Annotated in this window: 48 protein-coding genes (2 of these 48 running past the window's edge); 33 read left to right on the top strand and 15 right to left on the bottom strand. The window is 37.5% G+C overall.

Annotated features, from left to right (window positions below; all coding sequences use genetic code 11):
- From ACTJIV_RS08675 to ACTJIV_RS08660, 4 genes are all read right to left on the bottom strand, one after another.
- A protein-coding gene (locus ACTJIV_RS08675; RefSeq protein ID WP_440626872.1) for a DUF2339 domain-containing protein crosses the window boundary here: on the bottom strand, positions 1-1,911 show its 5' portion. Its footprint begins 303 nt before the window's first position; only the first 1,911 of its 2,214 coding nucleotides appear in the window; its start codon is at positions 1,909-1,911; its stop codon lies off the left edge, out of view.
- Positions 1,912-2,016: 105 nt separating this feature from the next.
- A complete protein-coding gene (locus tag ACTJIV_RS08670) occupies positions 2,017-2,736 on the bottom strand; it encodes a hypothetical protein (RefSeq protein ID WP_440626870.1) in 720 nt (239 codons plus the stop codon).
- A 369-nt stretch (positions 2,737-3,105) separates the two neighbouring features.
- Positions 3,106-3,954: a prephenate dehydratase gene (pheA, locus tag ACTJIV_RS08665; protein WP_223558779.1), complete on the bottom strand. Its 849-nt coding sequence runs from the start codon at positions 3,952-3,954 to the stop codon at positions 3,106-3,108.
- A 128-nt stretch (positions 3,955-4,082) separates the two neighbouring features.
- Positions 4,083-4,493 (bottom strand): acyl-CoA thioesterase, encoded by a 411-nt coding sequence (locus ACTJIV_RS08660; protein WP_223558780.1) that lies wholly within the window; start codon positions 4,491-4,493, stop codon positions 4,083-4,085.
- Positions 4,494-4,629: 136 nt separating this feature from the next.
- Between ACTJIV_RS08660 and dnaA the strand changes: the two genes are divergently transcribed.
- From dnaA to ACTJIV_RS08635, 5 genes are all read left to right on the top strand, one after another.
- Positions 4,630-6,084 (top strand): chromosomal replication initiator protein DnaA, encoded by a 1,455-nt coding sequence (gene dnaA / locus ACTJIV_RS08655; protein WP_111957721.1) that lies wholly within the window; start codon positions 4,630-4,632, stop codon positions 6,082-6,084.
- Between the two features lie 144 nt (positions 6,085-6,228).
- Entirely contained in the window at positions 6,229-6,678 is a 450-nt protein-coding gene (locus ACTJIV_RS08650; RefSeq protein ID WP_336379914.1) for a low molecular weight protein-tyrosine-phosphatase, read from the top strand.
- A gap of 1 nt (position 6,679) precedes the next feature.
- The gene (locus ACTJIV_RS08645; protein ID WP_440626867.1) at positions 6,680-7,183 is read left to right on the top strand and encodes a nuclear transport factor 2 family protein; all 504 of its coding nucleotides are present in this window, start codon (positions 6,680-6,682) and stop codon (positions 7,181-7,183) included.
- Position 7,184: 1 nt separating this feature from the next.
- Complete coding sequence (locus ACTJIV_RS08640) at positions 7,185-7,883, top strand: SAM-dependent methyltransferase (RefSeq protein WP_111957715.1); 699 nt, start codon at positions 7,185-7,187, stop codon at positions 7,881-7,883.
- Between the two features lie 270 nt (positions 7,884-8,153).
- On the top strand, positions 8,154-8,531 hold the full coding sequence (locus ACTJIV_RS08635) for a hypothetical protein (protein WP_111957713.1): 378 nt from the start codon (positions 8,154-8,156) through the stop codon (positions 8,529-8,531).
- A 69-nt stretch (positions 8,532-8,600) separates the two neighbouring features.
- Here the strand turns inward: ACTJIV_RS08635 and ACTJIV_RS08630 are convergent, their stop codons facing one another.
- On the bottom strand, positions 8,601-9,515 hold the full coding sequence (locus ACTJIV_RS08630) for a DUF4349 domain-containing protein (protein ID WP_336379916.1): 915 nt from the start codon (positions 9,513-9,515) through the stop codon (positions 8,601-8,603).
- A 149-nt stretch (positions 9,516-9,664) separates the two neighbouring features.
- Here ACTJIV_RS08630 and ACTJIV_RS08625 point away from each other — a divergent pair, with 149 nt between their 5' ends.
- From ACTJIV_RS08625 to ACTJIV_RS08595, 7 genes are all read left to right on the top strand, one after another.
- The gene (locus ACTJIV_RS08625; protein ID WP_223558784.1) at positions 9,665-10,732 is read left to right on the top strand and encodes a DUF2891 domain-containing protein; all 1,068 of its coding nucleotides are present in this window, start codon (positions 9,665-9,667) and stop codon (positions 10,730-10,732) included.
- A 38-nt stretch (positions 10,733-10,770) separates the two neighbouring features.
- Positions 10,771-11,616: a helix-turn-helix domain-containing protein gene (locus ACTJIV_RS08620; RefSeq protein WP_111957707.1), complete on the top strand. Its 846-nt coding sequence runs from the start codon at positions 10,771-10,773 to the stop codon at positions 11,614-11,616.
- Positions 11,617-11,705: 89 nt separating this feature from the next.
- On the top strand, positions 11,706-13,016 hold the full coding sequence (locus ACTJIV_RS08615) for a TolC family protein (RefSeq protein ID WP_440626863.1): 1,311 nt from the start codon (positions 11,706-11,708) through the stop codon (positions 13,014-13,016).
- 23 nt (positions 13,017-13,039) lie between these two features.
- Positions 13,040-14,152 carry an HlyD family secretion protein gene (locus ACTJIV_RS08610; RefSeq protein ID WP_223558786.1) on the top strand — a complete coding sequence of 371 codons (1,113 nt, stop codon included), beginning with the start codon at positions 13,040-13,042 and terminating at the stop codon, positions 14,150-14,152.
- A 233-nt stretch (positions 14,153-14,385) separates the two neighbouring features.
- Entirely contained in the window at positions 14,386-15,978 is a 1,593-nt protein-coding gene (locus tag ACTJIV_RS08605) for an MFS transporter (protein WP_440626861.1), read from the top strand.
- A 124-nt stretch (positions 15,979-16,102) separates the two neighbouring features.
- Entirely contained in the window at positions 16,103-16,915 is an 813-nt protein-coding gene (locus ACTJIV_RS08600) for a siderophore-interacting protein (protein WP_440626858.1), read from the top strand.
- Positions 16,916-17,192: 277 nt separating this feature from the next.
- The gene (locus ACTJIV_RS08595) at positions 17,193-17,897 is read left to right on the top strand and encodes a class I SAM-dependent methyltransferase (protein ID WP_440626856.1); all 705 of its coding nucleotides are present in this window, start codon (positions 17,193-17,195) and stop codon (positions 17,895-17,897) included.
- Positions 17,898-18,090: 193 nt separating this feature from the next.
- Here the strand turns inward: ACTJIV_RS08595 and metG are convergent, their stop codons facing one another.
- Positions 18,091-20,127 (bottom strand): methionine--tRNA ligase, encoded by a 2,037-nt coding sequence (gene metG / locus ACTJIV_RS08590; RefSeq protein WP_440626854.1) that lies wholly within the window; start codon positions 20,125-20,127, stop codon positions 18,091-18,093.
- A 330-nt stretch (positions 20,128-20,457) separates the two neighbouring features.
- Between metG and ACTJIV_RS08585 the strand changes: the two genes are divergently transcribed.
- The 7 genes from ACTJIV_RS08585 (at position 20,458) to ACTJIV_RS08555 (ending at position 32,087) form a co-directional block, all read left to right on the top strand.
- Positions 20,458-23,214, top strand: a complete 2,757-nt coding sequence (locus ACTJIV_RS08585; protein ID WP_440626852.1) for a SusC/RagA family TonB-linked outer membrane protein — start codon at positions 20,458-20,460, stop codon at positions 23,212-23,214.
- 12 nt (positions 23,215-23,226) lie between these two features.
- Positions 23,227-24,828 carry a RagB/SusD family nutrient uptake outer membrane protein gene (locus ACTJIV_RS08580; RefSeq protein WP_440626850.1) on the top strand — a complete coding sequence of 534 codons (1,602 nt, stop codon included), beginning with the start codon at positions 23,227-23,229 and terminating at the stop codon, positions 24,826-24,828.
- Positions 24,829-24,844: 16 nt separating this feature from the next.
- The gene (locus tag ACTJIV_RS08575; protein WP_440626848.1) at positions 24,845-25,960 is read left to right on the top strand and encodes a SusE domain-containing protein; all 1,116 of its coding nucleotides are present in this window, start codon (positions 24,845-24,847) and stop codon (positions 25,958-25,960) included.
- A gap of 75 nt (positions 25,961-26,035) precedes the next feature.
- Positions 26,036-28,192, top strand: a complete 2,157-nt coding sequence (locus ACTJIV_RS08570; protein ID WP_440626846.1) for a glycoside hydrolase family 97 protein — start codon at positions 26,036-26,038, stop codon at positions 28,190-28,192.
- 101 nt (positions 28,193-28,293) lie between these two features.
- A complete protein-coding gene (locus tag ACTJIV_RS08565; RefSeq protein WP_440626844.1) occupies positions 28,294-30,141 on the top strand; it encodes a glycoside hydrolase family 13 protein in 1,848 nt (615 codons plus the stop codon).
- A gap of 18 nt (positions 30,142-30,159) precedes the next feature.
- On the top strand, positions 30,160-30,684 hold the full coding sequence (locus ACTJIV_RS08560) for a nuclear transport factor 2 family protein (protein WP_111957681.1): 525 nt from the start codon (positions 30,160-30,162) through the stop codon (positions 30,682-30,684).
- On the top strand, positions 30,684-32,087 hold the full coding sequence (locus ACTJIV_RS08555; RefSeq protein ID WP_111957679.1) for an MFS transporter: 1,404 nt from the start codon (positions 30,684-30,686) through the stop codon (positions 32,085-32,087). The genes ACTJIV_RS08560 and ACTJIV_RS08555 overlap by 1 nt, the downstream gene beginning before the upstream one ends.
- A gap of 249 nt (positions 32,088-32,336) precedes the next feature.
- Here the strand turns inward: ACTJIV_RS08555 and ACTJIV_RS08550 are convergent, their stop codons facing one another.
- A complete protein-coding gene (locus ACTJIV_RS08550) occupies positions 32,337-32,936 on the bottom strand; it encodes an FMN-dependent NADH-azoreductase (RefSeq protein WP_440626841.1) in 600 nt (199 codons plus the stop codon).
- A gap of 91 nt (positions 32,937-33,027) precedes the next feature.
- On the opposite strand from ACTJIV_RS08550, the gene ACTJIV_RS08545 reads away from it, so the two are divergent.
- From ACTJIV_RS08545 to guaA, 8 genes are all read left to right on the top strand, one after another.
- Positions 33,028-33,399 (top strand): winged helix-turn-helix transcriptional regulator, encoded by a 372-nt coding sequence (locus ACTJIV_RS08545; RefSeq protein ID WP_111957675.1) that lies wholly within the window; start codon positions 33,028-33,030, stop codon positions 33,397-33,399.
- 231 nt (positions 33,400-33,630) lie between these two features.
- On the top strand, positions 33,631-34,359 hold the full coding sequence (locus ACTJIV_RS08540; protein WP_111957673.1) for a pirin family protein: 729 nt from the start codon (positions 33,631-33,633) through the stop codon (positions 34,357-34,359).
- Positions 34,360-34,391: 32 nt separating this feature from the next.
- Positions 34,392-34,943, top strand: a complete 552-nt coding sequence (locus tag ACTJIV_RS08535; RefSeq protein WP_111957671.1) for an NADPH-dependent FMN reductase — start codon at positions 34,392-34,394, stop codon at positions 34,941-34,943.
- A 310-nt stretch (positions 34,944-35,253) separates the two neighbouring features.
- The gene (gene purM, locus ACTJIV_RS08530) at positions 35,254-36,246 is read left to right on the top strand and encodes a phosphoribosylformylglycinamidine cyclo-ligase (protein ID WP_440626838.1); all 993 of its coding nucleotides are present in this window, start codon (positions 35,254-35,256) and stop codon (positions 36,244-36,246) included.
- A gap of 76 nt (positions 36,247-36,322) precedes the next feature.
- A complete protein-coding gene (gene purN / locus ACTJIV_RS08525) occupies positions 36,323-36,886 on the top strand; it encodes a phosphoribosylglycinamide formyltransferase (RefSeq protein WP_111957667.1) in 564 nt (187 codons plus the stop codon).
- A 171-nt stretch (positions 36,887-37,057) separates the two neighbouring features.
- Positions 37,058-38,575: a bifunctional phosphoribosylaminoimidazolecarboxamide formyltransferase/IMP cyclohydrolase gene (gene purH, locus ACTJIV_RS08520; RefSeq protein WP_111957665.1), complete on the top strand. Its 1,518-nt coding sequence runs from the start codon at positions 37,058-37,060 to the stop codon at positions 38,573-38,575.
- A gap of 88 nt (positions 38,576-38,663) precedes the next feature.
- Entirely contained in the window at positions 38,664-39,902 is a 1,239-nt protein-coding gene (gene purD, locus ACTJIV_RS08515) for a phosphoribosylamine--glycine ligase (RefSeq protein WP_223558800.1), read from the top strand.
- Between the two features lie 167 nt (positions 39,903-40,069).
- Entirely contained in the window at positions 40,070-41,599 is a 1,530-nt protein-coding gene (gene guaA, locus ACTJIV_RS08510; RefSeq protein WP_440626836.1) for a glutamine-hydrolyzing GMP synthase, read from the top strand.
- A gap of 143 nt (positions 41,600-41,742) precedes the next feature.
- Here guaA and ACTJIV_RS08505 read toward each other — a convergent pair whose 3' ends face one another.
- On the bottom strand, positions 41,743-42,237 hold the full coding sequence (locus ACTJIV_RS08505) for a hypothetical protein (RefSeq protein ID WP_440626834.1): 495 nt from the start codon (positions 42,235-42,237) through the stop codon (positions 41,743-41,745).
- Positions 42,238-42,290: 53 nt separating this feature from the next.
- On the opposite strand from ACTJIV_RS08505, the gene ACTJIV_RS08500 reads away from it, so the two are divergent.
- A complete protein-coding gene (locus ACTJIV_RS08500) occupies positions 42,291-43,799 on the top strand; it encodes a carbon-nitrogen hydrolase family protein (RefSeq protein ID WP_111957657.1) in 1,509 nt (502 codons plus the stop codon).
- Between the two features lie 118 nt (positions 43,800-43,917).
- Here ACTJIV_RS08500 and ACTJIV_RS08495 read toward each other — a convergent pair whose 3' ends face one another.
- Entirely contained in the window at positions 43,918-44,082 is a 165-nt protein-coding gene (locus ACTJIV_RS08495; protein ID WP_167409427.1) for a hypothetical protein, read from the bottom strand.
- A 189-nt stretch (positions 44,083-44,271) separates the two neighbouring features.
- Between ACTJIV_RS08495 and ACTJIV_RS08490 the strand changes: the two genes are divergently transcribed.
- The 3 genes from ACTJIV_RS08490 to ACTJIV_RS08480 all read left to right on the top strand — a co-directional run bounded on the left by ACTJIV_RS08490 (position 44,272) and on the right by ACTJIV_RS08480 (position 47,923).
- Entirely contained in the window at positions 44,272-44,475 is a 204-nt protein-coding gene (locus ACTJIV_RS08490) for a cold-shock protein (RefSeq protein ID WP_167409426.1), read from the top strand.
- Between the two features lie 234 nt (positions 44,476-44,709).
- Complete coding sequence (locus ACTJIV_RS08485) at positions 44,710-46,359, top strand: ABC1 kinase family protein (protein WP_440626831.1); 1,650 nt, start codon at positions 44,710-44,712, stop codon at positions 46,357-46,359.
- Between the two features lie 202 nt (positions 46,360-46,561).
- Entirely contained in the window at positions 46,562-47,923 is a 1,362-nt protein-coding gene (locus ACTJIV_RS08480; RefSeq protein WP_111957651.1) for a DEAD/DEAH box helicase, read from the top strand.
- Between the two features lie 40 nt (positions 47,924-47,963).
- Here the strand turns inward: ACTJIV_RS08480 and ACTJIV_RS08475 are convergent, their stop codons facing one another.
- The 5 genes from ACTJIV_RS08475 to ACTJIV_RS08455 form a co-directional block, all read right to left on the bottom strand.
- Positions 47,964-48,620: a GDSL-type esterase/lipase family protein gene (locus ACTJIV_RS08475; protein WP_440626828.1), complete on the bottom strand. Its 657-nt coding sequence runs from the start codon at positions 48,618-48,620 to the stop codon at positions 47,964-47,966.
- Positions 48,621-48,687: 67 nt separating this feature from the next.
- The gene (locus ACTJIV_RS08470) at positions 48,688-49,149 is read right to left on the bottom strand and encodes a lipocalin family protein (RefSeq protein ID WP_111957647.1); all 462 of its coding nucleotides are present in this window, start codon (positions 49,147-49,149) and stop codon (positions 48,688-48,690) included.
- 253 nt (positions 49,150-49,402) lie between these two features.
- A complete protein-coding gene (locus ACTJIV_RS08465; RefSeq protein WP_440626826.1) occupies positions 49,403-50,566 on the bottom strand; it encodes an iron-containing alcohol dehydrogenase in 1,164 nt (387 codons plus the stop codon).
- 280 nt (positions 50,567-50,846) lie between these two features.
- A complete protein-coding gene (locus ACTJIV_RS08460; RefSeq protein ID WP_440626824.1) occupies positions 50,847-51,461 on the bottom strand; it encodes a hypothetical protein in 615 nt (204 codons plus the stop codon).
- Positions 51,462-51,498: 37 nt separating this feature from the next.
- Entirely contained in the window at positions 51,499-51,903 is a 405-nt protein-coding gene (locus ACTJIV_RS08455) for a hypothetical protein (protein WP_440626822.1), read from the bottom strand.
- A gap of 135 nt (positions 51,904-52,038) precedes the next feature.
- Between ACTJIV_RS08455 and ACTJIV_RS08450 the strand changes: the two genes are divergently transcribed.
- Positions 52,039-54,573 (top strand): phosphoenolpyruvate carboxylase, encoded by a 2,535-nt coding sequence (locus ACTJIV_RS08450; RefSeq protein ID WP_440626820.1) that lies wholly within the window; start codon positions 52,039-52,041, stop codon positions 54,571-54,573.
- Between the two features lie 291 nt (positions 54,574-54,864).
- Here the strand turns inward: ACTJIV_RS08450 and ACTJIV_RS08445 are convergent, their stop codons facing one another.
- The gene (locus ACTJIV_RS08445) at positions 54,865-56,469 is read right to left on the bottom strand and encodes a S8/S53 family peptidase (protein WP_440626818.1); all 1,605 of its coding nucleotides are present in this window, start codon (positions 56,467-56,469) and stop codon (positions 54,865-54,867) included.
- Positions 56,470-56,555: 86 nt separating this feature from the next.
- Here ACTJIV_RS08445 and ACTJIV_RS08440 point away from each other — a divergent pair, with 86 nt between their 5' ends.
- Positions 56,556-57,671 carry the 5' portion of a DegT/DnrJ/EryC1/StrS family aminotransferase gene (locus ACTJIV_RS08440; protein WP_440626816.1) on the top strand. Its footprint extends 9 nt past the window's final position, so 1,116 of the gene's 1,125 nt are visible here — the first part of the coding sequence; the start codon lies at positions 56,556-56,558; the stop codon falls past the right edge of the window.

Raw genomic sequence — 57,671 nt, 5'->3', positions numbered from 1 at the left:
TTTATAGACCAGCGAAATGTCATTTACGGAGCTTAGGATGTAAGTGTGATAAAATCCACAGCTCACTGCAATAACAAGTGTTGCTGAAACTATCCAGTAGGAAAGCTTTGTTTTATAAAAACCAGTACTGGAAGCCACGCCCAACAATATATATGCAAAAGGAATCCAGTGAAGAAGATGGATCATATAAAAACCGAATGTGAGTTTTTTCTGTAAAACTGCTGTAACAACTGCTGATGCGGCAAATGACGCATTTAAAGCAATAAGAATAAATAGCAGGTAAATAAGTCCAGTCTGGATAATGCTTTCAATACCCAGCTTTTTCCTGAGTATCATTAGGGCAAAAATATAATAAATGCTGAATATCAGACCAATACTTACTACAGCAGGCCAGGGCATATCCGAAATATGATAGCTGATCTCTAACAGTAGGGCAATATATATAACGCTATAACTTACAACGGCAAAAACATTTTCAAAAAAATGATCCTTCTGTTTCTGTGATTCGTTGATTTTTTTCAATAAAAAGAGATTCACGATTGTTGTAGTAATGGTCACAAGACTCGTTAAAAAGACCGGATTAAACACAACAGCCATATTGTCTTTATTCAGATATTCCGACCAGGTCATGATCTGTGCAATGATGACGAGCGGGAAAAGTACATAAAAACAAGTTTTAAAGATGTTGTGCGAACTTTTTTTCCAGATGTAAAGAAGAAGAGTCGTTTCTACAGCCCAAACACTGGTAATAAGATGACTTCTGAACTGAATGGCGACCGCTATTGTGATAAGGCTGATGGTAAGAGCTGCAAAAATAGAATAGCTGAAGTCAAAACTCTTTTTTCCATATTCTCTTAAAAGCAGTACAGCATTAACACCGGCAAAAAGAAGCGGGAAAATAATTACAGGCTCATAGCTTAATGTATGGAATATATAAATCAGGCCGATAATACTGGAAAAATTAATTAATACCAGCATTAAAGTGTCCCATGGTGAAAGGATATCTTTTTTGATATGATCCTGAAGTGCGAAAATGTAGAAAATAATATAATTGATGATATAAAAAACAATACTGAGTAGTTCAGGATGTTTTACAGTCCAGAAGAATAGATAGACACTTGTAAAAATATAAGAGGTCCATCCCACACTTTTCCAGTTTTTCAAAAATGAAGTGGTGAGCATACCAATATTCAGCAGGGTCAGGTAAGTAAAAAGAAAAAGATAATTACTCTGCCCTGTACTGATCATCAGAGGCGCTGAAAAACCTCCCAGCATTGCAAAAATAATCAATACTTCACTTTTATAGTAATAGGCGAGGGCAATAGAAATGATGGTTACGATAGTAGTAATAAAGAAAGCTGTATTTTGGGTAAACAGGTGATATTCCCGGAAAGCAATGGTGGTGGTAAAATAGAGTACCGCAATTCCACCTCCGGTGATAATGGATGCGAAAACAGCATAATTTTTTCTCAGAAAATGTCCTGCCAGCATAATTCCCGCTCCGACAGTCAGGCCTATTCCTGCTCTTGCCGTTTCTCCGATCCAGTTTTTATCTATAGCATATTTTACAAAGTAGCCAATTCCAAGAACAAGGGTGAAAATACCGATGATGGTCAGAATATTTTGTTTTAAAAATTCAAAAACAGGTTCCAGCCAGTCCTTTTGAGGTTTTCTGGAAACTTCACCAGAAATGTTTTCTTCAGGCACTATGATCTCCTGTACCTGATGAGATAACGGATTTTCTTCGTTGGCTGACGGGTCTCGTAAGGTATTTGTATTTTGTTGAGCCTGATTGATTTTTACCTGTAGATCAGAAACTTCTTTCTCAAGCTTCCTGATCTTATGATTAAGATTGTTGAAGATAAAAAAGATGATCACAATGATTAATATGACTGCAAGAAACCCACTCATTCTTTAGTTTTTATCAAATATAAATAAATGTAACAGGATAAAAAATTAATCCATCACAGAATATGTGATGGATTAACTGTGTAGAGTGATTAAATTATATGAATCTTAGTTAGATACTTTATAGATGTAAAATGAGGCCACACTCGCCCCAAGTAAGCTTACATCTAAAGCTGTTGAACCTGTAAGTCCAAAGTTAATTTTATCTCCAGCCTGGAAAGTATAAATTGAGTTAAGGCTGGTTTCAGAAATTGTTAAACTCAATAAAATAAGGTTAGCTCCACTGAATGGGCGGTTGTCTATTATTGTTGCTACACCGGCTCTTGTTCTTAAAATTCCCACGCCGGGTGAGTTGGCAAGGAGAGAGGCCTGTAGTCCGGTACCGTATTTAAAGGTAAATCCGATTGCATATATTCCTGCAGATGGAATGGTGTATGTATTATCGGTGTCTGAGAATAAGGCTGCATTTCCTATTGATCTTTCAGTAGCAAGGAAGTTGACTGCTCTGAATCCTGAAGGGAATAATCCTAAACTTAATAAGCTTATTCCTGTAGTTTTTTTGGCTGCATACACAGAAGCATTAGTGCCGGATGCCGTTGTAGCAGCATCAATAATGATCTGAGGGTCTACTTTGGCAACTTGAAAGGTCCCGTCATTGACTACCATAATAGTATATCCAGGTAAAGCAGGTATCATTTGAGTATCCCTTACTTTCAAAGTTCCATTAACATCCAATGTAGCGGTCGGATTAGCTGTGTTGATCCCCACTTGGGAAAATGCTGGAATTGCAATTAGAGCAAAGAGCAAATTGTAAATTTTAGTTTTCATTGTGTAAGCTTTTCAATTAGTTTTTAGAATTATTGAATGCAAAAACCATGCCTTGCATTATGTTTTTTTTAATTATTTACATGTTATTATATTGATAATTTAAACAAATGTTTATTTTGTGATTTATATTTCTTCGTAATATGCTTATGTGTTAATATTTTTTAAAATAAATTCTGGAGTAAAAATAGATATTTTATTTTAATATTTCCTCATTTTATGAATTAAATATTTTTAAATTTTGTCATGTTTTGTGACACTTAATTATAGTGGTGGCAGTGTTTGTCATATAATCACGGCGAGAAGACATGTCAAAACAAAAAAACACTGCCATAAGAGCAGTGTTAGTTGAGCTATATTATCTGTATAATTTTAGCTTTCGAGGAGGAATTCCTTATAATTACCCAGAAAGTCAACCTCCGCATTAATTGACTGAAGCTCCAAAAGAGCATTTCCATGAAGTACTTCTTCCCACTTTCCAACTACATTAATAAAGAAAAAGTAATTACCGAGGCCTGTTTTCAGTGTTCGGGATTCAATTTTGCTGAGGTTCATCTTTCGCCAGGCAAAAACAGACAGGACCTGATGAAGTCCACCCGCATGATCCTCAGGAAGGTTAATCAGCATACCGGATTTCTCTCCCAGTACCTCAAGGCTGGTGTTATGGTAAGCCGGCTGCTGTTTGGTAATGACTATAAAACGGGTATGATTCTGTTCAAAATCCTGAATATTCCGGTGAACGATTTTTAATCCGTACAGATTGGCGGCAAACTGATTGGCGACGGCAGCTATTTTCAAATCTTTATTTTCAGAAACATATTTTGCTGCTGCTGCTGTAGAAGAAAAATCCTGTCTCACAATATCCTTATGATGTGTATCCAGAAAATGGAAGCTTTGAGCCAGAGCTTGCGGATGCGAATATATTTTTTCTATTTCTTCCAAACTGTTCTCAGGATGAATCATCAGATGATGGGCAATAGGCATCACTCCCTCTGCTTCAATTTTGATGGAAGGTGTTTTGTATAAATAATCCAGGGTCATAGAAACAGTCCCTTCAATAGAATTTTCCAAAGGAACAACAGCTTTATCCGCTTGTCCACTATTAACAGCATTAAAACAGTCCAGAATATTGGCCTGCGGTAAAAGTTCTTCCCCCGGAAAAAGCTGCGTGGCTGCCAACTGTGTGAAACTGGCGTGGGGTCCCAGAAATGCGATCTTCATACGTTTATATCAATGTTATTATATTTAGAATTCTGATTGAAGTGCAAAGATGCAAATTAGTTTAAAAACAATTGTATCTTTCGTTAATGATATCCTTCTTCTCGCTGCAACCTTTTACCTAAGATCTGCTACCTGTTCCAATTCTCTTCAATAAGCTTTATCAGAAAATCCGGGCACCTTATGATTTTGCTGGTTTTTGCATCCAGAAAGAACAGGGTAGTGGATGCTTCCGTGATCTTTATCCCTTCTTCATTGAAAATTTCATATTCAAATTCTATTCTTACCCCTGGAATTTTTTTGACATAGGTATGAATTTCTAATTTTTGATCGTAAAGCGCTGGGCGGATGTATTTAATTTTATAATCTGAAACAGGAAGCCAAATTCCTTGGTTCTCAATTTCATCGTATGACATTCCTATGCTTCGGAAGAGTTCCACTCTGCCAATTTCAAGATACTCTGCATAGTTGCCATAGTATACATATTTCATAGGGTCTGTTTCTCCGTAACGTACTCGTATTGAGTGAGTTGTATGTATCATTTTTAGTCCTTATTTACACATACAAATATATTTTTAAATAATCAATACCTGCAATATTTTTTTTTGAAAAGAAAAAATTGGACCTTTGTCTTCCTTCTACAAAAAGTACTAACAAAGATTTAATCGGGGCATAAATATGGATGAAAATTTAATGATGATATGGCAGAAATGTCTTCAGTTCATGCGTGATAATTTGAATGCAGCTGAGGATAATTCTGATCTTAAGAAGCTTGAAAAATCCTTCGACATGCTATTCGATAAGGTACAGCCACTTTCGTTGGTTGCTAATAACCTTACGCTTATAGTGCCGAGCGATTTTTACAAGGAATATATTGAGGATAATTACCTATCCCTGCTTTCTGCTGCCCTGAAGAAAAATCTTGGAAAAGGTGTCAAATTATGGTATTCTGTCATGGAAAACAGGCCTACCGGAGAGGAGAAGCCAGTGACTATGAATATGAAGGGAAAAAGCGTTCCTACCCCAAAAATGCAGGAAACAATGCCACAGGGATTCTCTGCGAATATTGTAAACCCTTTTGTACTTCCGGGAATAAGAAAAGTAAATATAGATTCGAACCTGAAGTCTGACTATTCTTTTGATAATTATATAGAAGGAGAGAGTAATAAATTTGCTGCCACGGTAGCCAGATCTATTGCGAAAAGACCAGGCGCAACCGCTTTCAATCCATTATTTCTTCACGGAGGATATGGAGTTGGAAAGACACACCTGGGACAGGCTGTAGGTCTTGAGGTAAAAAATCAGTTTCCGGATAAAGTCGTACTTTATCTGTCTTCAGAAAAATTTATCCAGCAGTTTATTTCTGCTGCGAAAGCCCATAAGCAGACTGAGTTTGCCAATTTCTATCAGATGGTTGATGTTTTGATCATTGATGATATTCAGTTTCTTTCAGGTAAATCTGCGACACAGGATAGTTTCTTCCATATTTTTGATCATCTTCATCAGAACGGAAAACAGATCATCCTTACATCAGATAAAGCGCCTGCAGATATCATGGACATTCAGGAAAGAATTGTTTCCCGTTTCAAATGGGGACTTTCTGCCGAAATTAAATCACCGGATCTTTCTACAAGAAGACAGATCATAGTAGATAAACTGAGCAGAGATGGAATTGTTCTTCCAGGCGATATGCTGGATTTCCTTGCCGCTGAAGCCAAGACCAATGTAAGAGAACTTATCGGAGTCATTAATTCTGTGATTGCTTATTCTACGGTTTATAAAACAGACTTAAGCCTTGAATTACTAAAAGATACAATCAATAAGATTGCAGCCAACCAGAAGAAAGTGATCAATATTCCTTATATTCAGGAGGTGGTATGCGATTATTTCGGAATCAAAAAAGAACAGCTTCTTTCTAAAACAAGAAAAAGAGAAATTGCACTTCCGAGACAATTGGCGATGTATTTTTCAAAAGAGCTGACTAATGCTACTTTTACAAAGATAGGTGAAGAGATGGGCGGAAAAGACCATTCAACAGTAATGTACGCCTGCGATACCATTAAAGATGTATCAAAAATTGATAAAGAAGTAAAAAAGTACGTTAAAGATCTTGCTGAAAGAATCAAAAAATAGAAAATAATTTAATCTGAATAAATTGAAATGGAGAATAGTTTTATTCTTCATTTTTTATTTAGTTTTGCTGCTGGAAGTAATGATTTTACATTTTTAGTTGTCTTAATGGAATAAATCATTTAATCTTTCAATTAATAAAATGATATGAAAATATTGATGGTGTGCCTCGGGAATATCTGCAGAAGTCCTTTAGCAGAAGGTATTATGAAGACAAAAGTCCCTGAAAACTTTTTTATAGACTCAGCAGGAACAATCTCTCTGCACGAAGGGGAAACTCCGGATAAAAGAGCTGTAAAAACAGCCGCAAACCATCATATTGATATTTCGCAACAAAGGTCCAGACCTATTACCAAAACTGATTTTGATACTTTTGATAAGATTTACTGTATGGACATTGATGTATATGAAGATGTGGTTTCAAAAGCACAGAATGAAGAACAGCGCCAGAAAATATTATTATTTATGTCTGCACTGGGAGATCATAAAAATGCAGAGGTTCCTGATCCTTACTGGGGAGATATGAAGGATTTTGAAGACGTTTTCCAATTGTTGGATAAAGGCTGTGATGCTATTAAAAACCAAATTCTATCATAATATGAAAACATTAATTCTCACACTTCTCTTAAGCTTTAATTTTTCTTTTGCCCAAACCAAGGACGAAACTGAAATACGGAAAGTAATAGAAGAATTTATGCAGTGTATCAAAACCAGGGATGAAGCCAAGTTTGCATCTTTATTTCAGGATCCAGTGCTTTGGACCGGAATTTATAATGACAGAACCCAGGCTAAACGTCTGGAAAAAAATCCAAAAGCGGAATACTATTTTACGGATGATTATAAAGCCTTTATCAGAGGCTTTAAGGATAATAAATCTGAGGAAAAATTCGACAATATCAAAATCATTGAAGACGGAGCTGTAGCTTCTGCTAATTTTGACTACAGTTTCTGGTATGACGGGAAAATGGAAAATTGGGGTAAAGAAATCTGGACTCTGATGAAGATCCACGGAATATGGAAAATTACTTCAGTTACCTTTTCTATGGATCTTACGGAATATTTCCCTCAACCTTCACTAAAAGAAAGAACTAAAAAACAATAAAATGCTTTTTTTACTCCCAGCCTATTTATCGGAAAATACTTCTATTACTCACTTTTCACCCGTACTGAAAGATTATATTATGCAGACGGATTATTTCTTTGTGGAAAATGAAAAAACAGCCAGAAAGGTTATTAAATTCTTTGCTCCCGAAAAGAAGCAGTCTGATTTGAAGCTGTTTCTGCTTGACAAATACACGGAAAATGCTGATATCAAAGAAGCTCAAACGCTCATGCTGCAGGGACAGGACTTTGGGCTCCTTTCTGAGGCCGGGCTTCCATGTATTGCGGATCCCGGAAACCTGATTGTGAAATGGTGCCATGAAAAAAATATCAGGGTGATTCCTGTTTCAGGACCATCATCCATTATTTTGGCTTTAATTTCCAGTGGATTCAATGGGCAGGAATTTACTTTTCATGGATACCTTCCGATAGATAAAGGAGAAAAGAAAAAACAGATTCAACGCCTGGAAAGTTTAGTGCAGCAGACAGGATATTCTCAAATCTTTATGGAAACTCCATATAGAAACAATCCGCTTTTTGAAGATCTTACCAAATTTTTATCTCCAAATACAAAGCTCTGCATCGCAGCAAATATTAACGATCCGGAGCATGAATTCATCCAGACAAAAACCATTAACGACTGGAAAAAAGCAAAGCCGGAACTCCACAAAATTCCTGCGGTATTTGTCTTAGGGAAATAGTTCTCACAACGTCATTGCGAATTGAAAGTGAAGCAATCTCTACGGTAATTTGTCTATTATTTCTCTCGTAGATTTAGCAGATCGGGCAGATCTTTTTTGTGAGTATTCTTAATCTGAATGATGGGCTAAATCTGCAGAGATATAGAATCATTCATCAGTTTGAAGCTGTTTCATTTACCATCTTACCTATAAATAAACATTTAACAGCCCTTAACATGCCCTTTGCACCATTCTTGTTCTGTACAGCTTATAACACCAAAAAAATAAATTATGTCAGATAAGAAATTAGCAGGACTTTGGATAGATACTGAAAAAGCAATTGTTGTAAAGAATCACGATGCACAGAACGCATTCAAATTTTTCCTTTGCAGTCCTGTAAAAGCAGAAATACAGCATGGAAATTCAAGTGAAAATGCAGCCAATAATGCTGAACGTACTAACCGGATAAAGTTTTTTAAAGAAGTAGAGCATCTTCTGACCAATTCCCAGGAAGTTTATATTACAGGTCCTGGAACCATTCAGGAGGAGCTTAAAAAGTATCTTCATGACACGGCTCAATTTAAGAATTTAACAATAACATTAGATACAGCACAAAAAATGTCAGATGAGCAGGTGCTCGAAACCGTTAAAGATTTTTTCAATGCTTAAATCATTGATCATGCAGTAAAAATCCGGATGTCGGCAACGACATCCGGATTTTTATTTATACAGAAAACGTTATTTTGTACTTCTTCCTGACTTCCATTTTCTCCATAAGAAGATAATAATGGGAATAAGGAGCAGAAACGGCCATAAAGAAATAATTCCCAAAAGAAAACTCATAAAGCTGTTCCATCCTTCAGTAACAGAATCTGCAAAGCGGCTTCCGAAACCAATTTTTGAAGTGGCAGAACTTCTTACTTTCTCCTTATATAAACTCAGATTGAGTGTGCTGTAATTCACCCGGTCATCAATGAATCGGAGCCTGCCTTCCGCTACATCAATTTCATCTTCCAGTTCGCGGATGGTCTCCTGGATTTCGATCATGTCTTTTGTAGTAGAAGCGCTTCTAAGCATATCGCGGTATTTCTCGAGATAGATCTTTTTATTGGCCAGTTTGATAGAGACATCGGTATATTCTTCAGTGACGTCATCAGATGAGATATTTTTGGATAAAACAGAACCCACTCCGTCAGAAAATGAATTAATGAGCGCATCGAAATTTTTATGCGGGACACGGATAACAAGGTCTAGATTGTCATCTAGGTCAGTATTTTGAAACTGTTCAGTTTGAATATAAGCATTATTTTTTTTCAGAATATCTTCTACCTGATTCTGGGCTTTTTTAATATCTCCCACCTGGATTTTCATATTGCCGTTTTTAATGATCTTTTTGGCAATAGTGTCCAGCTTTTTCGGGGCTATAGAAGGTTGCGCAGATTTATTAACGGGTTCTGATTTTTCAGAAATAGAGCTAGCAGGAGCCATTTGATAAACTTCTTTTGGCGCTGGAGGAGCCTCCACTTCATACTCAGTGACTGCTACTGCTTTATCAGCTGCTACTGCCGGAGAGGAATTGGCAACGTCCAGTTCGGATTTCTTGCACCCGCTCATCAAAAGCAGTATACATAAAGGTAAAAATAATTTTCTCATGAATATTTTTTATTGAACCTTATCAAGAATTATGCTTAAATCTTTATTTTGTTTCAAATTCACAATATTTTTATAAAATTTATTAAGATTCATTATTTTAATAGTTTTGAAAACAATCTGAAATCTAAATTATTTTCTATTTTTAGGGAATGAAAAAAAGTCTTTTAGCATTCGCATTTTCTCCATTTTTGATGTTCGCTCAGGAAGTTCCGAAACTTACCGATGAAATGGCAGGTAAATTACTTGAAAAACCCCTTCACTGTATCAATCAGGAATATCCAAATAAGACGGCACACATTATCAATAATGCCGGTGAGGCTATTTTGACTCCCAAAGATCTTCACCCAAGTTTTTACGGCTGTTTCGACTGGCACAGTTCCGTGCACGGACACTGGATGCTTGTGAGATTGCTGAAGACGAAACCCAATCTGGCCAATGCAAAAGACATTGAAAAAATCCTTGACAATTCGTTAGCCAAAGAAAACTTGCAGGCTGAAGCCGATTATTTCACAAAATATGAATTGACCACTACTTTTGAAAGAACCTATGGCTGGGCCTGGCTGCTGAAGCTTGACGAAGAACTGACCACCTGGAATCATCCAAAAGCTAAAATCTGGCATGAAAATTTAAAACCCCTCACAGATCAGATTTTAAAATCATGGAAAGCCTATCTTCCCAAACAAACTTATCCAAACAGAACTGGAGTTCACCCAAATACAGCCTTTGGCCTTGCTTTCGCAATCGATTGGGCTATAGCAAATCATGACAAGGAATTTGAGAATCAATTAAAGGAAAAAGCAAAATATTTTTACGGAAAAGACCAGAAAACACCTGCTTATCTGGAACCAGACGGATCTGACTTCTTCTCGCCAAGCCTTGAAATTGCAGACCTCATGAGAAGAGTACTGCCACAAAAAGAATTTGTCCTGTGGCTGAATAATTTTTATGAGAAGAGAAGTTTGGAGAATATTGAGAAAATCCCTGTTGTCAGTGACCTGAGCGATTATCAGACCGTGCATCTGGTTGGACTTTCTTTTTCTAAAGCATGGTGCATGAAAGGGATATCAAAGGCTCTTCCAGAGGGGCATCCATTGAAGAAAGATTTTAAGAAAACGGCAGATGTATTTTTAGCCAAAGGACTTCCTTTATTGTTTCAGGGGAATTATGGTGGAGACCACTGGTTGGCGAGCTTTGCGGTTTATTCTCTTGAAGATTAAAGGTTGTAAGCGAAAATTATATTGGTTACATTTGTGCCATGTCAGCTTTAGAAAAATTTGGTGTTGAAATTTTCACTCAGCATAATATTTTCGAGAGAATTTCTGCGGATAAACCTTTCCGTCCGGAAAACCCTGCCTTTATTTTTATTAAATCAGGGACGATAAAGCTCCGTCAGCATTTCAGTGATCTGGAGCTTTCTGCCAATATGTTTATGGTAACAGACCCTCAGACGATTTATGAAATGGTTTCCGTAAGCGGCGATTTTCAGTCGAGAATGGTTTCTTACAAAAGAGATTTTATCTCTGCACTGTCATTGAAATTCAACAGGCTGATCACCTATCGTTATTTCCGTCAGCAGATGAATAAGGGGGTTCCTTTTCCTGAAAATGAAATGGAAGTGGTCTGGAAAAGTGTCAACTTTCTTAAATATATTTTAGATTCAGATACCGAAATGCTCTACAAAAAAGAGATGGTGGAACATCTTTTCTCCGTTTTCTGTTATCAGATGGCGGGAATTATTTCCAAGGAAGATAACAATTCCATGAATCAGATGTCCAGACAGGAAGAGATTGTTTTTGTATTCCTGACAGATCTCGCAGAACATCATCTTACAGAAAGAACCGTTGAGTTTTATGCCGAAAGGCAGTCGATTACAACCAGACATCTTTCCTCAGTCGTGAAATCCATTACCGGGAAATCTGCCAGCCAGATCATTGCCTTAATTGTAATGAATGAAGCCAAAGTGCTTTTGAACTCCTCCAATAAACCTGTTTCAGAGATTTCTTCAATCCTCGGTTTCAGCGATCAATATGCATTTTCTCACTTTTTTAAAAAGCATCTCGAAGTAAGCCCACGACAGTACAGACATCAGTTTGAAAGTTGAAATCTTACATTTAAACATCTTTTTCCAAAATTCAAACATTTGATTGAATTTGTAGCCACCGTAACTTTGCCTTCGTAAAACAAGGTAAAATGACAAATAATGTAAAAACAGCACTATCATTCGTGATAGCTCTATTCCCTGCGCTGTTTTTTTCTCAACAGATCAAACAGATGACTGCAGGTGAGGCAGCCGATATGGCTGTGAAAAACCACCAGCAGTTAAAAGTGGCTGCGCAGAATATTGACATTGCAAAACAGAGTACAAATGTTGCAAAACTTCAAAAGCTCCCTAATATTACAGCTTCTACAAGCCAGTTCTATTTAGGCGATGCGGTAGCAATAGACAAAGATTTTTCGAACTCAACCGATATTCCGATGCCTCATTACGGAAGCTCATATGCTGTACAGGCTACCCAGCTGATCTTTAAAGGGGGTTTGGTGAATAAGTCCATTGAGATGGCAGGTCTGCGTGAACAGCTTTCAGAACTGGATTTGGAAAAAAATAAGCTTGATGTGAAATTTCTCGTGATCTCCAATTATCTGGATATCTATAAAATATTGAACCAGGAAACCGTTTTTCAGAATAACAAAAAACTGGCTCAGGAACGTCTGAAAAATATCCAGAAGTTTTATCAGCAGGGTATGGTGACCCGTAATGAGGTTATCCGTGGAGAGTTGGCCATCAAAAATCTGGATCAGGGAATTCTTACCCTTACGAATAACAAAAAGATCCTTAATTACAATTTAAATATCGCGTTAGGACTTCCTGCCGATACAGAAATTGTTCCTGTTGAAAGTTTAACGGATAAAGAATCCGGGATTGGTATCGATTATTATATGGATCTTGCCCACGACAGTAATCCTCAGCTGAAATCAGCAAAGAAAAATATTGATGTTGCTGATAAAAATATTGAAATAATAAAAACGGATCAAATGCCAACGCTTTCCGGATTCGGAGGTTATACTTTACAACGTCCGATTACGAATAGAAATCCTGTTTTGGATATTTATTCCGGAGGATGGCAGGCTGGTGTTTCATTGAGCTACAATATTGATAATTTATATAAGACAAAAGAAAAAGTTAAGCTTGGTGAACTGCAGAAAACACAAGCCGGTGATGCAGTGATGCTCGTTCAGCAGAATGTAGATATGACAGTGAATGCAGCTTATGTAAAATATCAGGAATCTATTCAGCAAGCTGATATCCTGAATGATTCCAAAAGACTGGCTGAAGAAAACTACAAGATCACTGAAGCCAAATATTTAAACCAGTTAGCAGTACAGGCAGAAATGATTGATGCGCAGAACCAGAAACTTCAGTCGGAACTGGACTATGCCAATGCGGAGATCAATGTATTGTATCAATATTATAACCTGCTGAAGGCTGCAGGAACGCTTTAATTTTAAAACTGAAAATCAAGATAATGGAAAACAAGGAACAAAATACTCAAAATACCCAGGCCGCACCGGCACAGTCGGGAGCAGCCGTTAAAAAGAAACAGAACAAAAAAAATAAGATTAGAGCGATTATTTCTAATACGGTTGTATTCCTGGTTATAGGATTCGGACTTTTCTGGCTGGTCCGCGAATATTTTCACATAGGAGACAAAACGTATACGGAAGCTGCTCAGGTAGAAGAATTCATTAACCCAATCAATACAAGGGTTTCGGCTTATATTAAAGATATAAAATTTATAGAGCACCAGAAGGTTAAAAAAGGAGATACCCTGGTTATCCTGGATAAGAATGAACTATTAACCCAGTTAGGCCAGGCAGAAGCTGCGTATCAGAATGCAATTGCCCAGAGATCAGCAACAAGTTCATCCGTAAATACAGTTTCCAATAACGTAAGTGTCATGGAATCTAATATTGCCGGTGCTAAAGCAAGATTATGGAACGCCGAGCAGAATTTAAACCGGTATAAAAACCTTCTTGCCGCAGAAGCGGTGACCAGACAACAGTACGACCAGATTAAAACAGAATATGATGCTCAGAAAGCAGCATATGAAACCTTAGTCAACCAGAAACAGTCGGCTAATCTTTCCACAACTGAGGTAAAAAGCAAATTAGGAATTAATGATGCAGAGATCAAAAGAACAAAGGCAGCACTGGATATGGCAAAGATCAATCTTTCTTATACTGTCATCACCGCACCTTACGATGGAATCATGGGACGCAGAACGATCTCTGAAGGACAATTGATTCAGCCGGGTCAGCAAGTCGCTACCATCGTTCTGAATGGCCAGAAATGGGTAACAGCTAATTTTCTGGAAAGCCAGATGCCTAACATTAAGATCGGTGAAAAGATGACAATGACCGCTGATGCTTTGGGAGGAAAACAATTTGAAGGAGTAGTCACTGCTATTTCAGCAGCGACAGGTTCAAGATATTCCAGTGTTCCTACCGACAATTCTACAGGTAACTTTATCAAAGTGCAGCAGAGAATTCCAGTAAGAATAGAATTCAGCAACTCTAATAAAAAGGAAGATCTGGAAAAACTGAGCGCAGGAATGAATATGAATGTAAATATTAATTAGGATTGAAAGATTTAAGCATTTAATGATTGAAAGATTTTAGAAGGGAAGCCGGAAGTCAGAAGAGGGAAGTTGATGCAGACGAATCATAACTTCCGGTCCCTTTCTTATTTTTTAATTTTTTTTAAACAGAACTTATTTGGAAAGCAGAAGTATGATGACAAAAGAAACTTCCATCTCCCATCTCCTGCTTCCATCCTCTAACTTCTAACCTCTAATATCTAATTTCTAAATTCATGTACAACAAAGGACTATATAACGACTGGGTACCCAAACCCGTACAGCTGCTGCTCATCGTACTGCTATTGGCAGTCGTGATGCCGCTTGGCGGGGTGTACACCGGAAACATCAGTTATCTGGTGAGCGGTACCGGTGCGATGACAGAATATTTTATGTGGGCCAATTATGCTACCACAATAGGAATGGGCGCCTGTATGCCGATCGTTCTCAGAATGAAGATGAGATTCAAGGTGAGAGATAAAATGACGGTGCTGCTCGTACTTTTAGGAGTATTGAGCTACATCAATGGAACAACGATGCAGCCAATGGTATTTGTGTTTACGGCACTGTTTATCGGGTTTTTAAAGATGATGGTGACTATTGAATTATTCCTTCCGTTAATGACAATGATTGGTAACAGAGGGATGTTTTATGGACTGTTTTACACCTTTGTTTTAGTGATGAACCAGGTGGCAGCTTATTATTCAGTGGTCGTTTCTATTCATTACAACTGGCAGCATTTCTACATCATTGCAGCGGTATTGTGTTTCATTCTTGCTCTGATCCACTGGATATTTATGCATGATAAATACTTTGCCTTAAAAGTTCCGTTACATTATATTGACTGGATGAGTATCATGTTATTCGTTTCTACGTTTATGTTTTCCGCCTATGTTTTTTCTTTCGGAAAGCAACAGGATTGGTGGAATTCAAAACATATTATGAATGCGAGTATGGCTGCTTTCGTAAGCTTTGCTTTGCTGGTGGTTCGTCAGTTTACTTTAAAAAGGCCTTATTTATCATTCATGATATTCAAAAAAAATAATGTGCAGCATGGTCTGTTTATGCTGTTGTTTCTGGGAATGTTCTTAGGAACCACTGCACTGCAGAATACCTTTGCAGTAGGAGTTCTCGGATATGATCAGCAAACGAACGCAGGGCTGAATCTACTCATGATTCCCGGAATTATCCTGGCAGGAACAATTGCTGTATTTTGGTTTAAAAAAGAAATACCATTGAAAATGTACATCTTCTCAGGGTTTTCAGCAATGATGGGGTATGCATTGATTATGTACTTTTCGATGGTTTTAGAATTCAATTATGAGAACTGGTACCTGCCGATGTTGTTAAAAGGATACGGGATGTGTTCATTGTTCATTTCAGTGTGGTTCTATACCCTGGATAAACTTGAAATGGATGATATGCTGGCCGCCATCGGATTAGTGCTTGTGTGGAGAACTTTTCTGGCTGTGGGCTTTTTCTCAGCATTGTATTCATGGTTTCAGTACCGTTTCCAGATAACGGCAGTAGGTGATCTTGCGGTATATATTGACGGAATGACGGTGAGTCCTCAGACTTTAGCCGCGAATATGAAGACGCTTCAGCTGAATGCCATTATTGTGGCCGGCAAAAAGATCTTCGGATATATTATTTTGGTAGGTTTTGGAGTGTTGCTGTACGTCATGACACATCATTTTGGAAGGGAAAGATTCCGGTATTTGAGATTCATCAGAGTTCTCGGCGGTAAATCTGTAATTGCCAGAAGAAGACTCCGTGAACGGAAACAATTATTAGAAGAAATAAAAGACGCAGCCGGGCCTGCGGTTTAAAGATACCTTGTTTTTCACGAGTAAAGCTCTGCTATAATTTTTTAGTGGGGCTTTACTTTTTTTGAATTAATTATTTTTATTTTGTCTAAATAAAATTAAATTTGTATCAATAAAATTAAAAGATATGTCAAGAATTCAAACAGGGCGGATTGTTGCAGAACTGGCAAGAAAAGAATATATCACAGATCATTACATCAGAGTCTATCTGTATTCTCCCGAAGCTCATTTGTTTAAAAATACCACCATTGGTGATAATAATAAGATCGCTGTTCCTCCTGTAGGTTTGGATGAAATTCATTTTCCAACGTTGGATGAAAACCGCCAATGGGTTTATCCTCCAAAAGAAGTAGCTCCCGCTATAAGAACCTATACCCACAGAGGGATTGATCTGGACAAAAATGAGCTGATCATTGATTTTGTAGACCATGGTGATGGCGGTCCCGCATCAAAATGGGCCCGGGAATCTGAAGCCGGATCCAAACTGGGCATCATGATGCGAACCGAAGCTAAAGAAATGTATCCGGATGCTGAATGGTACCTGTTTGTAGGAGATGTAACTGCCATTCCTGTTCTGAGTGCGATGCTGGAAACTTTACCGGAAACAGCGAAAGGAGTCTGCATCATCGAAGTTCACGGAAAAGAAGACGAACAGATCCTTAAAACTAAGGCTGATATTGAATTTAAATGGCTTCATAATCCCACACCGCAAATCAGTAGTGAAATGGCAGATGTTGTAAAAGATATTGCTATTCCGGAAACTACTAAATTCGGATATGTTGCGGCCGAGTTTTCAAGCGTTAAAGAAATCCGTACCTATCTCAGAAAAGAAAAAAACTGGACTTCACAGGAACTCAATGCTTATTCTTACTGGAAAGCAGGTGTAGCAGAGAATGAATCGGAGAAGGACAGGCATAAGGAGAAGGATTCGATGGGATAGGATTATTAGGTCAATGGTGAATTTTGCTTTGCAAGTGAATGGTGAATGGCAGGTTAAGAGCCGAGAGCCAAGAATCAAGAATCAAGAACCAAGACATCCCATACCAGACAATAATTCATTAACTTAATAATTATGCAGTAACCAGCAACGAACAAACCAGCAACCAAAATCACTTTCAAACTCATTTACTCTCAAACCCTCAAACTCTCAATCCTCACCGCAGACAAACTTGCAATCCGAACCCGAAACTCTTATCTTTGCACCCTTAAATACAGCAATGAAAGATTTAATGGGTAAAGCAGTCTGGGATTATTTTCGCAATGAAAACCCTGAGGATCTGCAAACAGAAACATCAATATCGGAACTGGATGAGCTTCCGGTAGCGTATCTTTTCAGAGATTTTGAGGAGATGAACGATATTGAGCAGAAAGCACTTGAGCTGGCTCAGGGGAAAGTTCTGGACATTGGTGCCGGTGCCGGTTCTCATGCTTTGTATCTTCAGAACGAAAGAAATCTTGATGTGTTGGCACTGGATATTTCACCAAAATCTACTGAGGTCTGTAAGCTTAGGGGAATTAAAAAAGCGGTATGCGAAAATATGCTTGATTTTTCAGGAGAAACCTTTGATACCGTTATGCTTCTGATGAATGGAACCGGAATTTTTGAAAGTCTGGAAAAAATTGATATTTATCTTCAGAAGCTGTACACTTTAATTAATGATAACGGACAGATCCTGATCGACAGTACGGATATTCTGTATATGTTCGACCGTGATGAAGATGGGGGAGTTTATATTCCGGCAGGCGGCTATTATGGTGAATTGGATTATGTGGTTCATTATAAAGGAGAATCTGAAGATCCTGTCAAATGGCTCTACCTTGATTTTACAACTTTGAAAAATGCCGCAGAAAATAACGGCTTTAAGGTAGAAAAAATAATGCAGGATGAAGATTCCTATCTGGCAAAACTGACTAAAAAATAAATATTGCCTTGTCATTGCGAGCGCAGCAAAGCAATCTCTTAATACTCTTAATCGCTAAACTCTTCTTAATGGTGTTAAGGTTAATATCAAGTTTTTAAGGTCATTGAGTTTAAATTTTGTTTTAAGGATGGAGTATAAAATAAAAAAAGACACATGATTTTTCATGTGTCTTTTGCTTTATCTTAAATATTGATTATCCTATCTCAATACCATTTTCCACATTGCTGTCATCCGGTGTTACGAAAGACAGTTTTCCATCAGGTTTTGTCGTTAATAAGAACATACCCTGAGACTCTATTCCTCTGATCTTTCTTGGAGCAAGGTTCAATAAGATCATTACTTGTTTCCCGATAAGTTCTTCCGGTGTGAAGCTTTCTGCAACACCTGAAACCACAGTTCTGATATCAACCCCTGTATCTACTTTGAATTTTAATAATTTATCCGCTTTTTCTACTTTTTCAGCTTCTAAAATGGTAGCTGTTCTAAGGTCTATTTTAGCAAAATCATCAAAAGAAATCTCTTCTTTCATAGGGTTGGCGTTAGGGTTTGTTTTTTTATTGTTTTGTTTGGTCTGTTCCAGTTTTTCAATCTGAGCTTCGATGACGCTGTCTTCAATTTTTGAGAAAAGAAGAGAAGCTTCATTGATTTTATGACCCGTTTCTATTAAAACAGATTTGTTTTCAACATCGCTCCAGTTCGCCTGTTCAGCATTGAACATGGTTAATAGCTTTTCAGAGCTAAAAGGCATGAATGGCTCGCAAAGCTGGGCTAAAGCAACTGCCAGTTGAGCTCCTACAAATAAGGATTGTGCTGCTTTTTCAGGGCTGTCCTTAATCGTTTTCCAGGGTTCTTCAGCCTGAAGGTACTGGTTTCCGAAACGGGCAAGATTCATTAATGCCGTTAATGCATTTCTGAATTCATAATTTTCCAAGAATCCTGAAATTTCTTTAGCGGTTTTGTTAATTTCTCCTAATTCAGGACTCTTTACATCTCCCTGAGGAACAATACCATCATAATATTTATGGATAAGAACAGCAACTCTATTGATAAAGTTACCGAAAATTCCTACCAGCTCAGAATTATTTTTAGTCTGGAAATCTTTCCAGGTAAAATTATTGTCCTTTGTTTCCGGAGCAGACGAAAGAAGCGCATATCTTAACACATCCTGTTGTCCCGGGAATTCTTCTACATATTCATGTGCCCATACCGCCCAGTTTCTGGACGTTGAGATCTTATCGTTCTCAAGGTTTAAGAATTCAAAGGCAGGAACATTTTTCGGCATGATATAATCACCGTGAGCTTTCATCATTGCAGGGAAGATAATACAGTGGAATACAATATTATCCTTTCCGATGAAATGAACCAGGTCACTGTTTTCATTCTGCCAGTAATCTTTCCAATTTTTTCCGTTTTTCTCTGCCCATTCTTTAGTGAAAGAAATATATCCGATAGGGGCATCAAACCAAACGTAAAGCACTTTCCCTTCTGCATTTGGAAGCGGTACAGGAACTCCCCAGTTCAGATCTCTGGTCATGGCACGTGGCTTTAAACCATCATTCAACCATGATTTAACCTGTCCGTATACATTCGGTTTCCAGTCATCTTTATGGCCTTCAATGATCCATTCGTTCAGAAAATCTTCATATTCATTTAAGGGAAGATACCAGTTTTTGGTCTCCTTAAGAATCGGAACATTTCCGCTTAACATGGATTTAGGATTGATCAGTTCTGAAGGCGATAGGGTAGACCCACACTTTTCGCACTGGTCTCCGTAAGCATTTTCATTCCCACAGTTCGGGCATGTTCCTACAATATATCGGTCTGCCAAAAATTCTCCGGCCTGTTCATCAAAATACTGCTCAGAAATCTCTTCCGTAAATTTCCCTTTTTCATAAAGGACCTTAAAGAAATCCTGGCTCGTTTCGTAATGCTTTTTAGAGGTTGTTCTGGAATACTCATCAAAAGAAATTCCCAGATCTGAAAAAGATTTTTTGATGATCTCATGGTATTTATCCACAATATCCTGAGGTGTTACTCCTTCTTTTTTTGCTCTAATGGTGATAGGAATCCCATGCTCATCCGATCCGCAGATAAATGCTACATCTTTTCCTAATCTTCTCTGAAATCTTGCGTAGACATCCGCAGGAATATACACACCTGCCAAATGTCCTATATGAACCGGTCCGTTTGCATAAGGCAAAGCTGCCGTAATCATCTTTCTGTTTGACATTTATCGTAAAGTTTTAACTGCAAAGATAAGAATTATCTCCTAGAACCGCCTAATATTCGGTTATAATAAGTTTTTTGCCCGTCTGCCAGACTGAAATATTACATTTAGTTAAACAAATGTTTAACTTTTTGTTAATTATATCAATATATTATGCATTACATATATTAACGTAATGTTATGGAAAACAGATATTTGGTTTTTTGACAGACAAGCAATTTACATAAATTTATCTAAATTTTCAATAATATTATAATAATTCTAAATTTTTTATAAATTGCAAGGCTGGTTGTACAGCATTATTAAAGAAACGAAACTAAAAAAAACGATATTGTGAAAAATTTTACAACGGTATTAAAAATTGCGCCCGCCTTTTTATTGGCTAGTTCAATGATACATGCACAGACACAAGACTCTATAACCAAGGAGAAAAAAATTGAAGAGGTTGTATTGATCGGATATGGAAAACAAAAGAAATCTGACCTTACAGGATCTATTACTTCAGTTACTGCCAAAGACTTCAACGGAGGAGCAACTTCTGCAGGTCAGCTGATCCAGGGTAAAACACCTGGAGTACAGATTACGAATAATAGCGGTGCTCCGGGGTCGGGTACAAAAATTAGAATCAGGGGAACATCTTCTTTAAGTGGAGAAAACTCTCCATTAATTGTTATTGATGGAGTTCCTCAGGATTTTGTGGGAATGAATGGTGTTTCTGATCCTTTATCTCTCATCAACCCAAATGATATTGAAACATTTGATATCCTGAAAGATGCTTCTGCTACTGCTATTTATGGTAATAGAGCTTCTAATGGTGTTATTTTGATTACAACTAAGAAAGGAAGCTCCGGGAAATTTAAAGTGAATTTCTCAACAGTAGCTTCGGTTTCTACGAAAATGGGAAATGTAGATGTGTTAAATGCACAGGAGTTTAGAGATTTTGTCAATACCTACGCACCGGCAAACTACAAGACCAAACTTGGAAATGCAGATACGAATTGGCAGGACAAGATTTACCAGGCAGCTTGGGGAACAGACAATAATGTTGCCCTATCAGGAGGTATTAAAGGCTTGCCTTACCGTTTATCGTTAGGTTATAACGAGCAAAACGGTATTGTAAGATCAAATTCTTTCCGTAGAACCTCAGTAGGCTTGAACTTAAATCCTAAGTTCTTAGATAATCATTTATCAGTAAATGTCAATGCCAAAGGAACTTTCACAGATAACAGATTTGTAGATGGCGGAGTAATCAAAGCAGCTACTTATTTTGACCCTACACAGCCTGTATATTCCGGAAACTCCAATTATGGAGGATATTATGAATGGTTGGATTCAGGATCAGCAACAGGATATAATGTGAATGCCAATACCAACCCTCTTGGGTTAATTGATGGCGTACGGGATGTATCATCTGTGACCAGAGGATTGGGAAATATTCAGTTAGATTACAAACTTCACTTTCTTCCTGACCTGCATTTTAATGTGAATGCCGGTTATGATTATACAAAAAGTGAAGGACACAAATTTAAAGATGCAAACTACAGACCTGGTTACGGTGACAAAGGAAGTTCTAATTTCTACTCGATGGAAAAAAAGAACAAACTTTTGGAAACCTATTTTAATTATGTTAAAAATATAGCTCCAATTAGTACAGGAGTAGATATTACAGCCGGATATGCTTACCAGGATTTCCGCACAATTGTTCCGGGAGCTATTACTTATAAAGGAAATGGTACTACTTTACCACCGGATCTAGATTTTGAAACACAGAATACACTAATATCTTTTTATGGAAGAGCTATTTTCACAGTAGCTAATAAGTATATTATTTCTGGATCTGTTCGTAAAGATGGTTCCTCAAGATTCTTTAACGGGACAAGAGATAATGTATGGGGTGTCTTTCCTGGAGTTTCTTTGGCTTGGAAGCTTAATGAAGAAAACTTCATCAAAAATATTTCAGCAATTAGTACTTTAAAATTGAGAGCGGGATGGGGAAAAACCGGACAGCAGGAACTACCGGCTCTAAACGGAAATAAACCTAATAATTACCCTGCATTTGCCGCATATAATCCAAGTTATCCAGGTGCTAGTTATCAATTTGGGAACGAATATTATTTTATGTTCAGACCTGCCAATTATAATCCAAATCTTACATGGGAGACTACCACTACAAAAAATATAGGATTGGATTTTGGTTTTACTCAAAATAGAATTACCGGATCTATCGACCTTTTCAGAAAAGACACTAAGGATCTATTGGTATATGCTGATGAAGCAGCAGGAGGCTTAAGTAATGCCAGCTGGCAAAATGTGGGAGATATGAAGAATGAAGGTATTGAAGGAAGCATTACAGTAGTTCCTGTTAAAAATGAAAAGACTACTTGGGAATTAAGCTTTAATGCAACACATTACAATCCAATTGTAACTAAATTGAAAGACAGAGCAGATGAATCATTCAATATGGAAGTCGGTGGTATTGAGGGAGGTGCCGGAAACAGAATTCAGGCACATGCTGTAGGATATGCTCCAAATTCATTCTGGGTATATCAGCAGGTATATGATACTAATGGAAAACCTGTAGACGGAGCATATGTAGATAGAAACGCAGATGGCATGATCAATACAAAAGATATGTACTATTACAAGTCTACTACTCCGGATGCTATTTTAGGTTTTTCAACTAAAGTATCTCATAAAAACTGGGATTTTGCGCTTAGTGCAAGAGCCGTATTAGGAAACTATGTTTATAACAACATGGCATCCAACAGTTCATTGCAGTCTGCGTCTACAAACGAATACCTTCAAAATGTATTCTCCACTGCTCCAGAATATAAATTCTCTGTACCTCAGTACAAATCGGATATTTATGTAGAGAATGCATCATTCTTAAGATTAGATAATATCAATATTGGCTATAATTTCGGTGAAGTTTTCTCTAAAGGAAGTAATCTGAAAGTATACGGTATGGCACAAAACGTTTTTGTAATTACTAAATATACAGGGGTGGACCCTGAAGTTTTTGGGAACATAGACAACGGATATTATCAGATGCCTAGAGTATATTCATTGGGCTTTAATTTTCAATTTTAAATAATAATTACGATGAAACTAAATAAAATCAAACTTAAAAATATAGTATTGCCTCTTTCTGCTGCATTTCTACTGACTACAGCGTCATGTGTAAAAGATTTGGAAAGAGAGCCAATAACAGATGTTACCTCTGCAAGTATCTATAAAGATTTTTCCAACTATAAAAATATTTTAGCAAAACTCTATGGAGGTCTTGCTATGGGAGGACAGGTAAGTGGAGATGGTGACCAGCCTGATAGTGATATTAATGGAATTAACGGAGGTTTTTCACAGTATACAAGATTACTGTATACCCTTAATGTAATAACTACTGATGAAGCAGTAATAGGTTGGAATGATGGAAATCTTCATACCCTTCATAAAATGACATGGGATGCTTCTAATGAATTTATTGCTGCAATGTATTACAGAGTATATACGGAAATTGCTTTTTGTAATGAATTTCTGAGAAATGTTACAGACGAAAAATTAGCAGCAAATAATATTACCGGAGACAACCTTGCTCAGGCAAAATTAATGAGAGCCGAAGCCCGTTTCCTAAGAGCACAATCCTATTACCATGCAATTGATATGTTCGGGAATGTACCTTTTGTAGATGAAACATATCTTCCTGGATCTGTAAATCCTCCACAGAGAATAGACAGAAAATCATTATTTAACTTCATAGAATCTGAATTAGTTGCAGTAGCAGGTGAATTAAAAGAGCCTAAAACCAATGAATATGGCAGAGCAGACAAAGCTGCAGCTTGGGCGTTATTGGCAAAATTATATTTAAATGCTGAAGTATATACAGGAACACAGAGAAATACAGACTGTATTACTTATTGTAATAAAGTAATTGCAGCAGGTTATTCTTTAAAGCCAAAGTATGATGAGCTGTTCCTTGCAGATAATAATATCAGTAATCCAGAACAGATACTAAGTGTAAATTTTGATGGGATTAATACACAAACCAACGGAGGAACTACTTACTTAGTCCATGCAGCAGTAGGTGGGGGTATGAAAGCTTCTGATTTTGGAATCAATGGTGGTTGGAGCGGAATCAGAACGACAAAGGCATTTGTAAACCTATTCCCAACTAATGGAACTGATAAAAGAGGAAGGTTTTTTACAGCAGGACAGAATTTGGAAATTAACGATCTGGGTTCTTTTACAGATGGATATGCATTTATCAAGTATAAGAACGTTAAAAGCAATGGATCTGTAGGGGCACATGATAACTGGGTGGAGGCTGATATTCCTCTATATCGTTTAGCAGACATCTACCTTATGTATGCAGAAGCTGTTCTTAGAGGAGGAAGTGGAGGTAGTCAGGCAACTGCAGTCACTTACATTAACCAATTAAGAGAACGTGCTTATGGTAATACAAGTGGAAACGTAACTTCAATAAATCTGAATTTTATTTTAGATGAAAGAGCAAGAGAATTATCTTGGGAAACATCTAGAAGATCAGATCTTGTCCGTTTCAACAAATTTACTACAGGAGATTATCTATGGCCATGGAAAGGGAATGTTAAAGATGGAAAAGCTGTTGAAAGCTATAGAAATCTTTTCCCTATCCCAAATAAAGATATTATAGCCAATCCTAACCTGATTCAGAATCCTGGATATTAATTAAAAACACTATAAAATGAAACAAATATTTAGATTATTAACCATAGCCCTCATTGGTTTTCTGGTTATTTCCTGCGAAAAGGATGAAGATCAGGCTGTGATTAGTGAAACAAACGCAGGTAAGCTTTCTTCTGATAAAAGTACAATAGTTCTTAATGAACTCGTTGCCAATGATGCTGTGATTAATTTCACATGGACGAAACCAACATTTAATATCGCTGTAGTTTCCAGCCAGCAGATAGAATTCGGGATCAAAGGAAACAATTTTAAAAAAAGTGCTACTGTTGATTTTTCCAATGATTTAATGACAGGTTCAGTTACCCATGCTGCAATGAATGCTGTCATGTTCAATATCGGAGCGACACCAGATGTTGTAAATGATATTGAAGCAAGACTAAAAACATCTGTAGGATCAGCAGCTTTTTATTCCAATGTAATAGCCCTTAAAGTAACACCTTATACTCCAAACCCGGATTTGGTATATCCGAAGATTAATGTACCTGGTGGATATGCCGGAGCAGCAGGCTATGCAAATTGGAATCCTGCCAATTCACCAAACCTGTTCTCTCCTGAAAAAGATAATAAATACAGAGGATTCATCTGGATTAGTAATCTTACAGGTGAAAACGGACAATACAAATTTGCGATCAATCAAGATTGGCCGGGAAATAAAGGAGATGACGGAACGAATACCGGAAAATTAGTTGGAGACGGAGCAAACATAAAAGCCCCTGTAATAGGGACATACTATGTTAAAGTTGATTGGGTTGCAAATACCTATTCATCGGTGTTGGCAAACTTTGGTATAATCGGAGATGCTACGCCTACAGGATGGAACTCAGATACAGATTTTGTTTATAATCCGGCTACAAAGACTTACGTAATCAATTCAATTATGTTGAGTAGTACAGGATCATTTAAATTTAGAGGAAATGACGACTGGGCACTAAAATTCCAGCCTAAGAAAGATGACCAGACTCTGGTTTCAGGAAAGGCCGTACAAACTTATTTCAATGCTGAAAATACAGTAGACGGTGATCCTAATTATAAAGTATCCGAAGCAGGAAACTATAAAATAGAACTGGATTTACATAATTCGGCCTATTACAAGTTAACTGTTACAAAATTGTAAAACGTCCAAAATAATTTGATAAAGTGTTGCTTTACCGCAGCACTTTATCTATTTTTAAGTTTATAAATAATCATTATGAAGAAAATTACAGTTGGAGCGATATTGCTCTCAATGATGTTCGCAGGTGTTAATGCACAGTCTTTGAAATCACCGGATGGAAAATTTGAAATGAACTTTCAGCTGAAACAGGGAGTACCCTATTATAATCTGAAATACAATGGTGCTGTGGTGGTAGAAGATTCTAAATTAGGATTAAGATTATTTAAAGACTCAGCTATTAAATTCGCTTCTGAAATAGCTAAAGCGGAAGACGCAAAATTTGATCTGAACAACGGGTTCACGAAAACACAAGAAAAACGTGACTCTAAAAACGAAACCTGGCAGCCGGTTTTGGGCGAAAAGAAAAACTATATCAACAATTACAACGAACTTGCCGTTACCTTGGATCAGGCTTCTACAAGCAGAAGTATTGTTGTAAAGTTCAGATTGTTTAATGATGGATTGGGATTCAGATATGAATTTCCACAGCAGAAAAACCTGAATTATTTCGTGATCAGAGAAGAAGATTCTGAAATCGACTTTCCTACAGATATGAAAGCATGGTGGATTGTTGCAGACTATGATTCCCAGGAATATCAATACCAGGAAACAAAGATCTCCGAAATTCCTTCCCAATGGGATAAGGCATTTGATGCTAATGCCTCTCAGGCTCTCGTTAAAAATGCTGTTCAGTCTCCATTGATGCTTAAAAAAGAAGGTAAAGATCCTTTATATGTAAATGTAGCAGAAGCAGCTGTTTTAGATTATCCGGCTTCCCATCTTGAAGTGGATGCCCAGAATTTTAAATTCAAAACACATCTTACTGCTGACAGACAGGGGGCAAAAGGATATATTCAAACCCCTTCAGTAACCCCTTGGAGAACCATTATCGTTTCTCCAAAAGCAGAAGAGGTGATGGAATCTAAAATGATTTTTAACCTTAATGAGCCTACAAAATATACCGATACTTCTTACATTCATCCTACTAAATACATGGGTGTATGGTGGGAAATGATCATCGGAAAATCCCAGTGGGCTTATTCTACTGCTGAAAACGTACATTTGGACAAAACAGATTTCTCAAAATTGACGCCAAACGGAAAACATGCGGCTAACAATACAAAAGTTAAAGAATATATCGACTTTGCTGCTGAAAACGGTTTCCAGGGATTATTGATTGAAGGCTGGAATATCGGTTGGGAAGACTGGTTCGGTCATTCCAAAGAATTTGTTTTCGATTTCATTACACCGTATCCGGATTTTGACATCAAAATGCTGAATGAATACGCCCATTCGAAAGGCATTAAGCTTATCATGCACCATGAAACTTCAGGTTCTGCAACCAATTATGAAAGATGGTCGGATAAAGCTTTCCAGCTGATGAACAAATACGGTTATGATGCCGTAAAAACAGGCTATGTGGGAGATATCATCCCAAGAGGAGAACACCATTACTCACAATGGACAATCAACCATTTTTACAGAATTGCTGAAAAAGCAAACGATTATAAAATCATGGTCAATTCCCATGAATCTGTACGCCCTACAGGTGAAAGCCGTACCTATCCGAACTATATTTCTGCAGAAGCAGCCAGAGGAACTGAATACGAAGCATTCGGAGGAAATAAACCTGACCACCAGACCGTTCTTCCGTTTACAAGATGGATGGGGGGATCTATGGATTACACACCGGGTATTTTCCAGACTAAATTAGATTATTATTTCCCTGGAGATAAGCGTTTTGTGAAAACTACACTTGCCAAACAGCTTGCCCTGTATGTAACGATGTATATGCCTCTTCAGATGGCGGCAGACCTTCCTGAAAACTATAAAAAGCATATGGATGCATTCCAGTTTATCAAGGATGTTGCTGCAGACTGGGATGATACTAAGATTTTATCGGCAGAGCCGGGAGATTATGTCATCACTGCCAGAAAGGCAAAAGGTACTGACAATTGGTTTGTAGGAGGTATTACTGATGAAAATAAGCGTGAATACACCGTAGATTTCTCTTTCCTGGATAAAGGGAAAAAATATGAGGTAACCGTTTACGAAGATGGAAAAGATGCCGATTATATTGATAATCCTCAAAGTTATAACATCTACAAAAAACAGATCACCAGCAAATCTAAATTGAATTTCAAAATGGCGAGAAGCGGCGGTTTTGCTGTCTCTGTAAAGCCTGTCAATTAAGATTTAATTCATAAGTTTGTTATGCCCCGGTTCATTATATTCGGAAAAATGGGCCGGGGCATTACTTTTTAACAAAACTATTGATCAAAATACAATCATAAATGAAAAAAATATATACAATTTTTGCCCTTTCAGCAGCATCTGTGGCTTTTTCACAGATTCAGAAAGTAGAACCTGCTTTTTGGTGGAAAGGAATGAAAAATCCTGAACTTCAGATCCTGGTATACGGAAAAGATATTGCCCAAAATGAAATTGAACTTTCCGACGGTATTCAGATAAAAGACTTAAAAAAAGTTGAAAATCCCAATTATGTTTTTGTAACGGTCAATACCAATGAGATCAATGTTCCGAAGTTTAAAATCAATCTCAAGAAAGGAAAGAAAAATATCAGCTCCTATACTTATGAGCTGAAACAAAGAGCGCCTGGATCCGCAGACCGCGAATCTTTTACTTCAAAAGATGTCATGTATCTTATCATGCCGGACCGTTTTGCTAACGGTGATGAAAAAAATGACTCCAGACCTGACCTTATTGAAAAAGCAGATCGTAGCTTACCGAACGGAAGACATGGCGGAGATCTTCGTGGAATTATCAACAACCTTGATTATATCCAAAACCTTGGAGCCACGTCCGTTTGGCTTACACCCGTTAACGAAGACAATGAAAAAGTATATTCCTATCACGGATATGCGCAAACTGATCTTTATAAAATAGATGGCCGCTACGGGACTAATGAAGAATACCGCGAACTTTCCCAGAAGCTGAACAAGCGGAATATGAAGCTGGTCATGGATTATGTAACCAACCATTGGGGAGTTTCTCACTGGATCATCAAAGACCTGCCTTCAAAAGACTGGATTCATTGGTTTGATGAGGGAAAAAATGGTTTTTACCGATCCAATTACAAAACAACGACCCAGTTTGACACCAATGCCTCAGAAATTGATAAAAAATATGCACTGGATGGCTGGTTTGATACCACCATGCCGGATGTTAATCAAAAAAATCCATTGGTTTTAAAATACCTTACCCAAAATGCAATCTGGTGGATTGAATATGCCGAATTGGGTGGGCTGCGTGTAGATACCTATCCGTACAATGATAAAGAAGGAATGGCCAAATGGGCAAAAGCCATTACCGACGAATACCCAAAATTCAATATCGTAGGGGAAACATGGCTTAATACCGCAGGACAGATTTCTGCCTGGCAGAAAAACTCTAAAACTGGAGAAGCAGCCGGCTACAATTCAAATCTGCCTTCCGTTATGGACTTTATGCTGTACGGTGATATGCCGAAAGCTATTAAAGAAAAAGAAAGCTGGGACACAGGAATGGTAAAGCTTTACAATGTTTTTACCAGCGACTTCCTGTATCCTGATATTAATAATCTTCTGGTCTTCTTTGAAAATCACGATACCGAAAGGTGGAATGAGATTTTTAATGCCAATCCGAAAGCCTACAAAATGGCATTGACCCTGATTTCTACGGTCAGAGGGATTCCACAGATCTATTACGGCTCAGAAGTAGGCATGAGAGGAGATAAAACTAAGGGAGGCGATGCAGATATCCGCAGGGATTTTCCTGGTGGGTGGAAATCGGATGCGCAGAATGCTTTCAATCCTTCATCACAGACTCCCGATCAGAAAGAATTTTATCAGTTTAGCCAAAAACTATTAAACTGGAGAAAAGATAAAGAAGTGATTCATACGGGGAAAACTAAAAATTACGTTCCTCAGGATGGTGTATTTGTCTATTTCAGATATGATACCAAGAACAATGTAATGGTAGTCATCAACAATAATGAAAAAGATCAGACATTAGATTTAAAACGTTTTGCAGAATCATTAAACGGTATGACAAAAGGTAAAGATGTTATTTCAGGAAAGGAATTTTCTATGGAAAAAAGTCTCACTGTACCTGCAAAAACTCCAATGATTATCGAACTCTAAGATTAAATCAATGATACTATGAAAAAAATAAAAATTGTTTACACTTTAGCGCTTTTTATACTTGGTTTTATGGGAATACATGCCCAGTCCAACGGGACCAAATTTGAAAAAGACAAAACAGAAATAGGAACTATGCTGGACGGCTTTAATACTGCTGCAGCAAAAGCTGATTTCAATGCCTATTTTAACTACTTTGCAGACGAGTCCACGTTTATAGGAACCGATGCTACAGAAGTTTGGGATAAAAAAGCTTTTATGGTTTGGGCCAAACCTTATTTTGACAAAAAGAAAACCTGGAACTTCACTTCCCTTAAAAGAAATATCTATTTCAGCAAAGATGGTAAACTGGCCTGGTTTGATGAGCTTCTGGATACCCAAATGAAAATCTGCAGAGGCTCAGGCGTTGTAGAAAAAATAAACGGAAGCTGGAAAGTAAAACAGTATGTACTTTCTGTAACTGTTCCGAATGATGTAGTTGATAAAGTGGTTGCAGAAAAAGCAGCCATTGAGAATACCTTAATCCAAGAATTAAAAAAACACTAATGAACCCTTCGCACAGTACTTTTACGAAAAAAATAAAACCGAATCTTTCCATGGCTCAGATCATCAATATGAGTATGGGATTTCTGGGAATCCAGATGGCTTTTGGTTTACAAAATGGTAATGCAAGCAGAATTCTCGCCAATTTCGGGGCGGATGTCCATGAACTATCCTGGTTCTGGCTCGTTGCACCAATCACAGGATTGATTGTTCAGCCGATTATTGGGCATATGGGAGACAATACCTGGAGTCCGCTCGGAAGAAGAAAGCCTTATTTTTTAATTGGGGCGGTTTTATGCGCAATAGGTTTGGTCATGCTTCCTAATGCGGCTTCTGCCACACAAATGTTGGCTGCCAATGTTTTGTTGATGGCGGTCATTTTCCTGGCTATGATGGATGCATCAATCAATGTGGCAATGGAACCTTTCCGTGCTTTAGTGGGAGATATGCTTCCGAAACACCAGGCAACCATTGGGTTTTCTGTTCAGACCATTTTAATAGGAATTGGGGCTGTTATAGGTTCTGATTTGCCGAACTGGCTGACAAAATTAGGAGTGTCAAATGTTGCTCCCAAAGGTTTTGTAGCAGACAATGTGATTTACTCTTTTTACATCGGGGCAGCAGTTTTAATTCTATCAATTTTATATACCATTATTACGACCAAAGAATATTCTCCGGAAGAGTTCGCATCATTTGAAGGTGGGAAACCCATTGTGAAAAATGAATCCAAATTCTCAGATATTTTTAAAGATTTCAGGAATGCACCCTCTCAAATGAAAAAACTGGGAATTGTTCAGTTCTTTTCATGGTTTGCATTATTTACCATGTGGGTTTTCACAACCAGTGCTCTGGCAACCCACCATTTCGGACTTTCTCCTGATGATACCCATTCAGTGGAATTTAATAAAGCCGGAGATCTGACGGGAAGTTTATTTGGAAGCTACAATTTCTATGCGATTTTCTTTGCATTTGCCCTGACTCCGATTGCTAAGTTTATTGGTAAAAAGCAAACCCACGCTTTAGCTTTGGCTTGTGGTGGATTAGGTCTTATTTCTATGTATTTTATCAAAGATATCCATAGCCTTTGGATTTCAATGATAGGATTAGGATTTGCCTGGGCAAGTATTCTTGCAATGCCTTATGCCATGCTGATTGATTCGATTCCGCAAAAGAAAATGGGGGTTTATATGGGAATTTTCAATTTTTTCATTGTAATCCCGCAAATCATCAATGGTATTTTCGGAGGACCCATTGTAAGCAGTGTCTTTGGAAAGCAAGCCATAGATTATATTGTAGTCGGAGGTATCTGCATGCTAATCGGAGCTGTCCTTACAATGATTTTTGTAAAATCAGAAGATGAAACCCCTAAGGAAATAGAAGAGGAAATCCAGCAGGTACATTTTTAAAGGAAGAAGTTAGAAATTATAGGTTAGAAGCTAGAGGAAGAAGTCGGATGATGGAAGCACAGAAACCTCGAATGTCAGTCAATCATAATACAATTCAATAGAAGCGGGCTTTAGCCCGCTTTTTCAATTAATGCCATCACCAAAGGGCTTTAGCCAAAATTTAATGATCTAAATATTTAATTTTGCTAATGGTTTAAAAATGAAATTATCAATGACAAATTGCAAAAATTCACCATGATAATTCACGATTTACGCCAAAGCAGTTTCAATAGCTACAACTGCCTTTGAAAAATTCTCCTCTTTTAATTGAGGAACCATCATTCCCTGAGATTTGAAAACTTCTACATCTGTAATCCCGATGAATCCAAATAAAGTTCTTAAATAATGCTCCATATTCTCAATGAGTCCGTTTTCATACACTCCGCCGATGGCAAAATTTAAAAACAGTTTTTTGTTTTGTAAAAGACCTTTTGGTGTTCCGTCTGCATACGAAAATGTTTTCCCGGCAACCGCAATGCTGTCGATCCATGATTTTAACGTGGATGGAAAAGTAAAATTGTAAAAAGGAACACCAATCACAATAATATCAGCTTCCTGGATTTCTTTTAATGATTCGTCAGAATATTTTGAGGCTTCCTTCTGTTCATCATTCCTTTCTTCATCCGGAATTCTGGAGGCACTGAAATGATGAATTTCCAGATGGGGAATCGGGTTTAAAGCCAGATCACGGATTACCACTTTGCTGTTTGGGTCTTTATCCAATAACTGATTAATTACAGCTTGAGAAAGCTTATTGCTTACAGAGTTTTCTCCGCTGATGCTCGTTTGGATATTTAAAATATTTGCCATTTTGTTTTGAATTTTTTCGTTTTTATGAATGACAAAATTATTGTAAATTTACTTTCCAAAGTATAGCAGTTACCTAAAGGAAAGTGAAAAAATGGAAAAGCAACATAATCATAAAGATTGCATGCAGGCGTTAAAACCTGTCCGCGATACCCTGGATGTTATTAATGGGAAATGGAAATTACAAATTATCATTTCTTTGAATGCAGGAAATAAGCGTTTTACTGAAATTGAAAGAAGCATTCCGAAACTGACCTCAAAAGTTTTAGCCAAAGAACTAAAAGAGCTCGAACAAAACGGGTTAGTTGAAAGAATAGTTAAGGATACCTATCCGGTAAGTATAGAATACTATCCCACACAATATACCAGTACACTACACCCTGTTGTGGAATCTCTGAAAGATTGGGGCGAAAATCACCGCAAACATATTTTCGGAACTCCAGTAGAGACAGAAAAATTGAAATAAATACTAATAATATTAAATTAAGCATGTCAGTAAAGGCTTTAGCTCAAATATTAGATTTCAAAACTAGTTTATATCCTCAGTCAATTTGTCTTGGATAAAATCTTTATGCCTTAAGTTTCTACCATTGTATTAACAGAAAAACACTTCTGCCACAGCCCAAATCCTTTCTTAACCTACATCAACAGTTTCAAAGGCTCTCATCCCTTACATTTGTACCATAAATAATCACGTATGAAAACAGTATATCATAAAGCAGATTCAAGAGGCCACGCAGATCACGGCTGGCTAAACAGCTACCATACATTCAGTTTTGCTAATTATCAGAACAAGGACAGAATGAACTTTGGAGCGTTGAGAGTATTAAACGACGATACCGTTTCGCAGGGAATGGGATTTGGGACACATCCTCACAGAGATATGGAAATTATTTCTATTCCTCTGGAAGGAGATTTGGAACATAAAGATTCAATGGGAACCACTGCCGTTATCAAAAAAGGAGAGATTCAGGTAATGAGTGCAGGAACCGGTGTAATGCACAGCGAATACAATAAAAACAAAGATGAAGCCGTAAAGTTTCTGCAGATCTGGATTTTTCCTAAAGAACTGAATGTTGAGCCACGCTATGATCAGAAAAGCATCAAAGAGGGAGAAAAAATCAATGGATTCCAGCAGATCTTATCGCCGAATAAAAATGATGACGGAGTTTGGATCCATCAGGACGCATGGTTTAATCTGGCTAATTTTAAGGCAGGAAATGGCAAAAACTATATGCTTAATAAAAAAGGAAACGGGGTATATGCCTTCGTTTTAAAAGGAAGCGCTAAAGTAGGAGACAGAATTTTGAATGAAAGAGACGGATTGGGAATCTGGGACACTCAGAGCTTTAATATTGAAGCAATAGAAGATGCTGAGATCTTATTAATGGAAGTACCGATGGAATTGCCGGCTTATTTAAAATAACAAATAGAACACAGTATATAAAATAGATAATAATGAAAGTTTTAGCAATAGCAGGAAGCAATTCGGATGCTTCAATGAACAGACAGTTAGTAGCTTACGCATCATCGCTTTTTGAAAATGCAGAAGTAGAAGTAGTAGATCTTAATCCTTTCGAAATGCCGATCTATAAGCACGAAAGAGAATTGGCAGGTGGCGTTCCCCAGGAAGCCCATGATTTTGCATCAAAAATTGACGGAGCTAATCTTCTTTTGGTCTCATTACCTGAACATAACGGAACTTACTCTACAGCGTTCAAAAATGTGTTCGACTGGGTATCCAGAATCAAAGACAGAACCGTATGGAATGAAGTACCGATGTTACTAATGTCAACCTCTCCGGGAGGCCGAGGAGGAGCCGGAGTTTTAGATGCTGCATCCAAGCGTTTCCCTTTTCACGGAGGAAATATTGTAGAAACTTTTTCACTTCCTTTCTTTAATGACAACTTTGATAAAGCGGCTCAGAAGATTTCTAATGAAGAGAAAGACAGCGAATTAAAAGAAAAAATAAAGAAGATTGCAGCCATTGAAATCATCCTTGAAAAATAGAATTTGAATATTAATTTAAAATTACTATTTTTGCAAAAAGAAAAAAGATGAAAATTCAGACCACTTTTAAAGAATGTTTCTCAGAGAAAGGGAAAACTGTGGACTCTGAAATTCTGAGATAAAATAACGGCCGATAATCTACCAAGATTGTCGGCTTTTTTATTTTCTAAAATCGATATAAAAAGTAATTATAGAAATAAAATGTACCAATATACCAATGTATCAATATACCAGTTTTTTGGTTTTCCCAACAAGATGATTGTTACATTGTTAAACTGATACATTGCTACATTAATAAAAATTATTAAACATGAGCAACACTTACAAATCAGCAGGCGTAGACAAAGAAGAAGGATACAAAACGGTTGATAAGATCAAAAAAGCGGTAGGCGAAACCCACAACTCAAATGTATTGAACCATTTGGGAAGTTTTGGAGCTTTCTATGAGATCGGAGGATATAAAAACCCTGTGCTGGTTTCAGGAACAGACGGAGTGGGGACCAAGCTGAAAGTAGCTTTGGATACCAAACAGTATGACTCTATCGGTATTGACTGCTTCGCCATGTGTGCCAATGATATCCTTTGCCACGGTGCAAAACCATTATTTTTCTTAGATTATCTGGCTTGCGGTAAGCTTGATTCAGAAATTGCTGCTGAAATCGTTCTTGGAATGGTGAAAGCATGTAAGGACAACAATTGCGCATTGATTGGTGGTGAAACTGCTGAAATGCCGGGAATGTACCAGCCCGGAGATTATGATGTTGCCGGATTCTGTGTAGGAATTGTAGAAAAAGATCAGATCATTGATGGGTCTACTATTAAAGCAGGAAACAAAATCATTGCTCTGCCAAGCTCAGGATTCCACTCCAACGGATTTTCATTGGTAAGAAAAGTGTTCCCTAACTTCGAAGAAGAGTTTGAAGGAAAACCTTTATACGAGACTCTTTTAGTGCCTACAAGATTATATTATAAAGACATCCACAAAGTATTGGAAGAAGTAAAAGTTTCCGGTATTGCCCACATTACAGGGGGTGGTCTTTATGAAAATGTTCCAAGAATTATTCCTGAAGGATTATGTGCTTCTATTGATGCTGCTAAAATCAAAATTCCTAGTGTGATGCTTGAATTGGAAAAAAGAGGTGGAGTATCTCGTGAAGAAATGTTCGGAACCTTCAATATGGGTGTAGGGATGATTATCGTTGCAGATTCAGACCATGCTGAAAAAATATTACATCTTTTAGACGATGCGTACGAAATCGGGGAAATCACGGAAGGAAGCGAGAAGATTAATTTAGCAATATAACAATCGGTCAATGTACCAGTGTACCAATTAAATTCATTGTTACATTGTTAGACTGATACATTGTTACATTAACAACATGAAAAACATCGTTATACTCGTTTCAGGTTCAGGGACCAATCTGCAGAGAATCATAGATACCATTGAGAGCGGAGAAATCCAGAATGCAAAAATATCTTTAGTGGTGGCAGACAGAGAATGTTACGGACTTGAAAGAGCGAAAAATCATCATATAGAAAATGTTCTGATCCCAAGAGGAAAGAACTTCAGCAGTGAATTGGGAAATGTGATACCGAAAGATACAGATCTGATTGTATTGGCAGGATTCTTATCTATCCTGAAACCAGAATTCTGTGAGAACTGGACCGGAAAGATTATTAATATCCACCCGGCACTGCTTCCGAAATTCGGAGGAAAAGGAATGTGGGGAATGCACGTTCACCATGCAGTTATTGAAGCCAAAGAAAAAATAAGTGGAGCAACTGTACATTTTGTAACTCCGGGAATTGACGAAGGGGAAGCTATTCTTCAGAAATCTTTTGAAGTAACAGCAGAAGATACTCCGGAAACCATAGCAGAGAAAGTTCACCATATTGAATATGAGATATTTCCAAAAGCCATCAATAAAGTTTTAGGAAATTAAATAATATACCAATATAACAATGTACCAGTGTACCAATTAAATTCATTGTTACATTGCTAGACTGATACATTGCTACATTAAAAGAAATCTAAGTAAATAAAAGTAAGACCGGGGGTGAAAGACCGGGCTACAGTTTGAAATAGCTGTAAAAAGTAAAAAATTGAAAGTAAAATGAGTAAAAAGAGAGTTTTAATCAGTGTTTCTGACAAAAGCGGATTGATCGAGTTCGCCCAGTTCTTGGAAGCCCGGAATTATGAGTTGATTTCTACAGGAGGAACGTTCAAACATTTGAAAGATGCTGGTTTAAATCCGATTCAGATCGATGAGGTAACCAATTTCCCTGAAATGCTGGACGGAAGAGTGAAAACCCTTCACCCTAAAGTGCACGGAGGTCTTTTAGCAGTCCGTTCCAATGAAGAGCATATGAAAACCGTTCAGGAACATGGAATTGACCTGATCGACATGGTAATCGTAAACCTTTATCCTTTCTTTGAAAATGTGAACAAAGACATTTCTTTACATGAGAAAGTAGAGTTTATCGACATCGGAGGTCCTTCAATGCTTCGTTCTGCCGCTAAAAACTTTGATTCTGTTACCGTAATTACCGATGTGGAAGACTATGCAACGGTAAGGCTTGAAATGGAACAGAACGGTGATACCTACATCGAAACACGTAAAAAGCTTGCAGGAAAAGTATTCAACCTTACTTCAGCTTACGACGGGGCTATTTCAAGAATGCTTTTAGATGAAGAATATCCTACCTATCTTAATGCTTCATACAAAAAAGCATCTGATTTAAGATATGGTGAAAATCCTCACCAGACCGCTGCTTATTACGTTTCTACGTTTGAGAACGGTGCGATGAAAGATTTCGAACAGCTGGGTGGTAAAGAACTTTCTTTCAACAACCTTCGTGATATGGACCTTTGCTGGAAAGTAGTTACGGAGTTTAAAGAAGAAATGGCATGTTGTGCAGTGAAGCATTCTACACCTTGTGGCGTAGCAATCGGAACTTCAGCTTTAGAAACTTACCAAAAGACTTTCGAATGTGACCCTGTTTCTATTTTTGGCGGAATTGTTGCAATGAACTACAAGATCGATGCAGCAACAGCTGAAGAACTGAACAAAACGTTCCTTGAGATCGTAATGGCTCCGGAATTTGATGAAGAAGCTCTTGAAGTTTTAAGAAAAAAGAAAAACCTTAGAATTATAAAAATCGTTAACCCTGTTTCTGATAAACAGACCTGGGTGAAGATCGACGGTGGTATTCTTGTTCAGGATAATGACAATCATTTCTCTGACGATATTAAAGTGGTAACTGAGGTACAGCCTTCCGAAGAGCAGAAAAAAGCCCTTCTTTTCTCCCAGAGAGTGGTGAAGTATGTAAAATCAAATGCGATTGTTGTTTCCAATGGTATCCAGGCCTTCGGAATTGGTGGCGGACAGGTGAACAGAATCTGGGCTACTGAACAGGCCATTGAAAGAGCCAAAGAAAAATTCACAGGAGATCTTGTTTTGGCTTCTGACGCGTTTTTCCCTTTCCGTGACGTGGTAGATTTCTGCGCCAAAGAAGGAATTAAAGCCATCATCCAGCCAGGCGGAAGTGTAAAAGATCAGGACAGTATTGAAGCTGCCAATGAGCACGGTATCCCAATGATGTTTACCGGGATTAGACACTTTTTACATTAATTAAAATAGAATTAAAAAATAATTTGAGATTGTATTTATAGCATTCAAAATTATATATTTGTAAAATAGACTAGATAATAAATAAAGTATGAGAATATTAATCATAGGTGAAGGCGGTAGAGAATCTGCTTTAGCAGCAAAGCTTCAGAATGACCCAAGAATTTCTAAAATGTTTTTTGCTAACGGTAATGCTACCACCGATGTAATAGGGAAAAATGTTCATTTATCAGAGATCAAAGAACTAAGAGATTTCGCCATTAAAGAAAAGATAGATCTTACCATCGTAGGTCCGGAAGCCCCTCTTGTAGCAGGTCTGAAGGATGAATTCAAAAAGCACGATCTTAAAGTTTTCGGTCCCAACCAAAAAGTAGCAAGCCTGGAAGGAAGTAAGGCTTTCTCTAAGAAGTTTATGCAGACCTATGATATCAAAACAGCTAAAGCTGTAGTATTTGATTCATACAATGATGCTAAAGAATATGTTCAGACACAGCAGTATCCTTTAGTGGTTAAGGCGAGTGGTCTTGCAGGCGGAAAAGGTGTGGTTATTTGCGACAACATTGAAGAAGCTGAGGCTACAATCCACGACTTCATGATCAGAAGAATTTATGGAGATGCAGGAATCCGTCTGGTTATTGAAGAATATTTAGAAGGTTTTGAAGCTTCAATCATTGCATTCTCAAACGGTGAAAAGATTTTCCCTTGTATCGCTGCAAAAGATTACAAAAAAGCAGGAAACGGTGACACAGGACCAAATACCGGTGGTATGGGATCTGTAGCGCCAAGCCCTGATTTTACTCAGGAGCACTATGCTGATTTTGAAAAAAATATCTTACAGACTACCATTAACGGTCTGAAAGGAGAAGGATTCAGCTTTAAAGGAATCATTTTCTTCGGATTAATGGTTACTAAGAACGGAACTTACCTTCTTGAATACAACATGAGATTCGGAGATCCTGAAACTCAGGTATTGATGGCATTGATGGAAAACAATCTTCTTGATGTGATCCAGGACTGTATGGATGGAAAAGATATCCAGCTTAAATTTAAAGACGAAAAAGCAGTATGCCTTGTGATGTGTTCAGGAGGTTATCCTAGAAATATCGAAACAGGCTACGAAATTGTAGGCGAAGACAAGATGAAACATTCTAAGCTTCTCTATGCCGGGGCTATAAGAAAAGGCGACAAAGTGGTTTCCAACGGCGGACGTGTTCTGAACGTGGTAGCTACCGGAGCTACTTACGACGATGCCCGCAAAAAGGTGTACGAAGATGCAGCCCACATTCATTTCGATTACGGATTCTACAGAGAAGACATCGGAAAGTTTTAAAATAAATCACGAAAAAAGATTTGGAACATTTCCAAGTCTTTTTTTGTAAAACAATTAAGTAAGCAATAGGCTTTAGACCTATTATAATAAAAAAAGCTTACTGTCTCGGGCTTATTGCCTGAAGCTTTTAAATCATCATTTATCAATCATCAATTATCATTTATAAAATGAACAACGGTATTATCATATTAGATTTCGGATCACAGTACAACCAGCTTATCGGAAGAAGAATCCGCGAGATGGGGGTATATTCTGAAATCCTTCCTTTCAATACACCTTTACAGGATATTTTAGCAAGACAACCCAAAGGAATTATCCTTTCCGGAGGACCAAGCTCTGTGAACGCAGAAAATGCCCACCTGGTTGAAAAAGAACTGTATGAGCAGGGAATTCCTGTTTTGGGAATTTGCTACGGGATGCAGCTTACAGCACATCTTTTAGGTGGAAAAGTAAACAAAGGTGAAAAAGGAGAGTACGGAAAAGCCCATTTGGATATCATTAAAGAAAGTTCTTTACTCAAAGGAGTTACTCAGAATTCTATCGTATGGATGAGTCACTTTGATGAAGTAGGAGCATTGCCTGCCGGTTTTGAATTGAATGCAAAATCAGGAGTAATGGCTTCTATGTCCAATGAAGACAGAAAAATCTACTGCGTTCAGTTCCATCCGGAAGTTTCTCACACAGAAGAAGGCGGAAAAATGCTTGAAAACTTTGTTTTTGCCATTTGTAATGCTGAGAAAAACTGGAAACTGACCAATTATATCGAAAAAACAGTTGAAGAGATCCGCGAAAAAGTAGGAGACAGCAGAGTAATCCTTGGACTTTCAGGAGGGGTTGATTCTTCTGTAGCTGCAGTGTTAATTCACAAAGCAATTGGAGATCAGCTGACTTGTATCTTTGTTGATACGGGCTTATTGAGAAAAGACGAGGGCCAGAAAGTAATGGACAACTATGGAGAACATTTCCATATGAACATTAAAATGGTTGATGCTAAAGAAAGATTCCTTACCAAACTGGCAGGAGTAGATGATCCTGAACAGAAAAGAAAAATCATCGGAAACGAGTTTATTCATGTTTTTGATGAAGAATCCCATAAAATTGAAGGCGCTAAATTCTTAGCTCAGGGAACCATTTATCCTGACGTTATTGAAAGCCAGTCTGTAAACGGACCGTCTGCAGTGATCAAGTCTCACCACAATGTAGGAGGACTTCCTGAAGATATGGAATTCGAATTACTGGAGCCGTTAAGAGAGCTTTTCAAAGATGAAGTAAGAAAAGTAGGTGAGGAGCTAGGTATTCCGCATCATTTGGTACACAGACATCCTTTCCCGGGTCCTGGATTAGGAATCAGAGTATTGGGAGCTGTAGATGCGGATAAAGTAAGAATCCTTCAGGAAGCTGATGATATTTTCATTGAGGAATTATATAAAAACGATCTTTATGAAAAAGTATCCCAGGCTTTTGTAGTCCTTCTTCCTGTAAAATCAGTAGGAGTAATGGGAGACGAAAGAACGTACGAATACACGGCTGTAGTTCGTTCTGCTAACACGATTGACTTTATGACAGCAACATGGAGCAGACTTCCTTATGAGTTCCTTGATACTGTTTCAAGCAGAATCATCAACGAAGTAAGAGGAATCAACAGAGTAGCTTACGATATTTCAAGCAAACCACCTGCAACCATTGAGTGGGAGTAATTTTTTGACTTGAATTAATAATAATATAAATCCTGCCCGTTTTGGGTGGGATTTTTTGTTAAAACTGTTTTAATGAAAAAATGATCAGTAAAATATTTAAAGCAATTAATAAGCAAGGTTGTCATCTTTTCCTAAAATTTCAGCTACCAAATTTTTATTAATCCGGCATGCTCGCGTGGCCCTTCAATAATCAGCATTAGAGTATCTTTTAAATAGGGAGTTTTTGAATACCCCCAGACAACATCAGAACTGTCTAATTTTTTTACACTATCCTCAGTAAAACGCAGAACAATAGAATCTTTTAAATTCCTTTCATAGCAGATATTGTAGGGATAGGAAGAGTTTTGGATAATTCTGGTATCTTCTGAAAAATGCTTACCATATTTAAATCCCTTTTCAAGATAAGGTGTAAAACGGAAATTTTTAAAACCAGCAGAATCTATAATTTTATAATTCAATTGTTTTATAAAAATATTCCTGTTTTTAGACATTTGTATATTATCTGTTCCGTGTCTATATTTCCATTTACTATAACCATACCAGCCAATATAGTTAGATGCAAACGGTAGAAATATATAAACAAAGAATAATATACTTATTGTACCTATAATTAAGTATTTGAAACCTTTCTTCATCATTTAAATGGACTGATTTGTCTTTTTTTTCCTAAATTTAAGTAAAATTACGTCAAATGCAAATAGAAACAAGAGCCCTGACGCTTCAGGATTATGATGAACTGGTAGTAACAATGAAACGCGCGTATCCGCAGATGTCTGAATCTATTTGGTCTAAAAAGAGCATCGAAAAGCTCACCAGAATATTCCCCAAAGGTCAGATCTGCATCACCGTAGATGGAAAACTGGCTGCTGTAGCACTTTCCATTATTGTGAATTATGACGAATTCGGAGACGATCATACCTATGTCGATATTACAGGAAATTATACCTTCAATACCCATCTTTCCACAGGAAATGTACTCTATGGGATTGAAGTTTTTGTAGACCCCGAATTCCGTGAGCTGCGTCTGGGAAGAAGATTGTATGATGCCAGAAAAGAATTATGCGAATTACTTAATCTGAAATCCATCATTTTGGGTGGAAGAATCCCGAACTATCATAAATACAGCGACGAGCTCTCCCCGAGAGAATACATCAGAAGAGTTAGAGACAAGGAAATTTACGATCCTGTGCTGTCTTTCCAGCTTTCCAATAATTTTCTTCCCATCAAGATCCTCAAAAAATATCTTCCTGAAGATGAATCATCACTGGAAAATGCTGTTTTGCTTCAATGGAATAATATCTACTACAGTAAAAAGCCAAATACGATGCAGGATAGCATCATCCGTTTAGGACTTGTACAGTGGCAGATGAGACATTTTAAAAATATCGATGCATTTTATGAGCAGGTAGAGTTTTTTGTCAATGTAATGGGTGATTATAAATCCGATTTTGTTCTTTTCCCGGAACTGTTCAATACCCCGTTGCTGGCACCGTTCAATAAGCTTTCAGAAAGAGACAGTATGATAGAACTGGCTAAATTAAGTGAGGATATTAAGAATAAAATCTCCGAACTGGCCATCAGCTACAACGTCAATATTATTTCCGGAAGTATGCCTGTTTTTGATCATGATCATAACGATTTGTATAACGTGAGCTATCTGCTTCACCGTGACGGCCGGATCGATGAATACCGGAAGATCCACATCACTCCGAATGAAAGAAAATATTACGGAATGAAAGGCGGAAATGAGATCCGGGTTTTCGATACCGACTGTGGAAAAATTGGCCTTGTCATCTGTTACGATGTAGAATTTCCCGAACTGCCGAGAATATTGGCAGATCAGGGCATGAAAATCCTTTTTGTACCTTATCTTACCGATACCCAGAATGCTTATATCAGGGTACGGCACTGTGCAGCAGCAAGAGCTATTGAAAATGAATGTTACGTCGCTATCGCCGGTTGCGTAGGGAATCTTCCGGGAGTAAACAATATGGATATCCAGTTTGGGCAGGCTGCCGTATTTACCCCTTCAGATTTTGCCTTTCCTTCCAATGCAATAAAAGGGGAAGCAACTCCCAATACGGAAATGACCCTTATTGTAGATGTGGATCTGAACCTGCTTAAAGACCTTCACCATAATGGCTCTGTTCAGGTAATGAATGACCGCAGAAAAGATCTGTATGAAACCTATCTTAAATAACAAAAATATAATTTTAATAAAAAATATCCTATTCAATTGAATAGGATATTTTATTAGCATTAATTGAAGTAAGAAGAGCTGAATTTCATCAGCTCTATGCTTAAAATAGATTCTTTTTTTACAAATACTGAGGGCATACCACGGCAGGGCAGATCAGTCTTGGACATCTTGGTCTTCCGTCAGTAGGACAACATTCATTTGAACAGTTTCCGATAATAATACCGCTTCCATTGATTCCTTTTAATTGCTCCCTTGAAAGTTTGTTGTTACGTAAATTTTTCATTTTTTAATATTTTATAGGTTAGTTTGATAGGTATAAAGATAAAAAAATCCATTAAATAACACCAGGAATGTAATTTTTTTTTCTTTTAGCATTTCCAGGGATTTGAAAAAAATCAGTTAAGAATATATATTTTTTTTGAGGATATTCTTAAAATTTACTATCTTCACTGATCAATTTAAATAAAATATAATGACAGGAACAGTAAAATGGTTTAACGAAACAAAAGGTTTTGGTTTTATTACACCAGACGGAGGCGGAAACGATATTTTTTGCCATCATTCAGCCATTCAGTCTTCAGGCCTTAGATCTCTAAAAGAAGGACAGGCAGTAGAATTTGAGATTAAAGAAGGTAAAAAAGGACCTGAAGCAGACAATGTTAAAGTAGTAGGATAATCACTTATTAAGATATTGTTTAAAATAAGCTGCCATTTCAGGCGGCTTTTTTTATGGGTTTGGGCGTGAAAAATTTGTTCGATGCAAAATGCCATTTGGCTGAACAGTGCTTAAACGTTAACTTAATTTAAAAGAGAGTTTTATCTGTTTAACCCTAGGATTTGCCGTTCAAAGAAAACTAAAATAGCAATAGGAACAATTTTTGGAGTAATTTACACCACTATTTAGAAATATATGTTTGACAAGCAGCAACGAAAACTGAAAAGATCAGCCAGGCTTATTTCCGTACTCAGTAAATACGGGTTTAAAGATATGCTGGCAAGAATGAATACAGGAAATAAGCAGGAACCGGTTTCTGTTGATCCGGATGAGGTCATTTCTAAAGGGACAGTATATGAGAGGATCAGACTGGTGCTGGAAGAGCTTGGACCTACATTTGTAAAGCTTGGTCAGACCTTCAGCAACAGAGAAGATCTGCTTCCGCCTGAGCTCATCCAGGAGTTGCAGAGACTTCAGGACAAGGTGGATACGGTGGATATGGATGTAGAGGAGATTCTGGAAAATGAATTCAATATATCTGTTAAAGATCATTTTCAGGAAATCCAGAAAGAACCTTTGGCCACAGCATCTATTGCACAGGTTTATAAAGCGGTTTTGATGGATGGAAGTCCTGTGATTCTCAAACTCAAAAAAGCTGATGTACAGACCGTTATTGAAGATGATCTGCTTCTCATAAAAGATCTGGAAAAGCTGGTTTCTGCTTATTCTGAAATTGGAGAAAAGCTCAATCTGAAACAGGCGATCTCTACTTTTGAGAAATCTTTACTGGAAGAAGTTTCCCTGATCAACGAAAAAGAAAATATTCTGCATTTTGCCCGGAATTTTAAGAATAATAAGGAAACATATGTTCCGAAGATCTATGAAGAATATTCCAACAACAATATTCTATGCATGGAGTTTATTGACGGGATTAAGGTAACCGACAAAGCTTCTCTTTTAGCCCATAATATCGATCCTGTAAAAGTATCCGAAGTAGGTTTGAGGTTGTTTGTTTCCCAGATTCTGGATTACGGATTTTTCCATGCTGATCCGCATGCCGGTAATATTTTGGTAAAAAAGGATGGCAAAATTGTTTTTATAGATTTCGGTGCAGTAGGAAAAATCCAGCCTAATGATAAGGAAATTCTTGAAAGTCTGATCGTAAGTTTTGTGGCTAAAAATCCACATAAAATTGTCCGCTATCTCAAAAAAATGGCAGTCAGCTACGAAATTCCTGATGAAAGAAGGTTTGAAAATGACGTAGAAGATATTTTAAATTTTGTTCACAGCTCATCGCTGCAGGATATTAATGTTCAGGTGATCATCAATAAAATGAAGGATATTCTGAAGGATAACAGGCTTTACATGCCGGACTATTTTTATCTTCTGTTTAAGGGGATTAGTTTAATAGAAGGTGTCGGAAGAACAATCAATCCCGATCTGGATATTGTGAAGAGTTTGCATCCTTATACCAGAAAAATCCTGACGAAAAAGATCAAGCCAAAAAATCTTTTAAAAACCGGGATGGACCGGATGATGAATTTCACAGATAATGTAGATGAAATTCCTAAAGAGCTGAGATCTGTGCTTCAGAAGCTCGATGATAATAAATTCACCGTATCCAGCGAAATTAAAAATATTGAAAAAACCAATCAACTAATTAAATCCAGTATTGTCAATTTAATTTTAGCTATGGTTTTGGGGGCCAATATTATTGCCACAGCTATTGTTTTTGTTTCAGAATCAGGTCCACGGATCGGTGAAATGTCTTTAGTGGCAGTTTTAGGCTTTGCTTTTTCTGTTATATTGGTTTTAGTGATTTTACTGAGAGTGACGAGAAAATAAGAAGCAGGATTTCGGGGTACGAGTTTTGAGGTTCATGTTAGAAATTAGTGATGAAGTTATAATTCATCATTCATTAACCTAAGCTCTGCACCCTTTATCCTGGAATCCGAAACCCGCACCCATAAACTATCCTCAAACCCTGTTACCCTCAAACTCTCCAACCCACGCTCAACCTCTAAATTTAAATACCTATCTTTGCACCATGGAAAAACTCACTTTTGCGGATTTTGACCTGCCGGTTAAAATTCTTGATGTTTTAGCGGATCTGGAACTATTCGAACCTACACCTATTCAGGAAAAGAGCATTGGCCCTATACTTTCCGGAAGAGATGTGATGGGGATCGCACAGACCGGAACCGGGAAAACATTGGCCTATCTTCTGCCCGTTCTTAAAACATGGAAATACAACAAAACAGGGAATCCTACTGTTTTGATTCTTGTTCCTACAAGAGAATTGGTGGTACAGGTAGCTGAAATTGTTGAGAAACTGACAGAAAATATTACCGCAAGGGTAATCGGAATATACGGAGGAAAAAATATCAATACGCAGAAACTTTTATTTAATAACGGATGCGATATTTTAGTAGGAACTCCGGGAAGGGTAATGGACCTTGCTATTGACAATGCAATTTCATTGAGAGAAGTTCAGAAGCTGATCATTGATGAGTTTGATGAGATGCTGAACTTAGGTTTCAGGCCACAGCTTACCCATATTTTCGAAATGATGAAGCCGAAGAGACAGAACATTCTTTTCTCGGCCACCATGACGGAAGCGGTAGATGAAATGCTGGATCAGTATTTTGCCAGTCCGGTAGAAATTTCATTGGCCAAATCAGGAACGCCTCTTGAAAAAATTGAGCAGACCGGTTACAAAGTGGAAAACTTTAATACAAAAATCAATCTTCTTGAGCATTTACTGAAAAATAATGAGGATGAAATGTCCAAGGTGTTGATTTTCACTAATAATAAGAAGAACTCTGATCTTCTGTTTGCTAAAATTGATGAACTTTTCCCTGAGCAGTTTGATGTGATCCACTCAAACAAATCTCAGAACTACAGGCTTAAGGCCATGAAAAGATTTGAAAACGAAGAGATCAGAGGACTGATTACCACCGATGTAATGGCCAGAGGTCTGGATATTTCGGATATTACCCACGTTATCAACTTTGAAACACCTGAAATTCCTGAGCAGTATATCCACAGAATAGGAAGAACGGGTAGGGCAGATAAAGACGGTAAGGCAATTACTTTCGTGACTAAAAAAGAAGAAGCTTATGTTCTTGACATTGAGCTCTTAATGGATAAAGATCTTAAGTTCAATGATTTCCCTGCAGAGGTGAAAATCAATCCTAAGAAAATTGCTTCCGAAGAAGATGTGATCATCATGAAAAATCCTGCGCAGGTAAAACTGTATGAAGGAGGAGGAGCATTTCACGAGAAAAAGGATAAAAACAAAAAAGAAAACTGGGGAGGACCTTCCAAAAGGAAAGCGCCGAAGAAATTTGGAGCTAACAGAGCCCAGCAGAAATCGATATCTGTATCGAAATCCAAGAAAAAGAAATAAAAAAAATCCCGTGAAGGGATTTTTTTGTTTATAACAGGTATTATTTCATATAAGGTTTCATCACCCTCGCCCAGATTTCATAGCCTTCCGGGGTGATGTGAAGCATGTCTTCAACGAAAAGATCTCTTCTTACATTTCCATTAGAATCTTCCATGGCTTTAGTAATATCGATGAATTCTGCATTAGGTTCTTTTTTCATGAAAGCGGCAATCTTTTTATTCGTTTCTTTCATCTGTGGCCACAGCATTTCGCGGCTCGGCGAATATTTTATGGAAATATAGTCCACTTCAATATCCGGAAATCTTTCACGGATCTTTTTATAGAACGTTTTAAACCTTTTCACCACAACTTTAGCTTTCAGGTTATGGTTGTCTGCAAAATCATTATCACCGCAGTAGATGATGATCTGTTTAGGCTGATAAGGGCTCAGTAGATCGTCGGCAAAATCATTCAGGTCCGTCATTCTTGAACCTCCAAAACCTCTGTTAATAATTGTTTTGTCAGGAAAATAGCTGGCAACATCTGTCCATTTTGTAAAAGAAGAGCTTCCTATCAGAAGGATGGCACCTTTTGGCGGAGGATTTTCCTGGTCCGCTTTTTTGAAATTCTGAATGTCCTGCCAGAACATCGGCTTTTTTTCCTGTGAGAAGGACAAGGCAAAATACAGCAGTAGAAATACTGAAAGAATCTTCTTCATTGCAATCAATTTTTAAAATATCTGATAAATGTAATAAAAAACTCCCGATAAAATCGAGAGTCTGTGTTTATCTTTTATAGGTCACATAAGTGAGATCATCCGTACCGTCACCGTTCTGATCAAAGGTCCCAAACAGTTGGGCCAGTTTCAGATCCTGGCTTGTAAGGACTTCCACTCTGTACCATCTTTCAGTATCATTATCATTTTTAATGCTCATCAGCTTAGATTCTTCTGTATATGTAAACTTCCCTTCGGTTTTTCCGCTTATCTGGCATTCAAGTCCGATGGCAGAGTAATACGTATAGCTGGTATAATAATCACTTCTGAAGTGCAGAATATCTTTAGCTTGACAGTCAGACGGAGTGTCTGTCTGAAGTACTGTTTTATTGTCTTTTCCGGAAATAATTTCTATTTTGCTTACCTTCCAGTCTCCGCTCATCATTTCTAATTCATAGGCTTCAATATTGTCATCTTTACATGAAGTTAGCGCCAAAGCTGAAAAGGCAAATAAAAGTAGCTGTTTTTTCATTTTCACAAATTTAAGAATACGCTAAAATATAAATAAATTTGAAATATCTATAATGAAATCAAGCTTTTTTAAACGAATGTTTATAAATAACCGTTTTTTTTATAGAAGAGGAGGCTAAATATGAAAATTTTAGGTTGCAGAAACTAATCATGGTTCGAAAATTCCGTCTTTGATCATATATCAGACGCTCAATCGACAGCAACTCGTATCTACACTCATTTATTCTCAAACCTTCAATCTATCACTCCGAAATCTAATAACTCATCTCAACAATCTTATAAGCATCCTGAGGGGTCAGTTTCTTGTACTCACCAAGTCCGGACCAGCTTCTGTCTGTAAAAGCTTTTTCCACTCTTTCAGCAGTACCTTTGTAATCTTCCGTATATTCCGAAAGCTTTGTTTTGATATTCAGGCTGTGGAAAAATTCTTCCATTTTTTTGATTCCAAGTTCTGCTTTTTCCTCTAAGGTTCCGTCTTTAATTCCCCAAACTCTTTCAGCATACTGTGCCAGCTTTCCTTTTTTCGTTTCAAAATTATAACGGTAATGGGAAGGTGCAATAACGGCTAAAGTTCTTGCATGATCAATCCCGAAATAAGCAGTCAGTTCGTGTCCCATGGCATGTACAGCCCAGTCCGTGATTACCCCTTTCTGGATAAGTCCGTTCAGAGCCATCGTACAGCACCACATAAAGTTTCCGGCAGCATCATAATCAAAATCATCAGGCAGAACTTTTGGAGCCGTTTCCTGAAGACTGATGAGAATGCTTTCTGCAATTCTTTCCTGAAGATCAGCAGAAGAAGGGGCTGTCATATACTGTTCCAGAACGTGGGTGTAAGCATCGGTAATTCCGTTCACAATCTGGTTTTTAGGAATTGTTCTGATTACTTCCGGATCCAGTACTGAAAACTGTGGGAAAAGCCCCGGACCACCGGAAGATAATTTCTCATTAGTTTCTCTTCTTGAAATGACATAGGCCGAATTCATTTCAGAGCCTGTTGCCGGCAATGTAAGAATACTTCCGAAAGGCATTCCTTCCCCTTCAAATGTTCTCACTGAATTTTTAAGGATTTCCCAAGGTTCGCCTGCATAGTTGGCAGCGGCAGAAAGGAATTTGGTCCCGTCAATAACAGATCCACCGCCTACAGCAAGAAGGTAGTTGATATTTTTTTCTTTGATAAAGCTTAAAGCGTTAATCAGTACTTCATATTCCGGATTGGCAGGTACACCTCCGAATTCATATAAATCATGATCTTTCAAAGCTTCCTTTACCTGATCGTAAACACCATTGTTTTTGATGCTTCCGCCTCCATAGATCATTAATATTTTGGCATCTTTTGGAACTTCACGTGAAATTTTAGCGATCTCGCCTTTTCCAAAAAGTATTTTTGTCGGATTTTTAAATTCGAAATTAAGCATTGTTCTAAATTTATTTGATCCAAATTTAAGCAATGCAAGTTGAAAACTGAGTTAATGAAATTTTAAAATTCCTATCGAAGTCTTTTATAATAACAATATAAATTTTACCTGCTCTGAAAGATCTTGGTTATGTTTTAACGCAGAGTTTATATAATTTGAGGTTGCAGAACAGGAATCAACAAAGTTGATTTCATCCAAGCTATAACATAAAAAAATCTGTACAATCTGCCTAATCAGCGAGAATTTAAATATAAAATATCTCGATATTACTTTCTTACTTCTACTGAGAAATGGGTTGATTACAATTCTCACTTTTAAAATAGACACCTTTACTTGTAGATTCCAGTTTTCCGGTTTTTCTGTTGATCTTTATAAAGTAAGATTCTTTCATTTCCGGGCAACCTTTAGACTTTGAAGCATACAGATAAATATGCTTGTCCTCAATCTTATAGGAGCCACTCAGTTTATTGCTTGTATCTATTTTAAAGCCATAGGTTTGAGCCAATAGAATAGCTTCCGGAAGATTGTCAACCGTTCCGATGAAATCTCTCAGTTGCTGTTCATTAGAGAAATACACGGATCGATCTTTTTTGCAGGCAAGAATATATGTGAAACATTTTTCACCAATGCATTTCTGGAAAAAACCTCTCTCAGGAAGAGGCTCATTAATGGTCATGAAATCCGGCATCTGGCTTTCGTAGATCACAGCTTTTTCCGGATCAGGATCATTGGTAAGTACCCTCCAGTAGCCATAGTCTTTGTCCGGAACAATGAACGGATATAAATATTCAGCGGTGTCCAGAATATCAGGAATTTTTTTGAAATCGGGGGGAATTGTATTTTGGGAAAGCAGCAAGCTTGGTATCAGAAAAGAAATGATCGAAATAATTTTCATACTTATTATTTTCTTAAATAGTATTAGGACTGTTTAACTATTGCAGGACAATTTTATAGTATCCTTTTTCGTCTGTTACATCAATACCAATCCCTGTAAATGTTAATTTATTGATCTGGTACCCATCACAACCCCCTTTAAATTCTGAAGACTGTATTGAAAAGTCAAAAGCTTTAACATTAGATTGGAAAGTATAATTTTTTGTCCCATTATAAGCACCCACATTTTCTAAAATAATCATATCGTCGGATGTTTTGGTCAATTGTATTCCAACCTGATTTTCGTCCTTTATCGAATAGGCAATAAGTGTTCCGTTCGTGATTAGATTTTCATCATTAGAATCAACGAATTTAAAAGCAATCGTCTGCGGGGCATTATAGCAATCTTCACCACAGCCTGTGAAAATAAAAGCCATTAAGAGGAATATGAATATATTTTTCATGAGATCTTGATTAATTTCTGTGAAAAGTAAAATTAATCATTAAACAGTTGTAGTCAAAAAATAATTTTGTTCCTGTAGCAGTATTTTTTGTCATTTGTCAATTAATTTAAAACCAAAATCCATTACATTTGTTATATGATACACGACCAACGAGCAGAAAAATTCAGGCAGATCGTGGAGAATAAATTCCAGATCTACAATTCATTATTTATGAGCCTGCCTTATGATAAAATGACCAATATCGGGATGCTTCTCCCGTTCCTTTACGAGGAAAGCCGAAACGGATATGAAGAAGGCAAAACCCCTGAGGAAATTGTCGAAGAATTCTTTAAAAACCATACAGATCTTCAAACAGAAGAGCAGAAAATAGAACTGCTTTTTAAGATCATACAGTACATAGAAAGACAGGTAGTTTTGTTTGATAGTATAGAAGATGCTGCATTTCCAAACCTCCATTCTGAAAGCGACAGCGGAACAGTAACTAATCTGTTTGAACGTTCATACCAGGACCATAAACTTGAAAAAGTCCGTGAAAAACTGAAGGATTTTACGGTAAAAGTAGTTTTTACAGCGCACCCGACCCAGTTTTATCCAAGTTCGGTACAGAGGATTATCCAGGATTTACGGGGAGCTATTACCAGTGATTCCGTTACCCAGATTGATATGCTTTTGCAGCAGTTGGGAAAAACGCCTTTCGTTAATAAAGAAAAGCCGACTCCAATTGATGAAGCGCTTAGCATTATTTCTTATTTAAGATATGTTTATTACGATACGATCGGAGAGCTGTTTACCAAAATCAAAAAAACGTTTGGAAACGGTCATTTCCATCTTCACGAAGATCTTATTCAGCTTGGCTTCTGGCCGGGTGGAGACAGGGACGGAAACCCGTTTGTAACCGCTGATGTTACCAAAAGAGTAGCAGAAGAGCTCCGTTCCGCAATTCTGAAATCTTATTACAGTCATTTAAAATTTATAAGAAGAAGGTTAAGCTTCAGAGGAGTTTCTGAAGTATTGACAAAATTAAGCGATGAGCTGTATGGAGCGATCTTCAATGGAAATATAATTACAGCAGAGGATATTCTGAAAAAAGCAGACGAAGCTGAAAAAATACTGGTGAAGGAGCACAATTCCCTGTTTTTAGACCTGCTGGCTAATTTCAGAGACCGTGTGAAAATTTTCGGAACTCATTTTGCAACGTTGGATGTTCGCCAGGACAGCAGGATCCATCAGAAAGTTATTGATGAGGTTTTTGCAAAAGTTTATGGTAATATTGAAGCTAGTGAAGAAGAAAAATTCGATAAGCTGATCCAGCTCAATCATAAAGTTAATGCAGATCAGTTTGAAGATATTGTGAAAGATACCTTACTAACAGTTTCACAGGTTTCCGAGATTCAGGATCTTAATGGGCAAAGGGGAATGAACCGCTATATTATTTCGAATTCCGATGCCGTAAAAGATGTGATGAATGTGTATGCATTCTTTAAAATCTGCGGATATCAGGATCAAGAAATTAAAATGGATATTGTTCCGCTTTTTGAAACCATGGAAGGCCTTGCCAATTCCGAAAATGTCATGAATGAACTTTATCAGAATCCGGTGTATAAAAAACATCTTGAAAGCAGAGGAAACCAACAGACTATTATGCTTGGTTTTTCAGACGGAACAAAAGATGGCGGATATCTGAAAGCCAACTGGGAAATTTATAAGGCGAAAGAAGTTTTAACTAAACTTTCCGTTCAGAATGGAATTAAAGTAGTGTTTTTCGACGGCAGAGGTGGTCCTCCGGCAAGAGGAGGAGGGAAGACCCATGATTTTTATGCATCACAGGGAAATACGATTGCCAACAATAAAATTGAACTGACCATCCAGGGACAGACGATCACCAGTATTTTCGGAAATAAAGAACAGGCCAAATACAATTTTGAGCAGCTTCTTACTGCCGGAGTTGAAAATGATGTCTTTAAAAATTCCAAAAAAGATCTTACAGAAAAAGAAAGAAAACTGATCGCCGAGCTTGCCGACATCAGTTACAAAAAATATTCAGACCTTAAAGCTCACCCAATGTTTGTTCCTTATCTCCAGGAGATGAGTACTTTGGAATATTACGGTAAAACAAATATCGGAAGCCGCCCGTCCAAAAGAGGGAATGGCACTGAACTGAAATTTGAAGACCTCAGGGCAATCCCATTTGTGGGATCATGGTCTCAGCTGAAGCAGAATGTTCCCGGATTTTTTGGGTTCGGGTTTGCTATGCAGCAGATGAAAGAGCAAGGAAGGCTGGAGGAAGTGAAAGAACTGTATAAAGGCTCGGATTTCTTTAAAACTCTAGTTCTGAACTCGATGATGAGCATGAACAAATCTTATTTTCCGCTGACGTATTACATTAAAAATAATCCAAAATTTGGTGCATTTTGGAATGTTCTTTTTGATGAATATATACTTTCAAGAGACATTATGCTTGAGCTTACCGGCTTCAAAATGCTGCAGGAAGAAGATCCGCTGTCCAGAAAATCGGTGAAAATCCGTGAGAAGATCGTACTTCCGCTGTTGAGTATCCAACAGTATGCGCTGATGAAAATCCAGAAAGGTGAGGGAAATAAAGAAGCTTATGAAAAGCTGGTGACCAGATCATTATTCGGAAATATTAACGCGAGCAGAAATTCAGCTTAACTAAATATATTAACGCCTCTCAATTTGAGAGGCGTTGTTTTAACATTTGGCTAAAGCCAATTTGATTGGTGATAAAAGTGAAACGGGCTAAAGCCCTTTTCTATTGAAATTAAACCTTGATAAGGGTACATCTTTGGTAGTTTATTGAGGGAATAGTTTGTACTTTCAGCCTTAATAATTTTACTTTTTAAGTGTGACAATGAAATGGCAAATCCTTTCCATTGATTTGAACTTGTAGCATTTATGTTATTTGTGGTTGAAAATAAATTCAGGATTAGGAATATCAAATAACTATTCCTTTAAAAACTTCTCATAAAAAAGTTGATCCTTCGCCTGGATTTTCAGATAATAAGTTCCTTTCGGAAAATCTTCCACTTTTATAGATTTCTGACTGTTATTTTTTCTGATCAGCTTTCCTAAATTATCATAGACTTCTAGCGACAGGATTTCGCTTTCAGAAGCCACATTCAAAATATTTTTAGCAGGATTCGGGAAAATGGCAAACTTTTCTTTCTTCACCATTTCAGAAGTATTTAATACCTGATTATAAAGGTTTCCAAAATTAAGAATACCATAACCCATCTGATCTGTGTGAGCCGGATAAAGTGAAGCGGTCTCTCTCAGTTTGGTTCTCATCATTTCCCTATTCATGGAAGGAAAAGCCTGGATGAAACATGCCACGCCACCGGCAGCTATGGGCGTTGCAATAGAGGTTCCGTTTACCGAAACTAAAGTACTGTTGTTAACTGTAGCAGATGCGGTTCCTCTTGCACTTCCATCAGGTTTTACCACACCAATGGCATTGGGGCCATATGATGAAAATCCTGAAGAACTTCCTGCATCATCTACTGATCCTATACTGAATACCTTAGCATTGTCTGCAGGAGTCATAATATAATGCCATGGCTGCTGGCCTGAATTTCCTGCCGCTGCAAGAACGAAAATTCCTTTATTAGCAGCTATTTCAGCAGCTCTTGCGATGAAAGAAGTCGTTCCATTCATATCTGAGTAGCTGTAACTGTACCGAGAATCGTCAAAAACATTGTATCCAAGAGAAGATGTGATGATATCTACCCCTTTTCTGTCTGCTTCTTCGGCTGCTTCTATCCAGTATAATTCCTCTTCCGGAATTTCACCAACCGCATTTTCACTGCGGTAAAGATAGAAATCGGCATCCGGAGCGGAACCTACAAAAGTGTTTTCGATATAGCCTCCGATGGCTCCCAGCACAGCAGATCCATGATTGCTGATAGAAGGGTTGTATACGTTGCTTGTTTTGGTTACAAAGTCGTAAACAGCTTTAATATGATTGTTATTCCTTAATCTTTCAAAGGCAGAACCGGTATCTACATAAGGAAAGCCTGCATCGATAACTGCAATGGAAACTCCTGTTCCTGTAAATCCGGCGAGGTGAAGGGGTCTTATATTGATCTGGTCGATCTGTGCAGAACCCGAACCATAATCAAAAACAGTCAGGGTCTTTTGAGTCTCAGAAGAAAAATTCCATTTATCCTGATGTGCTGTTTTAGGAACAGAACTGGTGTTTCTTGCAAAGCGTCCTACTGACGATACATAGGGTTGGGCCTGTAAAGTTGTTATTTGTGTCGGAGTTGCATTTACAGCCGCTCCGTTAAGCCATTTGGAATAATCTGTAACCGTAAAACCGAGGTTCTGAAGATTCTGGATATAAGACTGTTCAATCGGGGCATCCTGATCATTTAACGGAATGCCCAGAGAAGTACGTCTGTTAAGGGATTTTTGTGTCAGTTCTGAAAGAGGGTTTGCATAAAAAGCAGCTTTATTCGGTTTGCCTGTAAAATAAACAAAAACAAGCTCTGTCTGCGCATTTACGGTAGAGTAACCCACTAAAAGACAAAAGAGTAAAAGTTTTTTCATAAAGTTATTTTTTATAAAGATAAAACAAAATCAATAAAATTTTTGATAGGATTTTAAATTCCTTATTTTTACACAAATATTTATTTATGAAAAAAATTCAGATGGTTGACTTGCAAAGTCAGTATTACAAAATAAAGAATGATGTAGACAATGCGGTTTTAAATGTAATGGATTCTGCGGCTTTTATCAACGGCCCTGAAGTAAAGTCTTTCCAGAATGAATTGGAATCTTATTTAGATGTAAAGCATGTGATCCCGTGTGCTAACGGAACGGATGCTTTGCAGATTGCGCTGATGGCTTTAGACCTGAAAGAAGGGGATGAAGTGATCACTGCAGATTTCACTTTTGCTGCTACAGTAGAAGTTATTCATCTGCTTAAACTGAAATCAGTGCTGGTAGATGTAGATTACGATACATTCACCATTTCTACAGAAGAAATTAAAAAAGCAATTACGCCAAGAACAAAGGCAATTATCCCGGTGCATATCTTCGGGCAGTGTGCCAATATGGAGGAAATCTTAAAAATTGCCGAAGAACATAATCTTTATGTCATTGAAGACAATGCACAGGCAATAGGAGCACAGTATACGTTCTCTGACGGAACTGAAAAATATGCAGGAACTATGGCAACTGTGGGAACTACTTCTTTTTTCCCTTCTAAAAACTTAGGCTGTTATGGTGATGGTGGAGCTATTTTTACCAATAATGATGAACTGGCACACCGTTTAAGAGGAATTGTTAATCACGGAATGTACGAGAGGTATTATCACGATGAGGTAGGAGTGAACTCAAGATTAGACAGTATTCAGGCTGCAGTTTTGAGAAAAAAACTTCCGAATCTTGATTCTTACAATGACGCGAGAAGAAAAGCAGCTGATTATTATGACGAAGCTTTTGCAGGAAACGAAAATATTTTAACTCCAAAAAGGGCGGAATATTCTACTCATGTATTTCACCAGTATACTTTGAGAATCCTGAACGGAAAACGTAATGAGCTACAAAAATACCTTATGGAAAAAGAAATTCCTGCGATGATCTATTATCCGGTAGCCTTAAGAAAGCAGAAAGCTTATTATCAGGAAAGCAATGATGCAGATTTTGTGAATACAGATAAGCTTTTGGACCAGGTAATTTCTCTTCCGATGCATACGGAACTGGATGAAGAGCAGCTGAAGTATATTTCTGATGCTGTGCTGGAGTTT

The sequence above is a fragment of the Chryseobacterium sp. 22532 genome, assembly GCF_052044665.1.
In the GTDB taxonomy this organism is placed as follows: Bacteria; Bacteroidota; Bacteroidia; order Flavobacteriales; family Weeksellaceae; genus Chryseobacterium; species Chryseobacterium lathyri.
The sequence above is the reverse complement of the archived record's forward strand: the minus strand, read 5'-3'. Positions and strand labels throughout refer to the sequence as shown.

Bases quoted from the DNA above. Each gene is read 5' to 3' on its own strand.
- ACTJIV_RS08485 (WP_440626831.1), top strand. From the start codon at position 44,710: ATGTTTGACAAGCAGCAACGAAAACTGAAAAGATCAGCCAGGCTTATT.
- ACTJIV_RS08670 (WP_440626870.1), bottom strand. From the start codon at position 2,736: ATGAAAACTAAAATTTACAATTTGCTCTTTGCTCTAATTGCAATTCCA.
- ACTJIV_RS08660 (WP_223558780.1), bottom strand. From the start codon at position 4,493: ATGATACATACAACTCACTCAATACGAGTACGTTACGGAGAAACAGAC.
- ACTJIV_RS08620 (WP_111957707.1), top strand. From the start codon at position 10,771: ATGTCAGCTTTAGAAAAATTTGGTGTTGAAATTTTCACTCAGCATAAT.
- ACTJIV_RS08565 (WP_440626844.1), top strand. From the start codon at position 28,294: ATGAAAAAAATATATACAATTTTTGCCCTTTCAGCAGCATCTGTGGCT.
- ACTJIV_RS08570 (WP_440626846.1), top strand. From the start codon at position 26,036: ATGAAGAAAATTACAGTTGGAGCGATATTGCTCTCAATGATGTTCGCA.
- ACTJIV_RS08495 (WP_167409427.1), bottom strand. From the start codon at position 44,082: ATGAAAAATTTACGTAACAACAAACTTTCAAGGGAGCAATTAAAAGGA.
- purN (WP_111957667.1), top strand. From the start codon at position 36,323: ATGAAAAACATCGTTATACTCGTTTCAGGTTCAGGGACCAATCTGCAG.
- ACTJIV_RS08545 (WP_111957675.1), top strand. From the start codon at position 33,028: ATGGAAAAGCAACATAATCATAAAGATTGCATGCAGGCGTTAAAACCT.
- ACTJIV_RS08630 (WP_336379916.1), bottom strand. From the start codon at position 9,515: ATGAGAAAATTATTTTTACCTTTATGTATACTGCTTTTGATGAGCGGG.
- ACTJIV_RS08500 (WP_111957657.1), top strand. From the start codon at position 42,291: ATGCAAATAGAAACAAGAGCCCTGACGCTTCAGGATTATGATGAACTG.
- ACTJIV_RS08635 (WP_111957713.1), top strand. From the start codon at position 8,154: ATGTCAGATAAGAAATTAGCAGGACTTTGGATAGATACTGAAAAAGCA.
- ACTJIV_RS08535 (WP_111957671.1), top strand. From the start codon at position 34,392: ATGAAAGTTTTAGCAATAGCAGGAAGCAATTCGGATGCTTCAATGAAC.
- ACTJIV_RS08640 (WP_111957715.1), top strand. From the start codon at position 7,185: ATGCTTTTTTTACTCCCAGCCTATTTATCGGAAAATACTTCTATTACT.
- ACTJIV_RS08475 (WP_440626828.1), bottom strand. From the start codon at position 48,620: ATGAAGAAGATTCTTTCAGTATTTCTACTGCTGTATTTTGCCTTGTCC.
- ACTJIV_RS08460 (WP_440626824.1), bottom strand. From the start codon at position 51,461: ATGAAAATTATTTCGATCATTTCTTTTCTGATACCAAGCTTGCTGCTT.
- metG (WP_440626854.1), bottom strand. From the start codon at position 20,127: ATGTCAAACAGAAAGATGATTACGGCAGCTTTGCCTTATGCAAACGGA.
- ACTJIV_RS08610 (WP_223558786.1), top strand. From the start codon at position 13,040: ATGGAAAACAAGGAACAAAATACTCAAAATACCCAGGCCGCACCGGCA.
- ACTJIV_RS08505 (WP_440626834.1), bottom strand. From the start codon at position 42,237: ATGATGAAGAAAGGTTTCAAATACTTAATTATAGGTACAATAAGTATA.
- purM (WP_440626838.1), top strand. From the start codon at position 35,254: ATGAGCAACACTTACAAATCAGCAGGCGTAGACAAAGAAGAAGGATAC.
- guaA (WP_440626836.1), top strand. From the start codon at position 40,070: ATGAACAACGGTATTATCATATTAGATTTCGGATCACAGTACAACCAG.
- ACTJIV_RS08490 (WP_167409426.1), top strand. From the start codon at position 44,272: ATGACAGGAACAGTAAAATGGTTTAACGAAACAAAAGGTTTTGGTTTT.
- ACTJIV_RS08595 (WP_440626856.1), top strand. From the start codon at position 17,193: ATGAAAGATTTAATGGGTAAAGCAGTCTGGGATTATTTTCGCAATGAA.
- ACTJIV_RS08450 (WP_440626820.1), top strand. From the start codon at position 52,039: ATGATACACGACCAACGAGCAGAAAAATTCAGGCAGATCGTGGAGAAT.
- ACTJIV_RS08650 (WP_336379914.1), top strand. From the start codon at position 6,229: ATGAAAATATTGATGGTGTGCCTCGGGAATATCTGCAGAAGTCCTTTA.
- ACTJIV_RS08615 (WP_440626863.1), top strand. From the start codon at position 11,706: ATGACAAATAATGTAAAAACAGCACTATCATTCGTGATAGCTCTATTC.
- ACTJIV_RS08455 (WP_440626822.1), bottom strand. From the start codon at position 51,903: ATGAAAAATATATTCATATTCCTCTTAATGGCTTTTATTTTCACAGGC.
- ACTJIV_RS08580 (WP_440626850.1), top strand. From the start codon at position 23,227: ATGAAACTAAATAAAATCAAACTTAAAAATATAGTATTGCCTCTTTCT.
- ACTJIV_RS08575 (WP_440626848.1), top strand. From the start codon at position 24,845: ATGAAACAAATATTTAGATTATTAACCATAGCCCTCATTGGTTTTCTG.
- ACTJIV_RS08470 (WP_111957647.1), bottom strand. From the start codon at position 49,149: ATGAAAAAACAGCTACTTTTATTTGCCTTTTCAGCTTTGGCGCTAACT.
- ACTJIV_RS08445 (WP_440626818.1), bottom strand. From the start codon at position 56,469: ATGAAAAAACTTTTACTCTTTTGTCTTTTAGTGGGTTACTCTACCGTA.
- dnaA (WP_111957721.1), top strand. From the start codon at position 4,630: ATGGATGAAAATTTAATGATGATATGGCAGAAATGTCTTCAGTTCATG.
- purH (WP_111957665.1), top strand. From the start codon at position 37,058: ATGAGTAAAAAGAGAGTTTTAATCAGTGTTTCTGACAAAAGCGGATTG.
- ACTJIV_RS08605 (WP_440626861.1), top strand. From the start codon at position 14,386: ATGTACAACAAAGGACTATATAACGACTGGGTACCCAAACCCGTACAG.
- ACTJIV_RS08465 (WP_440626826.1), bottom strand. From the start codon at position 50,566: ATGCTTAATTTCGAATTTAAAAATCCGACAAAAATACTTTTTGGAAAA.
- ACTJIV_RS08550 (WP_440626841.1), bottom strand. From the start codon at position 32,936: ATGGCAAATATTTTAAATATCCAAACGAGCATCAGCGGAGAAAACTCT.
- ACTJIV_RS08480 (WP_111957651.1), top strand. From the start codon at position 46,562: ATGGAAAAACTCACTTTTGCGGATTTTGACCTGCCGGTTAAAATTCTT.
- ACTJIV_RS08560 (WP_111957681.1), top strand. From the start codon at position 30,160: ATGAAAAAAATAAAAATTGTTTACACTTTAGCGCTTTTTATACTTGGT.
- purD (WP_223558800.1), top strand. From the start codon at position 38,664: ATGAGAATATTAATCATAGGTGAAGGCGGTAGAGAATCTGCTTTAGCA.
- ACTJIV_RS08540 (WP_111957673.1), top strand. From the start codon at position 33,631: ATGAAAACAGTATATCATAAAGCAGATTCAAGAGGCCACGCAGATCAC.
- ACTJIV_RS08600 (WP_440626858.1), top strand. From the start codon at position 16,103: ATGTCAAGAATTCAAACAGGGCGGATTGTTGCAGAACTGGCAAGAAAA.
- ACTJIV_RS08555 (WP_111957679.1), top strand. From the start codon at position 30,684: ATGAACCCTTCGCACAGTACTTTTACGAAAAAAATAAAACCGAATCTT.
- ACTJIV_RS08625 (WP_223558784.1), top strand. From the start codon at position 9,665: ATGAAAAAAAGTCTTTTAGCATTCGCATTTTCTCCATTTTTGATGTTC.
- pheA (WP_223558779.1), bottom strand. From the start codon at position 3,954: ATGAAGATCGCATTTCTGGGACCCCACGCCAGTTTCACACAGTTGGCA.
- ACTJIV_RS08645 (WP_440626867.1), top strand. From the start codon at position 6,680: ATGAAAACATTAATTCTCACACTTCTCTTAAGCTTTAATTTTTCTTTT.